Source organism: Lysobacter sp. A421, assembly GCF_054052145.1.
This window is the reverse complement of the sequence record NZ_JBSVRL010000003.1, coordinates 1-54449: the sequence shown is the minus strand read 5'-3', so window position 1 is coordinate 54449 and position 54449 is coordinate 1. Positions and strand designations below refer to the sequence as shown.

The 54449-nt window shown below is 64.7% G+C and carries 59 protein-coding genes and 2 pseudogenes (1 of these 61 running past the window's edge); 25 read left to right on the top strand and 36 right to left on the bottom strand.

Annotation, left to right across the window (positions count from 1 at the left end; translation table 11 throughout):
* Nucleotides 1-587, top strand: the end of a protein-coding gene (locus ACW7G6_RS09980) for an EAL domain-containing protein (RefSeq protein WP_456978724.1). 2368 nt of this gene lie to the left of the window's left edge; the window shows 587 of its 2955 coding nt (coding positions 2369-2955); the start codon falls outside the window, past its left edge; its stop codon occupies nucleotides 585-587.
* Here ACW7G6_RS09980 and trxA read toward each other — a convergent pair.
* Complete coding sequence (gene trxA, locus ACW7G6_RS09975; protein WP_456978725.1) at nucleotides 554-1426, bottom strand: thioredoxin; 873 nt, start codon at nucleotides 1424-1426, stop codon at nucleotides 554-556. The genes ACW7G6_RS09980 and trxA overlap by 34 nt on opposite strands.
* 136 nt (nucleotides 1427-1562) lie before the next feature.
* Here trxA and ACW7G6_RS09970 point away from each other — a divergent pair, with 136 nt between their 5' ends.
* Together ACW7G6_RS09970 and ACW7G6_RS09965 are read left to right on the top strand one after the other, a co-directional pair.
* The gene (locus ACW7G6_RS09970; protein ID WP_456978726.1) at nucleotides 1563-2192 is read left to right on the top strand and encodes a hypothetical protein; all 630 of its coding nucleotides are present in this window, start codon (nucleotides 1563-1565) and stop codon (nucleotides 2190-2192) included.
* Nucleotides 2193-2203: 11 nt separating this feature from the next.
* Nucleotides 2204-2416: a helix-turn-helix transcriptional regulator gene (locus ACW7G6_RS09965; protein ID WP_456978727.1), complete on the top strand. Its 213-nt coding sequence runs from the start codon at nucleotides 2204-2206 to the stop codon at nucleotides 2414-2416.
* 8 nt (nucleotides 2417-2424) lie between these two features.
* On the opposite strand, the gene ACW7G6_RS09960 is transcribed toward ACW7G6_RS09965, so the two are convergent.
* Together ACW7G6_RS09960 and ACW7G6_RS09955 are read right to left on the bottom strand one after the other, a co-directional pair.
* Nucleotides 2425-3723, bottom strand: a complete 1299-nt coding sequence (locus ACW7G6_RS09960) for an amidohydrolase family protein (protein ID WP_456998170.1) — start codon at nucleotides 3721-3723, stop codon at nucleotides 2425-2427.
* A gap of 66 nt (nucleotides 3724-3789) precedes the next feature.
* A complete protein-coding gene (locus ACW7G6_RS09955) occupies nucleotides 3790-5508 on the bottom strand; it encodes a diguanylate cyclase (protein WP_456978729.1) in 1719 nt (572 codons plus the stop codon).
* 158 nt (nucleotides 5509-5666) lie between these two features.
* Between ACW7G6_RS09955 and leuS the strand changes: the two are divergent.
* The 7 genes and pseudogenes from leuS to rlmH form a co-directional block, all read left to right on the top strand.
* Nucleotides 5667-7863: pseudogene (leuS, locus tag ACW7G6_RS09950) on the top strand (leucine--tRNA ligase); the annotation flags it as partial.
* A 65-nt stretch (nucleotides 7864-7928) separates the two neighbouring features.
* Nucleotides 7929-8441 (top strand): annotated as a pseudogene (locus tag ACW7G6_RS09945) (class I tRNA ligase family protein); the annotation flags it as partial.
* Between the two features lie 97 nt (nucleotides 8442-8538).
* The gene (locus ACW7G6_RS09940) at nucleotides 8539-9240 is read left to right on the top strand and encodes an LPS-assembly lipoprotein LptE (RefSeq protein ID WP_456978730.1); all 702 of its coding nucleotides are present in this window, start codon (nucleotides 8539-8541) and stop codon (nucleotides 9238-9240) included.
* A 2-nt stretch (nucleotides 9241-9242) separates the two neighbouring features.
* Entirely contained in the window at nucleotides 9243-10289 is a 1047-nt protein-coding gene (gene holA, locus ACW7G6_RS09935; protein ID WP_456978731.1) for a DNA polymerase III subunit delta, read from the top strand.
* A 31-nt stretch (nucleotides 10290-10320) separates the two neighbouring features.
* Complete coding sequence (gene nadD, locus ACW7G6_RS09930; protein WP_456978732.1) at nucleotides 10321-11019, top strand: nicotinate-nucleotide adenylyltransferase; 699 nt, start codon at nucleotides 10321-10323, stop codon at nucleotides 11017-11019.
* Between the two features lie 38 nt (nucleotides 11020-11057).
* Nucleotides 11058-11501 (top strand): ribosome silencing factor, encoded by a 444-nt coding sequence (gene rsfS, locus ACW7G6_RS09925; protein WP_456978733.1) that lies wholly within the window; start codon nucleotides 11058-11060, stop codon nucleotides 11499-11501.
* A gap of 17 nt (nucleotides 11502-11518) precedes the next feature.
* Nucleotides 11519-11989, top strand: a complete 471-nt coding sequence (rlmH, locus tag ACW7G6_RS09920) for a 23S rRNA (pseudouridine(1915)-N(3))-methyltransferase RlmH (RefSeq protein ID WP_456978734.1) — start codon at nucleotides 11519-11521, stop codon at nucleotides 11987-11989.
* Nucleotides 11990-12002: 13 nt separating this feature from the next.
* Here rlmH and ACW7G6_RS09915 read toward each other — a convergent pair whose 3' ends face one another.
* Both ACW7G6_RS09915 and ACW7G6_RS09910 read right to left on the bottom strand, forming a co-directional pair.
* Nucleotides 12003-12212: a hypothetical protein gene (locus ACW7G6_RS09915; protein ID WP_456978735.1), complete on the bottom strand. Its 210-nt coding sequence runs from the start codon at nucleotides 12210-12212 to the stop codon at nucleotides 12003-12005.
* Between the two features lie 3 nt (nucleotides 12213-12215).
* The gene (locus ACW7G6_RS09910; protein WP_456978736.1) at nucleotides 12216-12992 is read right to left on the bottom strand and encodes an SIMPL domain-containing protein; all 777 of its coding nucleotides are present in this window, start codon (nucleotides 12990-12992) and stop codon (nucleotides 12216-12218) included.
* Between the two features lie 123 nt (nucleotides 12993-13115).
* Between ACW7G6_RS09910 and ACW7G6_RS09905 the strand changes: the two genes are divergently transcribed.
* The 4 genes from ACW7G6_RS09905 (at nucleotide 13116) to tldD (ending at nucleotide 20635) form a co-directional block, all read left to right on the top strand.
* Nucleotides 13116-13721 carry a Maf family protein gene (locus ACW7G6_RS09905; protein ID WP_456978737.1) on the top strand — a complete coding sequence of 202 codons (606 nt, stop codon included), beginning with the start codon at nucleotides 13116-13118 and terminating at the stop codon, nucleotides 13719-13721.
* Nucleotides 13718-15223, top strand: a complete 1506-nt coding sequence (rng, locus tag ACW7G6_RS09900; RefSeq protein ID WP_456978738.1) for a ribonuclease G — start codon at nucleotides 13718-13720, stop codon at nucleotides 15221-15223. The genes ACW7G6_RS09905 and rng overlap by 4 nt, the downstream gene beginning before the upstream one ends.
* Nucleotides 15224-15243: 20 nt before the next feature.
* Entirely contained in the window at nucleotides 15244-19110 is a 3867-nt protein-coding gene (locus ACW7G6_RS09895) for a YhdP family protein (protein ID WP_456978739.1), read from the top strand.
* Between the two features lie 82 nt (nucleotides 19111-19192).
* Entirely contained in the window at nucleotides 19193-20635 is a 1443-nt protein-coding gene (gene tldD, locus ACW7G6_RS09890; RefSeq protein ID WP_456978740.1) for a metalloprotease TldD, read from the top strand.
* A gap of 26 nt (nucleotides 20636-20661) precedes the next feature.
* Here tldD and yjgA read toward each other — a convergent pair whose 3' ends face one another.
* Nucleotides 20662-21234: a ribosome biogenesis factor YjgA gene (yjgA, locus tag ACW7G6_RS09885; protein WP_456978741.1), complete on the bottom strand. Its 573-nt coding sequence runs from the start codon at nucleotides 21232-21234 to the stop codon at nucleotides 20662-20664.
* A gap of 112 nt (nucleotides 21235-21346) precedes the next feature.
* Between yjgA and pmbA the strand changes: the two genes are divergently transcribed.
* The 5 genes from pmbA (at nucleotide 21347) to ACW7G6_RS09860 (ending at nucleotide 26714) form a co-directional block, all read left to right on the top strand.
* On the top strand, nucleotides 21347-22657 hold the full coding sequence (gene pmbA, locus ACW7G6_RS09880; RefSeq protein WP_456978857.1) for a metalloprotease PmbA: 1311 nt from the start codon (nucleotides 21347-21349) through the stop codon (nucleotides 22655-22657).
* An 82-nt stretch (nucleotides 22658-22739) separates the two neighbouring features.
* The gene (locus ACW7G6_RS09875; protein ID WP_456978742.1) at nucleotides 22740-23285 is read left to right on the top strand and encodes a DUF4870 domain-containing protein; all 546 of its coding nucleotides are present in this window, start codon (nucleotides 22740-22742) and stop codon (nucleotides 23283-23285) included.
* A gap of 361 nt (nucleotides 23286-23646) precedes the next feature.
* On the top strand, nucleotides 23647-24987 hold the full coding sequence (locus ACW7G6_RS09870) for a Yip1 family protein (RefSeq protein WP_456998169.1): 1341 nt from the start codon (nucleotides 23647-23649) through the stop codon (nucleotides 24985-24987).
* 98 nt (nucleotides 24988-25085) lie between these two features.
* On the top strand, nucleotides 25086-25640 hold the full coding sequence (locus ACW7G6_RS09865; RefSeq protein ID WP_456978745.1) for a DUF2799 domain-containing protein: 555 nt from the start codon (nucleotides 25086-25088) through the stop codon (nucleotides 25638-25640).
* An 84-nt stretch (nucleotides 25641-25724) separates the two neighbouring features.
* Entirely contained in the window at nucleotides 25725-26714 is a 990-nt protein-coding gene (locus ACW7G6_RS09860) for a hypothetical protein (RefSeq protein WP_456978746.1), read from the top strand.
* Nucleotides 26715-27017: 303 nt separating this feature from the next.
* Here the strand turns inward: ACW7G6_RS09860 and ACW7G6_RS09855 are convergent, their stop codons facing one another.
* Genes ACW7G6_RS09855 through ACW7G6_RS09835 form a run of 5 tightly spaced genes read right to left on the bottom strand, consistent with a single transcriptional unit; the run spans nucleotide 27018 to nucleotide 30756 of the window.
* A complete protein-coding gene (locus ACW7G6_RS09855; protein WP_456978747.1) occupies nucleotides 27018-27899 on the bottom strand; it encodes a polyprenyl synthetase family protein in 882 nt (293 codons plus the stop codon).
* Nucleotides 27892-28155, bottom strand: coding sequence for an exodeoxyribonuclease VII small subunit (locus ACW7G6_RS09850; RefSeq protein WP_456961959.1), 264 nt, complete (start codon nucleotides 28153-28155; stop codon nucleotides 27892-27894). The genes ACW7G6_RS09855 and ACW7G6_RS09850 overlap by 8 nt, the downstream gene beginning before the upstream one ends.
* A 31-nt stretch (nucleotides 28156-28186) precedes the next feature.
* Entirely contained in the window at nucleotides 28187-29515 is a 1329-nt protein-coding gene (gene tilS / locus ACW7G6_RS09845; protein WP_456978748.1) for a tRNA lysidine(34) synthetase TilS, read from the bottom strand.
* A gap of 15 nt (nucleotides 29516-29530) precedes the next feature.
* Nucleotides 29531-29794, bottom strand: a complete 264-nt coding sequence (locus ACW7G6_RS09840) for a hypothetical protein (protein WP_456978749.1) — start codon at nucleotides 29792-29794, stop codon at nucleotides 29531-29533.
* A gap of 2 nt (nucleotides 29795-29796) precedes the next feature.
* The gene (locus ACW7G6_RS09835) at nucleotides 29797-30756 is read right to left on the bottom strand and encodes an acetyl-CoA carboxylase carboxyltransferase subunit alpha (RefSeq protein WP_456978750.1); all 960 of its coding nucleotides are present in this window, start codon (nucleotides 30754-30756) and stop codon (nucleotides 29797-29799) included.
* Between the two features lie 160 nt (nucleotides 30757-30916).
* On the opposite strand from ACW7G6_RS09835, the gene ACW7G6_RS09830 reads away from it, so the two are divergent.
* The gene (locus ACW7G6_RS09830; RefSeq protein ID WP_456978752.1) at nucleotides 30917-31981 is read left to right on the top strand and encodes an NADH:flavin oxidoreductase/NADH oxidase; all 1065 of its coding nucleotides are present in this window, start codon (nucleotides 30917-30919) and stop codon (nucleotides 31979-31981) included.
* A 60-nt stretch (nucleotides 31982-32041) separates the two neighbouring features.
* Here the strand turns inward: ACW7G6_RS09830 and ACW7G6_RS09825 are convergent, their stop codons facing one another.
* Complete coding sequence (locus tag ACW7G6_RS09825) at nucleotides 32042-33166, bottom strand: alpha/beta hydrolase (protein WP_456978753.1); 1125 nt, start codon at nucleotides 33164-33166, stop codon at nucleotides 32042-32044.
* A gap of 255 nt (nucleotides 33167-33421) precedes the next feature.
* Between ACW7G6_RS09825 and ACW7G6_RS09820 the strand changes: the two genes are divergently transcribed.
* Entirely contained in the window at nucleotides 33422-34126 is a 705-nt protein-coding gene (locus ACW7G6_RS09820; protein ID WP_456978754.1) for a hypothetical protein, read from the top strand.
* 23 nt (nucleotides 34127-34149) lie between these two features.
* Here ACW7G6_RS09820 and ACW7G6_RS09815 read toward each other — a convergent pair whose 3' ends face one another.
* The 8 genes from ACW7G6_RS09815 to ACW7G6_RS09780 all read right to left on the bottom strand — a co-directional run bounded on the left by ACW7G6_RS09815 (nucleotide 34150) and on the right by ACW7G6_RS09780 (nucleotide 38914).
* Complete coding sequence (locus ACW7G6_RS09815) at nucleotides 34150-35049, bottom strand: CPBP family glutamic-type intramembrane protease (protein WP_456978755.1); 900 nt, start codon at nucleotides 35047-35049, stop codon at nucleotides 34150-34152.
* A 93-nt stretch (nucleotides 35050-35142) separates the two neighbouring features.
* The gene (locus ACW7G6_RS09810; RefSeq protein WP_456978757.1) at nucleotides 35143-35652 is read right to left on the bottom strand and encodes a lysozyme inhibitor LprI family protein; all 510 of its coding nucleotides are present in this window, start codon (nucleotides 35650-35652) and stop codon (nucleotides 35143-35145) included.
* The gene (locus tag ACW7G6_RS09805; protein WP_456998168.1) at nucleotides 35652-36050 is read right to left on the bottom strand and encodes an EF-Tu C-terminal domain-related protein; all 399 of its coding nucleotides are present in this window, start codon (nucleotides 36048-36050) and stop codon (nucleotides 35652-35654) included. Before ACW7G6_RS09805 ends, ACW7G6_RS09810 begins: the two co-directional genes overlap by 1 nt.
* A gap of 106 nt (nucleotides 36051-36156) precedes the next feature.
* Nucleotides 36157-36663: a GFA family protein gene (locus ACW7G6_RS09800; protein ID WP_456978759.1), complete on the bottom strand. Its 507-nt coding sequence runs from the start codon at nucleotides 36661-36663 to the stop codon at nucleotides 36157-36159.
* A 44-nt stretch (nucleotides 36664-36707) separates the two neighbouring features.
* On the bottom strand, nucleotides 36708-37259 hold the full coding sequence (locus ACW7G6_RS09795) for a YdeI/OmpD-associated family protein (protein WP_456978760.1): 552 nt from the start codon (nucleotides 37257-37259) through the stop codon (nucleotides 36708-36710).
* A gap of 34 nt (nucleotides 37260-37293) precedes the next feature.
* Entirely contained in the window at nucleotides 37294-37638 is a 345-nt protein-coding gene (locus ACW7G6_RS09790) for a TfoX/Sxy family protein (RefSeq protein WP_456978761.1), read from the bottom strand.
* Nucleotides 37639-37647: 9 nt separating this feature from the next.
* Complete coding sequence (locus ACW7G6_RS09785) at nucleotides 37648-37971, bottom strand: antibiotic biosynthesis monooxygenase family protein (RefSeq protein ID WP_456978762.1); 324 nt, start codon at nucleotides 37969-37971, stop codon at nucleotides 37648-37650.
* 19 nt (nucleotides 37972-37990) lie between these two features.
* A complete protein-coding gene (locus ACW7G6_RS09780) occupies nucleotides 37991-38914 on the bottom strand; it encodes a bifunctional helix-turn-helix transcriptional regulator/GNAT family N-acetyltransferase (RefSeq protein ID WP_456978763.1) in 924 nt (307 codons plus the stop codon).
* Between the two features lie 120 nt (nucleotides 38915-39034).
* On the opposite strand from ACW7G6_RS09780, the gene ACW7G6_RS09775 reads away from it, so the two are divergent.
* Nucleotides 39035-39439, top strand: coding sequence for an ArsR/SmtB family transcription factor (locus ACW7G6_RS09775; protein WP_456978764.1), 405 nt, complete (start codon nucleotides 39035-39037; stop codon nucleotides 39437-39439).
* Nucleotides 39436-39987, top strand: coding sequence for an SRPBCC family protein (locus ACW7G6_RS09770; RefSeq protein WP_456978765.1), 552 nt, complete (start codon nucleotides 39436-39438; stop codon nucleotides 39985-39987). Before ACW7G6_RS09775 ends, ACW7G6_RS09770 begins: the two co-directional genes overlap by 4 nt.
* Nucleotides 39988-40082: 95 nt before the next feature.
* Here the strand turns inward: ACW7G6_RS09770 and ACW7G6_RS09765 are convergent, their stop codons facing one another.
* From ACW7G6_RS09765 to ACW7G6_RS09700, 14 genes are all read right to left on the bottom strand, one after another.
* Nucleotides 40083-40586 (bottom strand): N-acetyltransferase family protein, encoded by a 504-nt coding sequence (locus ACW7G6_RS09765; RefSeq protein WP_456978766.1) that lies wholly within the window; start codon nucleotides 40584-40586, stop codon nucleotides 40083-40085.
* A 197-nt stretch (nucleotides 40587-40783) separates the two neighbouring features.
* On the bottom strand, nucleotides 40784-41746 hold the full coding sequence (locus ACW7G6_RS09760) for a Gfo/Idh/MocA family protein (RefSeq protein WP_456998278.1): 963 nt from the start codon (nucleotides 41744-41746) through the stop codon (nucleotides 40784-40786).
* A gap of 210 nt (nucleotides 41747-41956) precedes the next feature.
* The gene (locus ACW7G6_RS09755) at nucleotides 41957-42493 is read right to left on the bottom strand and encodes a hypothetical protein (protein WP_456998167.1); all 537 of its coding nucleotides are present in this window, start codon (nucleotides 42491-42493) and stop codon (nucleotides 41957-41959) included.
* 148 nt (nucleotides 42494-42641) lie between these two features.
* Complete coding sequence (gene pruA / locus ACW7G6_RS09750; RefSeq protein ID WP_456998166.1) at nucleotides 42642-44267, bottom strand: L-glutamate gamma-semialdehyde dehydrogenase; 1626 nt, start codon at nucleotides 44265-44267, stop codon at nucleotides 42642-42644.
* Nucleotides 44268-44468: 201 nt separating this feature from the next.
* A complete protein-coding gene (locus ACW7G6_RS09745) occupies nucleotides 44469-44654 on the bottom strand; it encodes a hypothetical protein (RefSeq protein ID WP_456978770.1) in 186 nt (61 codons plus the stop codon).
* 36 nt (nucleotides 44655-44690) lie between these two features.
* Nucleotides 44691-45602: a DUF2268 domain-containing putative Zn-dependent protease gene (locus ACW7G6_RS09740; RefSeq protein WP_456978771.1), complete on the bottom strand. Its 912-nt coding sequence runs from the start codon at nucleotides 45600-45602 to the stop codon at nucleotides 44691-44693.
* Nucleotides 45603-45708: 106 nt separating this feature from the next.
* Entirely contained in the window at nucleotides 45709-45852 is a 144-nt protein-coding gene (locus ACW7G6_RS09735; RefSeq protein ID WP_456978773.1) for a hypothetical protein, read from the bottom strand.
* Nucleotides 45853-46221 (bottom strand): GFA family protein, encoded by a 369-nt coding sequence (locus ACW7G6_RS09730; protein WP_456978774.1) that lies wholly within the window; start codon nucleotides 46219-46221, stop codon nucleotides 45853-45855.
* Between the two features lie 68 nt (nucleotides 46222-46289).
* Nucleotides 46290-46676: a hypothetical protein gene (locus tag ACW7G6_RS09725; RefSeq protein WP_456998165.1), complete on the bottom strand. Its 387-nt coding sequence runs from the start codon at nucleotides 46674-46676 to the stop codon at nucleotides 46290-46292.
* A gap of 121 nt (nucleotides 46677-46797) precedes the next feature.
* Complete coding sequence (locus ACW7G6_RS09720) at nucleotides 46798-47040, bottom strand: hypothetical protein (RefSeq protein ID WP_456978776.1); 243 nt, start codon at nucleotides 47038-47040, stop codon at nucleotides 46798-46800.
* Nucleotides 47037-47795, bottom strand: a complete 759-nt coding sequence (locus tag ACW7G6_RS09715) for a glucose 1-dehydrogenase (protein WP_456998164.1) — start codon at nucleotides 47793-47795, stop codon at nucleotides 47037-47039. Before ACW7G6_RS09715 ends, ACW7G6_RS09720 begins: the two co-directional genes overlap by 4 nt.
* Entirely contained in the window at nucleotides 47792-48715 is a 924-nt protein-coding gene (locus ACW7G6_RS09710) for an NAD(P)/FAD-dependent oxidoreductase (protein WP_456978778.1), read from the bottom strand. The genes ACW7G6_RS09715 and ACW7G6_RS09710 overlap by 4 nt, the downstream gene beginning before the upstream one ends.
* A gap of 3 nt (nucleotides 48716-48718) precedes the next feature.
* Nucleotides 48719-49630: an SDR family oxidoreductase gene (locus ACW7G6_RS09705; protein ID WP_456978779.1), complete on the bottom strand. Its 912-nt coding sequence runs from the start codon at nucleotides 49628-49630 to the stop codon at nucleotides 48719-48721.
* Nucleotides 49631-49686: 56 nt separating this feature from the next.
* Entirely contained in the window at nucleotides 49687-50427 is a 741-nt protein-coding gene (locus ACW7G6_RS09700) for an SDR family oxidoreductase (protein WP_456978780.1), read from the bottom strand.
* Nucleotides 50428-50538: 111 nt separating this feature from the next.
* Between ACW7G6_RS09700 and ACW7G6_RS09695 the strand changes: the two genes are divergently transcribed.
* Entirely contained in the window at nucleotides 50539-51465 is a 927-nt protein-coding gene (locus tag ACW7G6_RS09695) for a LysR family transcriptional regulator (RefSeq protein ID WP_456978782.1), read from the top strand.
* A gap of 330 nt (nucleotides 51466-51795) precedes the next feature.
* Here ACW7G6_RS09695 and ACW7G6_RS09690 read toward each other — a convergent pair whose 3' ends face one another.
* A complete protein-coding gene (locus ACW7G6_RS09690; RefSeq protein ID WP_456978783.1) occupies nucleotides 51796-52329 on the bottom strand; it encodes a GNAT family N-acetyltransferase in 534 nt (177 codons plus the stop codon).
* A gap of 461 nt (nucleotides 52330-52790) precedes the next feature.
* Nucleotides 52791-53660, bottom strand: coding sequence for a LysR family transcriptional regulator (locus ACW7G6_RS09685; RefSeq protein ID WP_456978784.1), 870 nt, complete (start codon nucleotides 53658-53660; stop codon nucleotides 52791-52793).
* A gap of 94 nt (nucleotides 53661-53754) precedes the next feature.
* On the opposite strand from ACW7G6_RS09685, the gene ACW7G6_RS09680 reads away from it, so the two are divergent.
* Nucleotides 53755-54255, top strand: a complete 501-nt coding sequence (locus ACW7G6_RS09680) for a lactoylglutathione lyase family protein (protein ID WP_456978785.1) — start codon at nucleotides 53755-53757, stop codon at nucleotides 54253-54255.
* The last annotated feature ends 194 nt before the right edge of the window (nucleotides 54256-54449 follow it).

The window sequence follows — 54449 nt, the reverse complement described above, 5'->3', positions numbered from 1 at the left end:
GCCTGATCGAAGAGGTCGACTGGCTGATGTACGCCCGGGTAATCGCAGGCTTGGCGAGCACCCCGGGTGACGGGTATGTCTCGATCAACGTCTCACCACGGCATTTCCGCAACGGGGACTTTGCCGACCGCTTGCTGCGCCTGACCGACAGTGCCGGTGCCGACCCACGTCGACTGCGCGTGGAGATCACCGAGGTGGCGTTGCTGGACGACATGCCGCGCGCATTGCGGACCCTGCATGCGCTGCGCGAGCGCGGCGTACTGGCCCAACTGGATGATTTCGGTACCGGCTACTCGGCGCTGTCCTACCTGCATCGCTTCCCGATCGAGTGCCTGAAAATCGACCAGAGCTTCGTCGCCGGCCTGACCGGCGAAAACCAGGCGGGAAGCATCGCCGTGGTACGCGCGATCCAGGCATTGGCCGGCGCCCTGGGCATCTACACCATCGGTGAAGGCATCGAGACCGAAGCGCAGCGCGACATCCTGCATGAACTGGGCTGTGGGTCCGGGCAGGGCTATCTGCTGGGTCGTCCGGCGGAACAGATGCGGCCGACTCAGAACAGCAACGAAGACATCCTGCGGCGGTAGCGGCTGACCAACGCGGCATCGTCGGTGACCCGGAACGCGTCGATCAATGCGGTGCGGGGCAAGCCGCTGTCGAACGTGCGGTCGCGCGCCAGCATCTCGATGAACTGCTCCAGCGCGGCCTCGGGTTGCCCGGCGACGATGTGACGCGCCCCCAACAGATGGCGCGCACGCAGGTCATCGGGATTGCCCGCGACCGCCTGCTGCAGCACGTCCATGGCAGGCGCATCCTTTGCCAGCTTCTCGAACCCGAGCCGGGCACGCGCGAGCACGCTGCGGTCATCGGTCGCCAGATTGGCCGGCAGGGCATCCAGCAGCCGCGTCGCCTCGTCGCCATCGCCGGTTTGCAACAGCGCCACGGCAAGATCGAGCTTGAGTTCGGCGTTGTCGGGCGCGTCCGCGACCGCTTCGCGCAGGCGCGCCACCTCGGCAACCGGGTCCAGCGGCACGATCTCGGGTTCGGTGTCATCGGCCGGCGGGGCCTCGCCCGGCTCGACGCCGTGTTGCTTGAGGAACTCACGGATCTGGCCCTCGGGAATCACGCCCGGGAACCCGTCTGCGATCTGCCCGCCCTTGACCAGGAACACCGTCGGGATCGATCGCACCTGGAAGGCCTCGGCCAGCTGCGGTTGTTTGTCGACATCGACCTTGGCCAGCTCGAAGCTGCCGTGGTATTCGCCAGCCAGCTTTTCCAGCACCGGGCCAAGCTGCTTGCATGGCTCGCACCATTCGGCCCAGAAATCGACCAGCACCGGCGTCTGCATGGATTTCTGCAGAACGTCGGCCTCGAAACCCTCGGTGGTGGCGTCGAAGACATGGGGGGCGGCAATGGCGTCAGGCATTTGGTGACTCGCGAATGAAGTTCAGCTCTAGATGGTGCCAGCACGGCTGATTCCAACCAAATGTAAAAAATAGTTGACACCGGGCCGTTAAAATGTAATGTGTAGTTTACATCTAGTCCGCTGGAGCGAACAAACAATGACCATACGCCGCTGGGGCAGCCTGGGTTTGTTGCTGTTGGCCATGTTCGCGTTGTGGTTGCTGCTGGCCAGCCCGGAGTCGCTGCTCGGGATCGATACCGGCAACGTCGGCATGGTGTTGCTGATCACGGTTGCGTGGGCGTCGCTCTTCGCGGCGAGCCGGTTGCCACGCGACACGGTCACCCAGACGGCGTCGCCGGGCGAATGGAAGGCCTGGATCGGAACCGCGTTCATGGCCGCCGCGGTCGCCTACTTTGCGTCCAACGCGGAGGTGTTCCTTGCCGCGACGGCCTTGAACGATCCCGGCACCCGCCGGGTCGTACGCAACCTGGTGCTGTTGCTGATTGCATGGAGCGTGCTGTCGAGCGTTCTTGCGACGCGCTGGAAAGGCGCCGTGGCAGAAGACGAGCGCGACCGTGAGATCGCTGCCAAGGCCGTTGGGTGGGCGCGAACGGGGCTGTTGGTTTTGGGTGTCGGCCTGGCCGTCACGCTCGGCTTGTCACCGCCGGACCGGTTGCAGTGGGCGAGCCATCTGGTGATCGCCAACCTGCTGATCTTTGGGATGATGGCGAGCTGCCTGGTCGAGTACGTCGCGATCGCCGTGTACTACTGGCGCGACCGGCATTGAGCCCGGCCAGAATGGCATCGACCCCGATAACAAACACCATCCGTGCCTTGCGCTTCGCCAATGGTGAGATGACCCAGCAGGTGTTGGCCGAGGCATGCGGGGTGACCCGGCAAACCATCATCGCGCTTGAGGCGGGCAAGTACGCGCCGTCGCTGGAACTGGCGTTTCGCATTGCGCACGCGTTCGATGTCGGTATCGACGAAGTTTTCCAATGGGCGCGGTGATGTGACAACTAGGCGTCAGGCTGCTTGTAGATCACGCCATCCTTCATCACGAACGCGACGTTGAGCACGCGGTTGATGTCCTCCACCGGGTTGCCCTTCACGGCGACGATGTCGGCCCGCTGGCCGGTCGCGATCACGCCCTGGTCGTCGACCCCGAGCACCTCGGCAGCGCGGATCGTGGCCATCTGCAGCGCGACGGTAGCCGGGATGCCGGCCTCGACCAGGTAGATGAACTCGCGTGCGTTGTCGCCATGCGGGCCGACGCCCATATCGGTGCCAAAGGCCATCTTGACGCCGGCCTCGTACGCGCGTCCGGCCGTGGCCTGGATCAATGCGCCGATCCGGGCGGCCTTGGGCCGCACCACATCGGGGAAGTAACCGTCGATCTTCGCCTTGTCAGCGACGAAGCGGCCGGCGTAGATGGTCGGTACATACCAGGTGCCCTTGCGCTTCATCAGCGCCATCACCTCGTCGCTCATGTAGGTGCCGTGCTCGATGCTGGTGACGCCGGCCTCCACCGCGCGGCGCATGCCTTCCTCGCCGTGGGCGTGGGCGGCGACGCGGTAGCCGTAGTCCTTGGCGGTATCGACGACGGCCTGGATCTCGTCGACCCGGAACTGCGGCGCATCGCCGGACTTGGCATACGACAGCACGCCGCCGGTGGCCGTGATCTTGATCACGTCACTGCCGTCCTTGTAGTGCTGGCGAACGGCCTGGCGGGCGTCATTGATCGAGTTGATCACGCCTTCGGTCGGGCCGGGCGGGCCGAGCAGGTGGGACAGGCTGGAGTTGTAACCGTTGGTCGGGTCGGCGTGGCCACCGGTGGTGGCGATCGACTTGCCGGCGGCCCAGATCCGCGGACCGTCCACCAGACCGTGGTTGATCGCGTCGCGCAGGTGTGGGGCAACGTCGCCACCGAGGTCGCGCACGCTGGTGAAGCCGGCCAACAGGGTCTTGTTCGCATAGCCCACCGAGCGGAATGCGTAGTCGACGTCATCCAGGCGGAAGCCTTCCGAGTAACTGTCCGGACTGGACTGGCTGCCCAGGTGCACGTGCAGGTCGGTCCAGCCCGGCGTGCAGGTGTGCCCCGACAGGTCGATGCCCGGCGTGCCCGGGACGTCGGCGTGCCCGCTGATGATCTCGGCGATCCGGCCATCACGGACCAGCACCGTGTGCGGGCCGAGCACGTCACCGCTGCGGCTGTCGAACAGCTGGCCGCAGTGCAGGGCGGTTGGTGCGGGGGCGGCGTGGCCGGTGAAGGACAGGCAGGAAAGCGCGAGGGCGGTGCAAACCAGGCGAGCGGTCATGGACGGTGTCCGACGATGAGGATGACCCGATTGAAGCACGGCAGGACGAACGGCTGTTGGCAGCCGTCAGCCCGTCGCGCTGTGATGCACCACGAGCCGGTTGCGTCCCTCCGCCTTTGCGCGATATAGCGCCTTGTCGGCCAATTCGATCAGTTCGGCAGGCGTACTGCCATCAGCGGGGAATGTCGCCACGCCCAGTGACGCCGTGATCGGCCCCAGGATCTTGCGCAGGTGCACCACGGTGGTGGCGGCGATTGCACTGCGGATTTCTTCCCCTCGCCGCCGGGCGATCTCGGCGCTGGCTTCGGGCATCACCACGGTGAACTCCTCGCCGCCATACCGGCACACGATGTCCTCATCGCGGGTATGCGCCTGCAGGGTCTGCGCGATGGCCGTCAGCAGCGCGTCGCCGGCAGCATGACCGTGGTCGTCGTTGAAGCGTTTGAAGTGATCGACGTCCAGCATGATCACCGACAGGGGGAGCTCGCGTCGCTGGCAACGTTTCAACTCGCGCCGGGCGTTGTCTTCCAGATAACGGCGGTTGTACAGACCGGTGAGCGGGTCGCGCAGCGATTGCACCCGCAGCGACTCGCGCAGCTGCAGATTGATCATGGCCAGGCTCAGCTGCTCGGCGATGGCTTCTACCGCCTGCACATCTTCGACGCCGCCGCCAGTGGCACCGTTGACATGCAGCAGGCCCAACGAGACGCCCTGGGCCATCAGCGGTACACACAGTGTCCAGCCATCCGGAGGCAGGTCTGCGATATGGAGGTGGCTGCAGTAGACATTGCCCGGGCCGTGGCCGCTGCGATGGGTTTGACCGCGGCGGATGCCCCAGCAAGCGGACGGCGTCCAGACCAGCTCACTGGGAACCGTCTCGGTGCCGAACCCGGAAACGGCTTCGACCTGGTTCAACGACGAGCGCAGCACGTAGCAGCGACCGCCAGTATCGGGCAACATCTGCGCGAGTACCCCGGCGGTGACGTTGAGTGCCTCGTCCAGGCCTTCACAGCTTTGGAGTATCCCCGCATACGCGCCCAGCACGCGGCGTTGTTCGGACAACCGGCTGCGCTGCTCCAGCGATACTGCGAGCTCCCGCAGGGCATTGCGGGTGCCGCGCTCCAGTCTCCGGCTGCGTCGGTTTTCACGCGTCAGGCCGCCCAGCAGCAGGCCCAGCAGTGCCAGCGGCAGCAGGATGCCCGCCACCACTCCGACGGTGGTGACGGTCGCAAGGGTAGACATGGTTTGCCGGCGCGTGAGTAGCAAGTGCTGTTCGTGGCTCAGGAGGGTGCCGATGAGCGCGTCAATCTGTTGCATCTGGCCAAAACCGGAGCTGTTGAGCCCCTCGCGCCGGGTCTCCGCCATGCCCAGATTCAGCTGCATGTCGATCAGTCGTTGCAGTTCGGCCATCCGCTCCTCCACCCGCGTTTCCAGCTCCAGCGCACGAGCCTGCTGGTCCGGGTCGTCCCGGGTGCTGGCCAGCAATCGTGACGTCGCTTCCCGGACCGCCGGAAGCGCGGTCTGGTATTCCATCAACAGCGGGTCGCGGTCACTGAGGCGGTAACCGCGTGCACTGGATTCCACCGAGCGGACAGAGGAGCGGATCGCCTCCGCGGTGCTGATCACCCGATAGCTGTGTTCCACCAGGTCGATGCTGCGAGTGAAGTTGCGGATGGTCATGACCATCGCCACGCCCACGCAGATCAGCACGACGAACGACAGCACGAAAGCCGGTATTCGATAAGGGCGCAGTTTGCTGGGTGGGAGGGTGTTGACAGGAGCCATCTTTGCGGCGTTCTTCGGAGTAGGTCCAGCTGAGCAACAAGTGTGCCATGACGGGTGCCAAGGCAGGCTCGCGCGTCCGCATGGCAGGGTTTGTTGCGCTGCGGTAGGCTTTCCGGTCCAACCATCTCCGGTCCCACGCCGTGCCCACTGAAGCTTCCATCGACCCCCGCACCCTCGATCACGGTGCCGCCAATGCCCACGGGTTCGACCCGCAGGCCGTGGAGACCGCCGCCCAGCGCTTCTGGGACGGCACGCGCGCGTTCGAGGCCCACGAGGCGTCTGACAAGCCCAAGTACTACTGCCTGTCGATGCTGCCGTACCCGTCCGGTGCGCTGCACATGGGCCACGTGCGCAACTACACGATCAGCGACGTGATCAGTCGATACAAGCGGATGACCGGCCACAACGTGCTGCAGCCGATGGGTTGGGACGCGTTCGGCTTGCCGGCCGAAAATGCCGCGATCAAGAACCACACCGCGCCGGCGAAGTGGACCTACGCCAACATCGAGCACATGAAGGCGCAACTGCGGCAGATGGGGTACGCGATCGACTGGTCGCGCGAGTTCGCCACCTGCGAGCCGTCGTACTACGTCCATGAGCAGCGCATGTTCGTGCGGCTGATGAAGCAGGGCCTGGCCTACCGCAAGAACTCGGTGGTGAACTGGGACCCGGTCGACCAGACCGTGCTGGCCAACGAGCAGGTCATCGATGGCCGCGGCTGGCGCACCGGCGCGCTGGTGGAGAAACGCGAGATTCCGCAGTGGTTCCTGAAGATCACCGACTACGCGCAGGAGCTGCTTGACGGGCTGGACAACCTTCCGGGCTGGCCCGACGCGGTCAAGACCATGCAGCGTAACTGGATCGGCCGCAGCGAAGGCCTGGAAATCCGCTTCGACGTGCGTGATACCGACGACACGGAGCTGGAGCCATTGACTGTGTTCACGACGCGGCCGGACACCCTGATGGGGGTGACGTTCGTCTCGATCGCAGCCGAACATCCGCTGGCGACCCACGCGGCCGCCGGCAACGACGACCTGGCCGCGTTCATCGCCGACCTGCGCAAGGGCGGTGTCAGCGAGGCGGAGCTGGAAACCCAGGAAAAGCGCGGCATGGACACCGGCCTGCGTGCGCTACACCCGGTCACCGGCGAGCCGTTGCCGGTGTACGTCGCCAACTTCGTGCTGATGAACTACGGCACCGGCGCGGTGATGGCGGTGCCCGGCCACGACGAGCGCGACCACGAATTTGCCACGCATTATCAGTTGCCCGTCAAGCTGGTCATCGTCCCCGACTCGGTGCGCGATGCGCTGGTGGAAATCCGCCGTGACCTGGGCGCGCATGCGGACCCGATGGCCAGTGCGCTGGGTCAGGCCGGTGCGACCGATGTCTACGACACCGGCGCGGCGGTGCAGGTGGTCGAGCAGTTCCAGCAGGGCCTTGCCAGCCAGGCGTATACGCAGCGCGGCTGGTTGGTGAACTCCGGCGAATACGAGGGGATGGATTTCCAGCAGGCGTTTGATGCACTGGCCACCAGGTTCGAGGCCGAAGGCCGGGGTGCGCGTCGGGTCAATTTCCGCCTGCGAGACTGGGGTGTGAGCCGCCAGCGCTACTGGGGCTGCCCGATCCCGGTGGTCTATTGCCAGGATTGTGGCGCCGTGCCGGTTCCCGAGGAGCAACTGCCGGTGGTATTGCCCGAGGACGTCGCGTTCATGGGCACCGGTTCACCGATCAAGGCCGACCCGGAATGGCGCAAGACCACCTGCCCGAACTGCGGTAGCGCGGCCGAACGCGAGACTGACACCTTCGACACCTTCATGGAATCGAGCTGGTACTACGCGCGTTACACCTCGCCGGGCGCGGCCACCCAGGTCGACGAGCGCGCCAATCACTGGCTGCCGGTCGACCAGTACATCGGCGGCGTCGAGCACGCGATCCTGCACCTGCTGTATTTCCGCTTCTACCACCGGCTGCTGCGCGACCAGGGCCTGGTCGACAGCGACGAGCCGGCGACCAACCTGCTGACCCAGGGCATGGTGATCGCCGAGACGTTCTATCGCGAAGAAGCCAACGGTGCGAAGGACTGGATCAACCCGGCCGATGTGTCGATCGTGCGCGATGAGCGTGGCCGCATCACCGGCGCAACGCTCAAGGCCGATGGCAAGCCGGTGGTGATCGGCGGCGTCGAGAAGATGTCCAAGTCCAAGAACAATGGCGTCGATCCTCGCCTGATGGTCGACAAGTTCGGTGCCGACACCGTACGCCTGTTTTCGATGTTCGCCGCGCCGCCGGATCTGTCGCTGGAATGGAACGAGGCCGGCGTGGAAGGCATGGCGCGGTTCCTGCGTCGGTTCTGGCGCGAACTGCTGACCCACACCGGCCAGCCCGACCACCCCGACATCCACGATTTGCTGAAGACCGGGGCGGTATTGGACGCAGCGCAGAAGACGCTGCGTCGGCAGCTGCACGAGACCATCCAGAAGGTCGGGGACGATTACGGTCGCCGCCACGCCTTCAATACCGCTATCGCCGCGCTGATGGAGCTGCTGAACCACGTCAGCCGGTTCAAGGACATGAGCGATCCGGGCCGGGCGGTACGCCACGAGGCGCTGCAGGCGATGGTGCTGCTGCTGAACCCGGTCACCCCGCACACCAGCCATGCCCTGTGGCAGGCGCTGGGTCACGCGGAGACGCTGCTGGAGGATATCCCGTTCCCGCAGGTCGATCCGGTCGCGCTCGCCCGCGATGCGGTGGTGATGGCGGTGCAGGTCAACGGCAAATTGCGCGGCACCATCGAGGTGCCGGTCAACCTGGACAAGGCCGAGGTCGAGCTTCTGGCGCTGGCCGAACCGCACGTGGCCAACTTCCTGGCGGCCCTGACGGTCCGCAAGGTGATCGTAGTGCCGGGCAAGATCGTCAACATCGTGGCCGGCTGAGTGGTGGATCACCTGCCGTCGTTTTGTGCCGCGACCGGTTCAGCCCGGCGTTGCTTTCATGCTTGATGCGCCCATCCGCGTGGGTCAGACTCGCACGATGATCCGAGCACTGACCTTCCTCGTCCTCGCACTGGTGTTGTCTGCCTGTGGTTTCCAGTTGCGCGACGCGCTGACATTGCCGGCCGGGCTGGATCCGGTCAAGGTCGTCTCCAGCAGTCGTTACAGCCCGTTGGCCGCGTCGCTGGCCGCGTCGCTGGTACGCGCCGGCGCAACGCCGGCGACTGCGGCGACGGAAAACCCGGCGATCCTGGAATTGAAGGCCGAGCGCTGGGGTGATACCCCGATCAGCGTGGATACGCGTGGCCGTGCGCAGGAATTCAGCCTGCGCTACGCGGTGGTATTCGAGTTGCGCAATGGCGATGGCAGCTTGCTGGTGCCGGAACAGAATATCGAGCTGTCCCGGGATTACATCTCGGTGCCGAACAACTCGATAGGAACCGAGGGCGAGCGCGACATCCTGGTGCGCGAGCTGCAACGTGAAATGGCGGCCTCGATACTGCGGCGCCTTGATACGGCCGCCAGCGGGACCCTGGTGGGGAGTGGTGACGCCTCACAGGTATTCATCGAGACCACGGACGCGGCGCAGGCCGCCATGGACGCTGCCAATGCCGTTGCGCCGGTGCCGCCGGTGCCGGCCAGCCCCCCAGCCGTTGACACCCCTGTAATCGAGCCGCCGGTAACCGAAGAGCCTGCCGATACCGATCCGTCGGACGAGCCGGCTCCCCCGCTTCCGCGCTGACGATGGAGCTGAAACCCGAACAGCTGGTTGCCCAGCTCGCCTCCGGGTCGCTTGCCTCCGCCTACCTGATCGCCGGTTCCGAGCCTTTGCGCGTGCTGGAGGCAGCCGATGCATTGCGTGTCGCCGCCCGTGCCCAGGGGATCGCCGAACGCGAAGTGTTCGAGGCCGAAGGTAACCAGCGCGAGCCCGACTGGGCGGCGATGAAGGCCAGTCTGGGCGCGCCGAGTCTGTTTGCCAGCCGTCGCCTGATCGAGTTGCGATTGCCCACAGGCAAGCCAGGCAAGGAGGGAGGGGCATTGATCAGTGCGTTTTGCGCCGATCCCCCGGCCGATGTCGTGCTGCTGGTGACCACCGGCGAGTGGAGCAAGAAGCACGTCGGCAAATGGAGTGACGCAATCGGCCGGATTGGCAAGATCGCGATTGCCTGGCCGGTCAAGCCGCACGAGCTGCCCGGTTGGGTCGAGCAGCGCCTGCGCTCGCGCGGGGTACGTGCCGATGCCGATGCCGTGCAGCAGCTGGTCGAGCGCATCGATGGCAACCTGTTGGCCGCTGCGCAAGAGATCGACAAGCTGGCCTTGCTGGCCATCGATGGAAGCCTCGATCTGGCGACCATGGAGTCGCTGGTCGCCGATGCGGCGCGCTTCGACGTGTTCCGGGTCATTGACGCCGCCATGAACGGCAACGCCGGCCAGCTGTCGCGGATGCTCGCCGGCTTGCGCGCGGAAGGTGTCGCGGTGCCGGCATTGCTGGGCATGGTGGTGATGGAACTGCAACGCACCGCCGCACTGGCACGGATCCAATCACGCGGGGGCAGTCTGGCCAGCGAGTTCAAGGCGCAGCGGATCTGGGATTCCAAGCAGCCGATGTACCACCGGGCGTTGCAACGCCACTCCGCCGCCCACTGGGACGCGTTCGTATCGCAGGTCGGGCGGGTCGACCGCATGGCCAAGGGGCGCGAGCCGGGTGATGCGTGGGTGGCACTGGAGCGCCTGCTGCTGGCGGTCGCGGAGCCGCGCGCGATCCATCTGCTGGCGCGCTCGAGTGCCTGAGCCGGGCGCTTCTGGAGTGAACGCCGCCGGAGTGACCGCCATCGGAGCGAGCACCGGTCTTGTCGACGGCTTGGCCGTGTTCTACGGCGGCACGTTCGATCCCGTGCACTGTGGCCATTTGCAGGTCGCGCAGCATGCACGCGATCGCCTGGACGCCGTCATCCGCCTGATGCCAGCCGCTGATCCGCCACACCGGAACGCGCCGGGTGCCAGCGCGCTGCAACGGGCGCAGATGCTCGATCTGGCAGTGGCTGGCGAGCCCGGATTGCTGGTCGACCGCCGCGAGTTGGCGCGCAGCACACCGTCGTACTCGGTCGATACCCTGCGCGGCATTCGCGCCGAACTGGGGCCGCAAGCGCCGGTTGCCTTGTTGATTGGCGCCGACAGCCTGCTGGGCCTGCCCACCTGGAAACAGTGGCGGACGTTGTTCGAACTCGCGCATTTCGTGGTTGCCGAACGCCCCGCGGTCGACCTCGATCAAACGCTTCCCGAGCCCCTGTCGACGTTCCTCAGGGACCGTTGGACAACCCGGCCCGGGGCTTTGCGCGATGCTCCGGCAGGCCGTGTATGGCGCCTGCAGCAACCGCTTCACCCCGAATCGGCCACCGATGTACGTGCGCGGATCGCCGCTGGCAAACCGTGGCAAGCGCTGGTTCCGCCCGCCGTCGCCGGCTATATCGACCGTCACCGGTTGTATGCAAACGGGGTTGCCACCCCGGCTTCGTTATAATTCGACCCCGCCAACCCACACCCAACCCAGAGCCTGCATTGACCAGTCAAGCCCAAGTCATCAAGACCCGCCTCCCCAGTCCCCCGCCCAGCGTGGACGACCTGCTGCAGACCGTGCGTGACGCGGTTGCCGAGCTGAAGGCCAAGGATTGCGTGGAAATCGACGTGCGCGGCAAGAGCAGCGTCACCGACTACATGGTGATTGCCTCGGGAACCTCGTCGCGGCACGTGAAGTCGATCGCCAACGAGGTGATCAAGTTCGTCAAGAAACTCGATGTGATGCCGATTGGCGTTGAGGGCGAGCGCGAGGCGGAATGGGTGCTGGTCGATCTTGGTGATGTCGTGGTCCACATCATGCTGCCGCGCGTGCGCGAATTCTATGCGCTGGAGCGGCTGTGGACGGTCGGTGACCAGCCGCCGGAAGCCATCGACGAGTATGGCGATGACCACCGCAGCGAGACCGACGCGGAAGACGGTCTCTAGCATCTGAAACCGCTCGCATGAAGGCAAAGTTGATTGCAGTTGGCGAGCGTGCACCGCACTGGGTCGCCGAGGGCTTCGAGGACTACCGCAAGCGGTTGTCGCATTGGTTGCCGCTGGAGTTGATCGAAATCCAGCCCGGGCTGCGCGGCAAGAACCATGACATCGCCCGCGCCACGGCCGATGAAGGCGCGCGCGTGCTGGCGGCGTTGCCCAAGTCGCCGCTGGTGGTGACCCTGGACGGTCGCGGCAAGCCGTGGAGTTCGGAGCAGCTGGCACAACGACTGGAGCACTGGCGGGGGCAGGGGCGGGACCTGGCCCTGTTGATTGGCGGGCCCGAAGGCCACGCCGATGAGGTGTTGGCCCGCGCCGACGAGTCGTGGTCGCTGGGCCCGCTGACCCTGCCGCACATGCTGGTGCGCCTGGTGGTTGCCGAGCAGCTGTACCGGGCCGCGGCGCTGCTGGTCAACCATCCGTACCACCGCGCGTAGCGGTAGGCCCGGTTCAGTTGCCGGCCGCGCCCGGGTCGGTCTCGGGTTTGCGACCCAGGCCGCCTTCATCGGGGTTGGGCGGCCTGCGTGGATCCGGCTGGCGGGCATCGTGTTTGTCGCGCGGCTTCGGCTCGGCATAGCCGGCGTCGGCATCTTCGTCGCGCCCGGGTCCGTGCTTGTCGGGGTTCCGTGCCGGCGGCCGGTTGTTGTCGGGATGGTTCATGGTTTACCTCCCCAATTCGAAGACCACGTCCAGATTGACCGACAGCGTGTTTTCACCCGGTGAAACGGGAGCGTCGGCACTGGACTTCTCCATCCTAGCCATCGCCATCATCGGCATGGGTGGTCCGAAACCGCCATTGCCTTCGCTGATGCTGACGATGCGTCGCACCTTCATGTCCAGCGATTCGGCATACATCTGCGCCCGCGCACGGGCCGTATCGATCGCGCTGCGGCGGGCTTCGTCGTAAGCGGACTGCTTGTCGTCGACCTCGAAGCTGGGGCCCTGGATCTGGTTCGCGCCGACGCTGGCCAGCGTACCGATGATGCTGCCCAGGTCACCGATGTCGCGCACGGTGATGTTGACCGTGTTACGCGCCTCATAGCCGGTAATGGCCGGGGGCTGGTCGTCGGCGTACCGGTATTGCGGGTTCAGGCTGATCCCGCTGGTCTGGATATCGCGTTCTGCGACCCCCGCCTTGCGAATCGCGGCGACCACCTTGGTCATCTGCTCCGCATTGGCCTGCATGGCCGCTTCGGCCTCGGCGGCCTGCGTGACCACGCCAGTGGACAGGTTGGCGATATCGGGCACGCGTTGGGCTTCGCCCTGGGCCGATACCGCCAGCAGGGTGCCGGTACTGGCGGGTGCCGATGCACGGCTGGCCGGCATGGACGTGGGGGCAGACTGGGCGAGGCAAGGCATCGCGGTGGCCGCCAGCACGAGCGCGGCGGCGGCGATCAGAGGGCGCAGGGTGGGTCGGTTTGGAAGTCGCGTCGGACGCATGGTGTGCTCCTGAATGGCAGATATGAAGGGTCTGGGCAAGATGGTGAACACGCCGTGAGCCGTCCCCACCGATACCGGCCGCGTCGGCCGGCGCTCAGCCTGTACAGGTTATGCTTTCCCGGCATGATCCATCTAGCTTCCAGATCCCCCCGCCGCCGTGAGCTGCTTGCCCGGCTGGGCGTGCCGTTCGAGGTGCTCCAGCTGGATGTGGCCGAGTGCCAGCGACCGGACGAGGCGGCCGAATCCTATGTGTGTCGCGTGGCCGGTGAGAAGGCCAGGGCCGGGTTGCTGGAGCGTTCCGGCGACCCGGATGCATTGGTGCTGGGCGCCGATACCGAAGTGGTGCTGGCAGGCGAAGTATTCGGCAAACCGGGCGACGTCGCCGATGCCGCGGCGATGTTGCGGCGCTTGTCCGGCCGCACCCACCAGGTAATCTCGGCGGTGTCGCTGGTCTCGGCAGGCCGGCAGTTGCAGGCGGTATCCATCTCCGAGGTTACTTTTGCGGTGCTGACGGAGGCCCGTATCCAGGCCTATGTCGGCGGCGGCGAGCCGTTTGGAAAGGCCGGCGGGTACGCCATTCAGGGCTTTGCTGAGGCATTCGTGACACGTTTGGCCGGCAGTTATTCAGGGGTGATGGGTTTGCCGCTTTACGAGACCAGCTGTTTGTTGGCGCAGTTCGACCTGGGCCCGGCGTCGACTCCCGACGCGATCAGCGCGGAGGCGACATGAGCGAAGAAATACTGGTCAACGTGACGCCGCGTGAGACCCGGGTGGCGGTGGTCGAGAACGGCATGCTGCAGGAGCTGCATATCGAGCGTGGCTGGGCGCGCGGCGTGGTAGGCAACATCTACAAGGGCCGGGTGCAGCGGGTGATGCCGGGAATGCAGGCGGCATTCATCGACATCGGCCTGGAACGCGCGGCATTCCTGCATGCGGCCGACATCGTCAAGCCGACGCCGTTGGGCGATGGCGACGAGACCGACTTGCCAGCGCCCCCGACCCGGCCCATCTCCGAGCTGCTGCGCGAGGGTCAGGAAATCGTCGTGCAAGTGGTCAAGGACCCGATCGGGAGCAAGGGGGCACGCCTGGCCACCCAGATCAGCATTCCTTCGCGCTACCTGGTCCTGCTGCCCAACACGCGGGTGATCGGGGTGTCGGCGCGGATCGAGGACGAAGTCGAGCGCGCGCGCCTGAAGGCCCACGTTGCCACCCTGGCGCCGGGCGAGGGGCTGCACGGATATATCGTTCGCACCAATGCCGAAGGCCAGCCGGAAGAGGCATTGGGCGAGGATATTGCTTATCTCAGCCGGGTCTGGGAGCTGATCGGGGAGAAGTCCCGGAGCGCACGCGTCGGTGAATGCGTATACGAGGACCTGACGCTGCCGCTGCGCGCGGTGCGCGACCTGATCCGCCGCGACGTGGAGAAGGTCAAGGTGGATTCGCGCGAAACCTTCGATCGGCTGCGCGCGTTCGCGGCCAGGTTCATGGACTCCACTGGCGCCGCTGACGGCACGGACCTGGTGGAAAAGATCGAGCACTACGCCGGCGCCCGACCGATCTTCGACCTGTACGGGGTGGAGGACGAGATCCAGCGCGCGCTGGACAAGCAGGTACCTCTGAAATCCGGCGGCTACCTGGTGATCGACCAGACCGAGGCGATGACCACCGTCGACATCAACACCGGTTCCTTCCTGGGCCAGCGCAATCTGGAGGAGACCGTTTACCGCACCAACCTGGAGGCGGCGCAATCGGTGGCCCGGCAACTGCGGCTGCGCAACCTGGGCGGCATCATCATCATCGACTTCATCGACATGACCGATGCCGAACACAAGCGGCAAGTGCTGCGGACGCTGGAGAAATCACTGGCCAAGGACCACGCCCGCACCACGGTGTATGACTTCTCGCCGCTGGGGCTGGTGGAGATGACCCGCAAGCGCACCACCGAAAGCCTGCAGCGGCAATTGAGCGAGCCATGCCACGAGTGCAATGGCCGCGGAACCCTGAAAACGCCCGAGACCGTGGTTTATGAGGTTTTTCGGGAGATCGTCCGGCAGGTGCGCCAGTTCGACGCTGAACGCCTGTTGGTGATTGCCTCGCCGAAGGTGGTAGACAGGATTACCGACGAGGAGTCGGCGGCGGTGGCCGAGCTGGAGGAGTTCCTGGGCAAGTCGGTCCGGTTCCAGCCTGATGACCAGTACGCGCAGGAGCAGTTCGATGTCGTGCTGCTTTGACCGCCAACCCCAGCGCTGACATGCCGACTGCGTTGCGCCGTCGCTTGCGCCACGCCCGTCGCGGGTTTGGCTACGTCGTTGCCGTCACGTTGGTGTTGGTGGCGCTGGTGCTCGGCCTGGCCAGCCAGGTGTTGCCGCTGGCCGAGCGCAACCCCGACCAGGTTGCGGCGTGGTTGAGCCAGCGCGCCGGTCGGCCGGTCGCCTTTGATGCGGTGGAGACGGCATGGACGCGGCGCGGGCCATTGCTGCAGCTGGAGAACCTGCGCATTGGCGAGGGCGAGCAGGCGTTTGCCGTCGGCGACACCGAGATGCTGGTGTCGATCTACGCCGGCCTGCTGCCGGGCGTCCCGTTGTCGGAATTGCGCCTGCGCAACCTGGAGCTGACCGTGGAGCGCTTGGCTGACGGCCGCTGGCAGGTGCGAGGACTGCCTGGGCAACAGCAAAGTGGCGGTGATCCGTTCCAGGCGCTGGAAGGGCTGGGCGAGTTGCAGGTGATCGACGGCGCGCTGAGGGTGCTGGCGGCGGATGTCGGCGTCGACATCACGGTGCCGCGGGTCGACTTGCGCCTGCAGGTCGATGCTGACCAGGTTCGGGCCGGACTGCGCGCCTGGCCGCAGGCGGTAGCGGGCGAGGTGGCCACGCCGATTGATTCGGTATTGGCGTTCAACCGCCATAGCGGCGATGGCCGCGCTTATGCAGACGCTGATCGGGTGGATTTGGCCGAATGGTCGCCGCTGCTGCAACTGGCCGGAGTCGCAATACAAGGTGGACAGGGGAGCGTGGAAGCCTGGATGACATTGCGCGACAAGCGCGTTGCCATGGTGACCCTGGACACCTTGCTGGAGGACGTGACCCTGAGCGGCGCGCCGGTCGCACTGTCCGCCGCCGTGGACGCGCGCGCCCAGGGCGCCGCGGTTCCGGTGGCGCGGCTGGAGCGCTTTGAAGCCCGTGCCCGCTGGCAACAGGTTGACGGTGGCTGGCGATTGGATGCGCCGGCGCTGAGGGTCGACGCCGACAGTCAGCAGCACGTGTTTGATGGCCTGCTGTTGGCCGGTGGGGACCATTACGCTCTGGTGGCCGATCGGGTCGATCTGGCTCCCCTGGCGCATATCGCGGCATTGAGTGACCGGCTGCCGGCGCCGCTGCGGCGCTGGTTGCTACAGGCACGACCGTCGGGAGCATTGCGCCAGGTCGAGCTGCATGGCCGGCGTGATGGATCGCTGGCCATGACCGCGTCGGTCGAAGGGCTGGAGTTCAAGCCGGTTGCCGACAGTCCGGGCCTGCGTGGCCTCGCTGGCAGGCTTGAAGGTGACGCGTCGGGTTTCAGCCTGCGGCTGGACAAGCGCCAGCCGGTGCAATTCGACTGGCCGCGGGGCTTCGGCATGGTCCACGAGGTCCGTCTGGACGGAACGATCACGGGCTGGCGTGAAGGCGACGGTTGGCAGGCAGGTACGGCGGGCCTGCGGGTCGATGGCGAGGACTTCGGCGCCGATGCGCGCGGCAGTCTGTGGTGGCAGGGGGACGGCACGCGGCCCCGGATCGACCTCGCCGCGACGGTGGACGAGACAGCGGTGCCGGTCGCCAAAAAATTCTGGGTCCGCCACAAGATGCCCGAGTCGTTGGTGGAATGGCTTGATGGCGCGCTGGTGGGAGGGACCGTTGTCGGTGGCCGGGCGTTGATCTCGGGCGATCTCGACGATTGGCCGTTTGTCGACAATGACGGCCGCTTCGAAGCGCGCGCACGGATCACCGATGCCAGCGTTGCCTTCCACGAAGGCTGGCCGGCGGCAAGCGGACTGGATCTGGACGCCAGCTTCATTGGCAACGGTTTCAGTCTCGATGGCCGGGGCACGCTGGCCGCTATCGAGGTCCCCGCAATCCACGCGGCCATAGACGATTACGGTGACGGTGCGCTGACCGTGGAGGCCAGCAGCAATGCCGATATCGGACAGTTGATCGGACTGCTGCAAGACAGTCCGCTGCACGAACTTCAGCCCGAGACCTTTGATGCCATTACCGGCAGCGGTGCGGCCAAGACCGATTTCCGGCTGGTGCTGCCCATGGGGCACGGTGAATTTTCGATCCAGGGTGCGGTGGCATTGAGCAACGCAAAACTTGCCGACCCACGTTGGGATCTCGCCTTCGACGCGGTCAATGGGCGGGTGCGTTATTCGCGCAACGGTTTCAGCGCGCCGGAGCTGCGGGTTCGGCACGACGGGCGAGCGGGCACGCTGTCATTGCGGGCCGGCGAGGGCCTGGTGCGTCACCCGGGGAATATTTTTGAAGGCAAGCTGGTTGCCACGTTTGGCAGTGACGCCTTGCTGCAGCGTGCGCCTGAGCTGGGCTGGTTGGCACCCTACATGGATGGCCGGTCGCAATGGTCGGTCGAGCTCACGGTACCCAAGTCGGCTGCGGGTCAAACGACGGCAACGCGGCTTCGGCTGGAATCGGATTTGCGCGGCACCGCGCTGAGCCTGCCCGAGCCATTGGCCAAGCCTGCCGGCGAGGTGCTGGCGACGAGCGTGGAGACGCCGCTGCCTTTGGGTAGCGGCGAGATCCAGGTGGCCCTGGGAGACGTATTGGCCCTGCGTGCGCGCACCGTTGGTGGCAGTACCGGGGTGCGCGTGGCGCTGGGAAGCCGCGTCGTTCAGCAGGCGGCGCCGGCATCGGGGCTGGTGGTCAGTGGACGCGCCGACATCTTCGATGCGATCGGCTGGGTCGGGATGGCGCGCGGTGGGGGCACCGGTAACAGCGCAATGGCATTGCGACGCATGGACGTCACCGCGCGCCGCCTGCACCTGTTGGGAGGCAACTTCCCGCATACCCGATTGCTGGCCGAACCGGTTGCGAACGGCGCGACCCGCGTGCGGTTCGAAGGGGAGGCGTTGCAAGGCGATCTACTGGTGCCGCCGGCCGCCGGCGCTGCGGTGACCGGAAGCTTCCAGCGGGTGTATTGGCAGCCGGTCCCATCGCCAACCCCGGCACCGTCGTCGACCTCGACGGCGGCCGGCACCACCGGCACCGCTGACGCCATCGATCCGCGTCGTATCCCACCCTTGTCGCTGGATATCGCCGACCTGGGCATCGGCGATGCCCGGCTGGGCACTGCGCTGGTGCGCACCCATTCCATGGCGAACGGCCTGCAACTTGAGCGCTTGCAGGTCCGTGAACCCGGACAATCCATTGATGCCAGCGGCAGCTGGACGGGCACGGGCGCGACCGCACGCACGGAACTCAGCGCCAAGCTGCAAAGTGAAGACCTGGGCCAGCTACTGGCCGACTTTGGTTTTGCCGGGCGGTTGGAAGGCGGGGCGGGCAGCGTGCAGATGGACGCCGGCTGGGCGGGAGGCCCGGCGCAATTCGGGTTGGCATCGCTTGCCGGCCGTCTCCACCTGGATGTTCGCGACGGCCGGCTGCTCGAGGTCGAGCCGGGGGCGGGCCGGGTGCTCGGGCTGCTCAGCCTGGCCGAATTGCCCCGACGATTGACCCTGGACTTCGGTGATTTCTTCTTCAAGGGTTTTGCCTTCAACCAGGCCGGCGGTGATATCCGCTTCGCCGGTGGCGAGGCAAGCAGCGACAACCTGCGTATCGACGGGCCCGCTGCCCGGATCAATATCCACGGATCGGCCAACCTGCGCGCGAAGACCTTCAACCAGACCATCGAGGTACTGCCCAGGACGGGCACCCTGTTGACGGTGGCTGGTGCGCTCGCTGCCGGCCCGGTCGGTGCGGCAATCGGCGCCGCCGCCAATGCCGTTCTGCAAAAGCCGTTGGGGCAGATCAATGCCAAGACCTATCGGGTCACCGGCCCGTGGAGTGACCCGAAGGTCGAGGTCATCAGCCGCGAGCAGGGTCGGGTGGCCGATAAGCCGGTTCCAAGCGGTTGAAGCGCGGGCCCACCGGCCGCATATCGTCCCTCGTTGCCGCGTTTCCGGCGGTACTCCCCAACTTCCCCTATCCGAGCGCCCCATGACCTTACCGCTGCAACTTGCCGAATCCCGTCTCCTGTTGCCGGCCGGGCTTGACGCCAACGCACTGGAAGCCACATTCGGCACCTTGCTCGGTCCTGGTATCGATTTTGGCGACCTGTACTTCCAGCACGCCCGGCGCGAGAGCTGGACGGTGGAAGACGGCATCGTCAAGGACGGTGCCCATTCCATCGAGCAGGGCGTGGGCGTGCGTGCGATCAGCGGCGAGAAAACCGGCTTTGCCTATTCCGACGAGATCAACAGTGCGGCGTTGATTGCCGCGTCCAGTTCCGCACGCGCGATCGCGCGTGACGGGAACTCGGTCACCACCCGGTCGCTGGTGCGCAGCAACGCGCATTCGCTGTATGCGCCGGAGGATCCGATCGACTCGCTGGCCAACGAGGACAAAGTCGAGGCGCTGCGCCGGATCGACCAGCTGCTGCGCGCCGCCGACCCGCGGGTCAAACAGGTGATGGTGAGCCTGTCCGGCGGCGTCGACACCGTGTTGATCGCGCGCAGTGACGGCGTGCTGGCGGCCGACGTGCGCCCGCTGGTGCGCTTCAACGTGCGGGTCATCGTCGAGCACAATGGTCGCCGCGAGTCCGGTTCCACCGGTGGCGGTGGTCGTTACAGCTATGCCGAGTTGCTGGCCGACGGCAAGCCCGAGGCCTGGGGCCGCGAGGCGCTACGTCAGGCATTGTTGAACCTGGAGGCGGTCGACGCGCCGGCCGGCGTGATGCCGGTGGTGCTTGGCAACGGCTGGCCCGGTGTGCTGTTGCACGAGGCCGTCGGCCACGGACTGGAAGGCGACTTCAACCGCAAGGGCACCAGTACCTATGCGGGACGCATGGGGCAGCGCGTGGCTTCGCCCGGCGTCACCATCGTCGACGACGGCACCCTGCCGGGCCGTCGAGGTTCGCTCAACATCGACGATGAGGGTCAGCCGACCGAGTGCACCACCCTGATCGAGGACGGCGTGCTGGTCGGCTACATGCAGGACAGCCTCAACGCGCGGCTGATGGGCATGAAACCGACTGGCAACGGCCGCCGCGAATCGTTCGCCCACCTGCCAATGCCGCGCATGACCAACACCTACATGTTGGCCGGCACGCATGACCCGGAAGAGATGATCCGCTCGGTCAAGCGCGGCCTGTACGCGGTCAATTTCGGCGGCGGCCAGGTCGACATCACCAGCGGCAAGTATGTGTTCTCGGCGACCGAGGCCTACCTGATCGAGGATGGCAAGGTCACCGCGCCGGTCAAGGGCGCGACGCTGATCGGCAACGGCCCGGAGACCATGCAGAAGGTCAGGATGATCGGCCACGACCTGGCGCTGGACGAAGGCGTTGGCGTCTGCGGCAAGGACGGCCAGAGCGTGCCGGTCGGGGTCGGCCAGCCGTCGCTGCTGATCGACGGCATCACGGTGGGCGGCACCCAGGCGTGAGCGCCTGCCGCCCGTCGGACACGGTGCTAAAGCGTATCGCTGTCGTCGTCTGCGACAGGCGCATCCTCACGGGTCGCGTCATCGGCCAGCATCATCGCGCGCAACTGCCGGAACAGCTCACGGAACGCGCGCGGCGGCTTGTTGCGCTTGCGCTCTTCCAGCGTGTTGCGCACCAGTTGCCGCAATCCCTGACGATCGGCATCGGGGTGCAGGTCGAGCAGCTCACCCAGCGCCACGTCACCTTCGGCCAGCAGGCGGTCGCGCCAGGCTTCGACCCGGTGCATCGCCGCGGTCTCACGACGAGCGGCGTCGCCTTTCTCGTCGAGTGCGTCGCGCAGCGCTTCCAGCGTCTGGTCATCTTCGCGGCGCAACTGCTTGGCCAGGAACGCCATTTGCCGCTTGTGCGCGATGTGGGAGGTGATCCGGCGCGCATCACTGATGAGCGGCAAGAGCGACTCGGGAACCGGCATCCGCGCCAGTTGGGCCTCCGTCAGGGCCACCAGCTGCTGGCCCAGCGTCAGTACCTCCAGCGCATCGCGACGCTGCTGGCTGCGGCTGTCGCCGCGAAATTCGCCGGTTTCTTCGTCTTTGCCACGCATCTTCAACATCCACGTCATTTCGAATTGCAAGGATAAGACATTGAACGACATCACTCCCGTCCCCGTTGACGCGGCCGTGCCGACCGACACCGCCAGTTCTGCCCGCCTGGACATGCTCGCCGGGCTGTCCGCACGCTTGCTTGAGCGCGCGCAGGCCAATGGCGCCGACCAGGCCGAGGTGTCCTGCTCCGAGGATGCCGGGCTCAACGTCAATGTCAGGATGGGCGAGGTCGAGACCGTCGAGTCGACCCGTGACCGCGGCATCGCGGTGACCGTCTACTTCGGTGGTCGCAAGGGCAGCGCCTCCACCGCCGACCTGCAGGAGGAAAGCCTGGCCGCCACCGTCGACCAGGCCTGCGCGATTGCGCGCCACACCGAGCATGACCCGGCGGCGGGATTGGCCGATGCGGCGCTGATGGCGACCGATATCCGCGAGTTCGACAGTTGGCATCCGTGGGCGATCGACGCCGACCAGGCCATCGACCTGGCCCTGGCCTGCGAGCAGGCCGGCCGTGATGTCGATCCGCGCCTGGAAAACTCCGATGGCGCCTCGGTTGGCAGCGGCAGCAGCCTGTCGGTGTATGCCAATTCGCACGGCTTCGTCGGCCGCGAGCGCAGCACCCACCACAGCCTTGGTTGCGCGCTGATTGCCGGCCGCGGCGCGGACATGCAGCGCGATGGCTGGTACAGCATCGCGCTGGCCGCCGACGAGCTGGAGTCGGCGGCAGCGATCGGCCGCAAGGCTGCGCAGCGGGCGCTGTCGCGACTGGCTCCGCGACAGATCGCGACCGGCCAGTACCCGGTGTTGTTCTCGGCCGAGATGGCCCGGTCGCTGGTCGGCCACCTGCTGGGCGCAGTCTCCGGTGGCGCGTTGTACCGACGCGCGAGCTTCCTGCTCGACAGTGCCGGCACCCAGCTGTTCCCCGACTGGTTCGCGATCGACGAGCGGCCGTTCCTGCCACGCGGTTTCCGCTCGGCGTCGTTTGATGGCGAAGGTGTCGCCACCCGTGAGTCGGCACTGGTCGCCGGCGGCGTGTTGCAGCGCTATGTCCTGGGCAGCTATTCGGCGCGCCGGCTCGGCTTGCAGACCACGGCCAACGCCGGCGGCGTGCACAACCTGCTGGTGGCAGCCAATGGTGGTGATCTCGACGCCATGCTGGCCGGGATGGGGCGCGGCTTGCTGGTCACCGAACTGATGGGGCAGGGCGTCAACAACATCACCGGCGATTATTCGCGCGGCGCGGCCGGCTTCTGGGTCGAGGACGGCAAGATCCAGTACCCGGTCGACGGCATCACCATTGCCGGCAACCTCAAGCAGATGTTCGCCGCAATCGAGGCGGTGGGCAGCGATGTCGATCCACGCTCGCATGTGCACACCGGCTCGATCCTGGTCGGGCGGATGACGGTTGCCGGCGAAGGCTGAAGCGCGCCACTGACCTTCGGCAGTTGACCGGCATCGGGATTGGGGGGAGATTCGAGCCGAACCCATGCTGCAGGAGCACGCCATGAGCCAGAACGAAAACGAATCGCCCGGGACGCCGCCGCCGTTCCGTGACGCATCCGGGCCTACGCCGCCGGAGTCGCCGCCAGAGCCGCCTCCGGCACCGGACGGCCAGCAGTCGTCGTTCAACGCGTCATTCAACCAGCCGCCACCGGCATCGGAGCCGCCCGCGGATGGTCACTCTTCCGAAGCGCGCCAGTGGGCGACGTTTGCACACCTGTCGGCTCTGGTCGGAGGCCTGCTGACATCTGCGGTCGGCGGTTGGGGCACCTTTGTAGGTCCGCTGATCATCTGGTTGGTCAAGAAGGACACGATGCCGTTCGTTGATGACCAGGGCAAGGAAGCGTTGAACTTCAACATCACGGTCGGCATCGCGATGTTTGCGCTGTTGTTGTTGTCGATCGTGACCCTCGGCATCGGCCTGCTGATTGCGATCCCCGGCTGGATCATCATCGGCATCACCTGGCTGGTATTAACCATCATTGCCGCCATCAAGGCCAACGAAGGCGTGGCCTACCGGTATCCGTTGACGTTGCGGTTGATCAAGTAACTGCGGTCGGTTTCGGGGCTGGCCAGTCGCCACGGCGCGCTTCAGATACGGTGCCAGCCCTACCCGCCAGCATCGCCAGCTAGACCTCCGCAATCGCATCGGCACGGTATTTCGGCCTCGCGGTCCAGCCGCGTGTTTTCCGGCGTGAGTCGGCGCGGGTGCAGCTGGCACCTTGGTGGCCGATTGTCAGCCGGTTGTCCGTTAAATGATTGGGGGCCGCCTGAAGGCGGAGCGCAACTCCAACTTCCGCATGAGCCAATCACCAACCGGCAGCGGATTGCCGGCCGTGCGCCGGTCACCTATCGGACAGCGTCCGTCGCCAACATATGCCAAGCCAGACAGACTGGGGAGTAACTGCGTAATGGATATCGGAAAAATCGTCGAGCGCGCCAAATCGATCCTGCTCTCGCCCAAGCGCGAGTGGCCGGTCATCGCCGATGAGCCGGCCAGCGTCAAGAGCCTGTACACCGGCTACATCATGATCCTGGCGGCAATACCGGCTGTGTTCGGTTTCATCAAGGGCAGCCTGATTGGCCACAGTGTGTTCGGCGTGTCGGTGACGACATCGATCATGGCGGGCTTGTTCGGGATGGTTGTCAGCTACATCCTGGGTCTGGTGATGCTGTACGTCATCGCGCTGATCATCAACGCATTGGCGCCGACATTCGGCGGCCAGAAGAACCAGTTGCAGGCGCTCAAGGTCGTTGCTTATGCGTGGACGGCGGCCTGGATTGCCGGCATCGCGACCATCATCCCGTGGCTGGGTTGGCTGATCGCGCTGGCGGGCGGCATCTACAGCATCTATCTGCTTTACCTTGGCCTGCCGCACACGATGAAGTGCCCGCCGGAGAAGGCGGCTGGCTACACCGCGGTCAGCGTGGTCATCACCGTGGTGCTGACCTTGTTGCTGGGCGTGGTGGTTGCCGGATTCACCGGCATGGCCGGCCTGACCGGTGCTGCGGTCGGTGGCGGTGCATATGGCGGCGACAAGGACAACGTCACCTTCGACGAGGACAGCCAGCTTGGTCGGTTGGCCGCAATGGGCCAGCGCATGCAGGCAGCAGCCGAGGCGCAGGCCGAAGCCGGCAACAGCGGTTCCACCAGTTCCGGTTCCGACGCCCGGTCCAGCTCCAACGGATCTGACGCTGATGCGAACGCGCAGGCTGCGCAGGCGGAACAAGTCATGGGCGCGATGATGGGCGCGATGCTCGGCGGCACGGATGGCAAGGTCGCCGCTTCGCTGGCGCCCGATCAACTCAAGGCGTTCCTGCCCGAATCGATCGGCAATCTCACGCGTGAAAGTCTGTCGTCCAGCCGCAATGGCGCCATGGGCATGCAGATCACTGAAGCCAAGGCCGGCTACGCCAATGCCGACCGCAGTCAGCGCGTGGACCTTCAACTGACTGACGCGCCTGCTACGGGCGGGTTGATGGCGATGGCCAACGCGTTTGGCGGCGGTGGTGAGTCCGAGAGTCAGAGTGCCGACGGCTACGAAAAGACCTACACCCTGGACGGTCAGCGGATCCACGAGCAGTGGAACAACAAATCCCAGCGCGGCGAGTACAGCATCTCGGTCGGCGGCCGCTTCCAGGTCGAGGCCAAAGGGCAGGTCGACAGCATGGACCAGCTCAAGGGGATTGTTGGCAGCCTCGACCTGAAACGCCTTGCTGCGATGAAGGGTGCGGACGAGCAGAAGCAGTAGGCGATTTCGTATCCGCCTGTCCTGTCCGTGCGGCTTTTCCGGTAACAGATGCTACGGATAGGCAGATTCGGATCCGCACCGTTCACAAGGAAGCTTTCATGACGTGTCGTCACTATTTCGCTGCACTTGCCGTCGTCGCGGCATTGTCAGGCTGCACCACTTTGTCGCAGGGCGAATGCCTGACCGGCGACTGGTACGCGGTGGGTCGCAATGACGGCAGCCGCGGCATGACAACTTCGCGCCTGTTCGAGCATCACAAGGCCTGCGCCGAATACGGCGTCCGCCCCGACCCGGTGGCCTACGACGCTGGACGCGAGGCTGGATTGTTGCTGTACTGCACACCGTACAAGGGCTTTACCGAGGGGCGCGACGGTCACCCCTACCGCAACGTGTGCCCATTGGATACCGAGCGTGACTTCATGGCCGGCTACCGCAGCGGCAGCATCATCCATGACGCTCAGGAAGCGTTGGACGACGTCCAGCGCGAGATCAAGACCCGCCAGTACCGCATCGACGACAAGGACACCAGCGACAAGGAGCGGGTCCGGCTGCTGCGGGAGCTGCGCGACCTGCATCGCGACCGCAACTTCCTGGAGCGCGAGGTCAGTCGCCTCAGGTACCAGCATGCGCCGCCCGGGGGCGGCTACCGCTGAGCAGGTGACGGGAGTCGTGCGGCCAATAACGCGGTTGATACGGTGCGGCCAATGGTTGGACGCGCCTGGTAATAGGAGATCACGATGAAGCAGATGGTGTCGGTGTTTGTATTCCTGCTGATGGCCGGTGTCGCGCCGGCTGCTCACTCGTTAGTGCTTCCGGCGGAGCTCGGGCAGCAACTGGAGCAGCGCATCGATGTCTTCGTCGCTGCGCCGGGCTATGAGCCACTGGATGTCGAGTCCATCGTGGACGAGGACTGGTACGCCCAATTCCCCAATGCCGGGGAGTCGGCGTTGCCACCCGACTCCGACCTGGACCCGGTTACGCGCAGCATGCTGTTGTTCGACAGTCAGGAGGCGTCACTGGGCGCGGACGGTATCCCGGCCAGAGCCCGCTACCGCATCACTCGCCATCAAGGATCGCCCGGTGGCGACTGGTCCGATGTCAGGCATTCCTACATCGAGATCACCCGCTACAACCTGGCGCCGTCCTGGCACCGGATGCTGGTCGCCGAGTACGGCGATCGTGCGGCACCAGCCGGGCCAGCCATGGAGCATCCTCACGTCAGCTGGCGCCTGGTCACGACCGGGGTGATGGGGCAACGTGCCTCCGTTGTCGCCGCCAGCCGTCGCGTGATCACACCGGACGAAGCGTCACAGGCGATGTGCCTGGGACAACCGTGCCTGGCACTTGAGCCAATGGAGCCGACTGATGCAGTTGCTTTTGAACCGATGCCGGCACCGGGGCTTGCACCCGCGATCTATCGTGGGGTGACGGTTTCCCAGAGCGAGCGGGAGTTCGCCATTGCCGCGCCGGCACGCATCGCCCAGGCGTTGTTCCAACTGGCCACCGGCGAGTATGACGAGCTGCACGAAGGCGCCACGCTCGAGCAGCCGGAGATGATGATGCTGATCGGCCTCAACAGCAGCGGGCAGGAGCGCAACTCAAGCGCGCTGATGCACTTGACCGCATTGATGGACGACGCCACATCGGCGAGCTGGATTCGGCGGTTGGAAACCCCTGGCAACGTGGAGTGGCAGCGCGTCGACGTCGCGCGATCACGTGGCCACTAGTAATTACGCGCAGCACATGCACAGGAGCAACATCATGAAAGTGACGACATTTGAACCACTGCGCAGGGCGACGCTGCCACTGGCGCTGATTGCTGCCGGCATGCTGGCCGGTTGCAGCGGTGGCGCTCCCGAGTCCGCAAGCGCGGATGCATAAGCGACGCCCGGAACCTCAACATCGCGTCCCAATCGGGGACGAAATCGGAGGCGCGTCCGAAGGTTACCAGCAGATGGAGATGGCCGACCTCGCACGCGGCATGTCGATGCCGACCGGAGAATAAGGCTCGCCGGGCGGGCGCCCATCATTCAGCGGTCGCGCTGCACCGCCAACTGCCCCAGTGACCGCAACAGGTCGGCGCGTTGGTCGAACGGTGCCAACGCGTCGTCCATGGCGACGGTCAGTTCCTGCAACCGGTCCCGGGAGGCCTGCATGCCGATCAGTGCTGGGAAGGTGGCCTTGTCCTGGGCGATGTCCTTGCCGGTGCTCTTGCCAAGCACCGCGGTGTCACCTTCGACATCGAGGATGTCGTCGCGGACCTGGAACGCCAGGCCGAGTGCGTCGGCGTAACGGTCCAGCGCCCGCAGCGCGTCCTGACCGGCACCACTGCAAAGCGCACCCATGCGTACTGCGGCGCGGATCAGGGCACCGGTCTTGAGCGCATGCAGTTGCTCCAGGTCGGCGATGGTCATGCCGTGGCCGTTGCCGGTCGCCTGCAGGTCCAGCGCCTGCCCGCCGCACATCCCGCGGCTGCCCGCGGCAAACGCCAGAGTACGCAGCAATTCGACCCGCACGTCGGCATCGACCGGCGTCTCCGCCAGCACCGCGAAGGCCAGTGATTGCAGCGCATCGCCGGCGAGAATCGCGGTGGCTTCGTCGAAGGCGACATGCACGGTGGGCTGGCCGCGGCGCAGGGCGTCGTCGTCCATTGCCGGCAAGTCGTCGTGGATCAGCGAATAGGCGTGGATGAACTCGATCGCGACAGCGGGTGCGTCGAGCACCGCCGGGTCGGCGTCGAACAACGCGCCGCTGGCGTGGACCAGCAGCGGGCGCATGCGCTTGCCGCCCAGTAGCGCGGCGTGGCGCATGGCGGCATGCAGGGTCTGGGGACGGGTGTCGAGTGCGGGCAAGGCCGCGTCCAGCGCGGCGTCGCAGCGCTCGCGCAAGACGACCAGTTGCGGGTCAAGCATCAGGCGCAGAGGGTGGAGCGAACTCTTCCGCGCTGGCGGGATCCTGGGGATCGCTGAGCAGGCGTACGCGCAGTTCGGCCTGTTCCAGCGCGACCTGACAACGGCGATACAGCCCGACGCCGCGCTCGTAGGCGGCCAGCGACTCTTCCAGGTTCATTTCGCCCAGTTCCATCTTCTCGACCAACTGCTCGAGCGAGTCGAGCGAGGTTTCAAAATCGGCGACCGGTGATGCTTCGGGGGTGGCTTTGCGTGGCATGGTGCAAGTGTGCCGCCGGGCTCGGGGATGGTCAATCGAGCGATGGCTCCGGCGCCGTCGGGCGCCATTGCAGGCACGCGTCATGGTCGCGCAGCCACTGGTCCAGCGCGGCGGAACGGATCCGGTCGCCGGCTGCCAGCAGTTCGCCTTCAGTCGTGGCCAACAGGGGCAGCTGCACGCGTTGCCACGGCGGTATCGCAAAGTCCTGCAGCACCTGTTTCAGTGCATGGCTGTGGCCACGCCCGGGCAGGGTAATCCGCTCGCCGCCGCGGCGCGCGTGAACCAGCAGGCTGCGGCCAAAGCCGTCGGGGATGGCGGGATCAAGCGCCAGCGTTCCGCCACCGGGTAACGGCAGCGGCGCGGTGCCGTCCCAAGCGGCCTGCCACTGGTCTGGCAGCGGCGGTTGCAGCGGTCCGGCATGAAGCAGATCGCGCCAGGCATGGATGACCGCGCCGTGCCAGACAAAATTGGCCGATGCGTCGGCGGGTGAGGGCAGTAGCGCGGACTCGATCTGCGCGATGCCCGCGGCCGGCAGTGGCGGCAGGCCCATCGTGCCGATCCAGTGGCGCAACACGCGCGCGCGGCGGGCCGGCGGCAGTTGCGACAGGCGCGAACGCGACAGGCACGCAGGGGCGTTGGCGATAACGTCCGACAACGCCGCTGAATCCTGTATGTCGAGCAGCGTGGCGGCCTGCTCGCACAGCGCCGCCGAGCGCGCCAATGAAGCGGCGGCGTGTGGCCAGCGCTCCTGCAGCAGTGGCAGCACCCGCTGGCGCAGGAAGTTGCGGTCGAACGACTCGTCGTTGTTGCTGGGGTCTTCAATCCAGCGCAGGCGATGCTCGGCCGCATAGGCTTCCAGGGTCGCCCGTGACAAGCCAAGCAGCGGACGCCACAGATGACTGCGGCCAAACTTTCGCCACGGCTGCATCGACCCGAGACCGTCGGGGCCGGAGGCACGCATCGCGCGCAACAGGAAGGTTTCGGCCTGGTCATCCAGGTGATGGGCGAAGGCCAGGATCTCGCCATCGGCCAGTCCTCGCGTAAAGACGCCATGACGCGCATGCCGTGCCGCGGCTTCCAGGCCCTGTCCGTCGCCGCGCGACACGGTTACCCGGGACACTGACAGCGGTAGCGCCAGCCCGTCACAAAATGCCTGGCAATGCCCGGCCCATTGGTCGGCGTCGGGGTGCAACCCATGGTGGACATGCCAGGCACGCAGGCCACGTTCGCGGACCGCCGCAATGCCCGCCAGCGCGTGCAGCAGCACGGTCGAGTCCAGACCACCACTGAGACCTACGCACACCGGCCCGTTGGTGGGCGCTTGCAGGGCTTCAGCGAGCAGGGCAGCGACCGGGCGCATCGCGCATCACCACCCTCAGCGAGGGCCCCACTTGCGGCGGTGGTCGCCGTCATGGCGCCCGTCACCGGTGCGCTCGTCATCGGAGCGGTCGCCCCCGGACGTTCCGGCGCGTGGTCTGGGATCCAGCAGCAGGCAGCTCAGCGCGACCAGAAACAGCGCGATGGCCAGACCGGTGAACATCATCGCGAAGATCACGTTGACCTCCAGGCTGGCCACCGCACCGGCGACCATCACGGCGGCGGCGATGGCCCACAACGCGGCGTAGGTGACATTGCGCATGATCAGGCCGCTGCGTAGGCGCCATAACCGCGCAGGCGCTCGTAGCGACGCTGCAGCAGTTCGGCAGTGGGCAAAGCTTCAAGGGTGTCCAGCTCGTTCATCAATACCGTCTTCAACCGGATTGCCATTTGTTTGGGATTGCGATGGGCGCCGCCGGTCGGCTCGCGCACCACCTTGTCGACCAGTCCCAACCCGCGCAGGCGCACGGCGGTCAGGCCCAGTTGCTCGGCGGCGTCCTTGGCCTTGCCGGCGTCCTTCCACAGGATCGACGCGCAGCCCTCCGGGGAGATCACCGAGTAGGTGCTGTGTTGCAGCATCACCGTGCAGTCGCCGACGCCGATCGCCAGCGCGCCGCCGGAGCCGCCTTCGCCGATCACGGTGCAGATCACCGGCACCTTCAATTCGGCCATCTCCAGCAGGTTGCGCGCGATCGCCTCGGATTGGCCGCGCTCCTCCGCGCCGATGCCGGGATAGGCGCCGGGAGTATCGATGAAGGTCAGGATCGGCAGCTCGAAACGCTCGGCCAGCTTCATCAGGCGCAGCGCTTTGCGGTAGCCCTCGGGGCGCGGCATGCCGAAGTTGCGCTTGACCTTGCTCTTGGTGTCGCGGCCCTTCTCATGGCCAATGATGACCACGCTGCGGCCGTCAATCCGGCCCAACCCGCCGACAATCGCCGCATCGTCGCTGTAGGCGCGGTCGCCGGCCAGCTCCTGGAACTCGTCGCATATCACCCGGAGGTAGTCCTTGGTGTGCGGCCGCGCCGGATGCCGCGCCAGCTGCGAGACCTGCCACGGGCTCAGGTCGCGGAAGATCTGCGCGGTCCGCCGGCGCAGCTTGTCCTGCAGCGCGTGGACCTCGGTGTCCGCGTCGACCGCCGAACCACGGCTGGCCTGCCGGAGCTCCTGGATCTTGGCTTCCAGGTCGGCGATGGGTTGTTCGAAGTCGAGATAATTCGGGTTCATGCGTGGACCAGGGCCAGTGGCAGCCGGTAATGGCTGTGAAGCACACAGTCTATCCGACCGGCCCGGGCCGTACCGAGGCGTGCCCGGCCGCCCGCTGCTGACATCGCGACGACGCCATGGCGTGTCTACTGTCGCCACACACCCACCCAGGAGTGACGACGTGTCCCGATTGTTCGACCCGCTGACCCAGCGCGAAGTGACCTTCCGCAACCGCATCATGGTCTCGCCGATGTGCCAATACTCTTCGCGCGACGGCGTGCCCGACGACTGGCATCTGGTGCATCTGGGCAGCCGCGCCGTTGGCGGCGCCGCGTCGGTGATCGCCGAGGCCACCGCGGTCTCGCCGGAGGGCCGGATCTCGCCGGCCGATACCGGACTGTGGAACGACGCGCAGGCGCAGGCCTGGGCCCCGATCGTCCGGTTCATCGACGGCCAGGGCGCGGTACCGGGGGTGCAGCTCGCCCACGCTGGCCGCAAGGCAAGCACCGACGCCCCGTGGCGCGGCGGTGGCGCGGTTGCGCCGGCAAAGGGCGGCTGGACGCCGGTCGCGCCCTCGGCACTGGCCTTCGATGCCGGCTCGCCGGTCCCGGACGCGCTGGACGCGGCCGGCATCGCCAAGGTCATCGAGGACTTCGTCGCCGCGACCCGGCGAGCGCTGGACGCCGGTTTCCAACTGGTCGAACTGCATGCCGCGCACGGCTACCTGCTGCACCAGTTCCTGTCGCCGCTGTCGAACCGGCGCGACGACGCCTACGGCGGCAGCTTCGACAACCGCATCCGCCTGGTGCTGGAAGTCATCGACGCCGTGCGCGCGATCTGGCCGGAGCGCCTGCCACTGTGGCTGCGCATCTCGGCGACCGACTGGGTTGACGGCCAGGGTTGGGACATTGAGCAGAGCATCGCCCTGGCGCGGCTGGTCGGCGAACGCGGCGTCGACCTCATCGACGTCTCCAGCGGCGGTGCCGTGCCCAACGCAAAGATCCCGTTGCAACCGGGCTACCAGGTGCCGTTCGCCTGCCGCATCCGCCGCGAAGCGGGCATCGCCACCGGCGCGGTCGGCTTGCTGACCGCGCCCGATCAAGTCGAGCGGATCATCACCGAGAACGAAGCCGACGTCGTCCTGCTTGCCCGCGAGCTGCTGCGCGACCCGTACTTCCCACGCCGCGCCGCACACGCGCTCGGCGCCGAATTCACCCCGCCGGAGCAGTACGGGCGTGCGTGGTGAGCTGCGCGACCATTAATACCGTGCAGCCGATGCGGTTGGACGGCACCGGCGCGCGCGGGATCAGTTGACCGCCGAGGTGTCCATCGACGCCGGACAGCCGCCGCCGGTCGCCAGCGGCCGCACCGTCCCCAGCAGGCTGACCAGGGTCTTGCCCGGCTCCTCCCACGGGATCATGTGGGAGGAGTTCTCGAACCACACGCCCGCCTTGCACGGCGCGTCAACCTTCTCGATCCATGCCGCGGTCGGCGCTGACGGCGTGGTGTAGTCGTGCCGGCCCATGAACATCACCACCGGGATCGGGAACGACTCGATGTCGCTGAAATCCACCGCCAGGAACTCCGGCAGGATCCGCCCGAGCGTGAACAGGTTGCCGGCGTCGATCGCATGCACGTCCTCGGCGTCGTACACCGGCGACAACCACGGGCCGCGGTAGTAATAGGGCGACTCCGACCGGTACGCGCTCATGCCGCCGTAGTGCTGCGACCACTTGCGTGCGGTGATGATCCGCTCGCGGGTGATCGGCTGGTCGCCGGGGTAGGGCGCGATCGACTCCATCTCGCGCACCGCTTCCGCGTTGCCTTCTTCCCGCGCCCGCTGCAGGCCGTACTCGAAGCTCAGCTTCTCGTTCAGCCGCGTATTGATGACCTGGCCGATGCCGACATAGGCGTGGAAAAGGTCTGGCCGTCGCAACGCCGCGTTCATCGCCACGATCGTGCCCCAGCTGTGGCCAACGAGGACCAGCTTGTCCTTGCCCAGCCGCTCGCGCACGTGCTCGGCGATCTCGATCGCATCGTCCACGTAGCGTGGGATGTGGATGGTGTCGCTGATCGTCTCCGGGTCGGTCTCCAGGAACGTCTTGCCGGCGCCGCGCTGGTCGTAGTGGACGACGGTGAAGTACTCCTCGATCGGCCGCTGGAACTGCCACGCCGTCGGCATCGCCGGCGACGCCGGGCCGCCGTGCACGAACAGGATCACCGGATTGTCGCCGTCCTGCCCGCGGATGTTGATCCACTGGTCGATGCCGCCGATGCGGGTCTTGTAGGTCTCCTGCACGCCGTCGGGCGCGACGATGCGGCCAAGGTCCGCGACCGCCTCGCGCATCTTGCCGCAGAGCTCGCCGCACTCTGGCGTCTGGGCCTGAACCTGCGACGGCAGGCAAAGCACCGCCAGCAAGAAAGAAATCAATCCAGTACTTCTCATGCGCTCCCCCGGGATTTGGCCGAATCCGACGCAGCTTAACGCGATCCGGAGCCTGGTCCTCAGCCGCCTCGGGCGGGGCGAGGCTGTTGCTGTACATCCCTGAGAGGTCGAAACAGCGGGCGCGTCGCTGGCCACGGGCGGGCTTGTCGCAGGCGAGTGCGATCACCTTGTCGTGCAGGTACAGACCGTACTCGCCATTGCCGGGCATGATGCGTCGTCCGATTGAAGGAGAGACGAGCAATGACTGCCACCCCCCGCCGCACCACGCTGGCCGCACTGGCCGCCACCCTCGTCATCGCCCCGGCGATGAACCCGGCCACCGCTGCCAAGCCCAAGCCGTACACCGCCGAGCAACTGCAGAAGATCGTCGCCGACGAAGTGCCGGTGACCACCGTCGAGTCCGTCGACCATGAGCGCATCACCGCGCGGCGCATCGACCTGGTCGACGAGGCCGGAGTGATCCGCATGACCCTGGCCGCACCCACCCCGTCGCCGATCATCGACGGGCTGTCCTATCAGCGCGCCTTCCCGGTTGCCGGCATGGTGCTGTACGACCGCAAGGGCAGCGAGCGCGGCGGCTTCGGCGTGGCCGACCTCGCCGACGGCGGCACCGCGGCCGTGCTCGCGCTGGACCATGCCAACGTCGACGCCGTCGGATGGCGGGTGATGCCGGACGGCGCGGTGGAGTTCGGCCTCAACGCCAAGCCGCCGCAGCTGCGTGAACCCATGCTCGACAACCGCGTGGTGCCGCATCCGGCCGTGCGTCGCATCGCGATGGCGCTGGCGGCCGACGGCACGCCCTCGCTCAACCTCGCCGATACCGAAGGCCGAGCGCGGTTGCGCCTGACCGTGACCGCGGAAGGCTACGGCGCCATCGAGTTCCTCGATGCCGAAGGCAAGGTCGTGCAGACGCTGGCACCGGAGGCGGGGGCGGCCAAGAACTGATTCCGCATTTGCCGGATGCCGCGCTAGCGCTCCTGTTCCGCCGCACTGCGAAGCGGCACCGGGTGTGAATCGCCGGTACTGTTCCCGGCTGGCCGGTACACGCCAACCAGTCCGGGACGCGTGCGGATGAGGTAGTCGCCGACGTTGACGGCCACCGTGAAGGGAATCGCACCCAGGACCAGCATGGCCACTATGGGATCGCCCTCGAGGGCCAGCGGACCCTTCCAGCCGCCGATCAGCATCTGGGACGCGGTCTGGAAGGCCAAGTGGATGCCGACGCCGAGCCATACCGTCCCGCTGCGTTCACGCAGGTAGCCAAAGGCCGCGGCCATCGCGACGAACATCACAAGGTCGGCAAAGCCGACCGCACCGCCCCGCACCAGACAGGCGACACCCGTGAACAGCAAGCTCTGTAGCAGCAGCGTCCAGAGCAGCCGCAGTCGCCGTGCCAGCAGGCCGTGGACATAGCCGCGGAAGACCAGTTCTTCGGGCAGCGCCTCGGCCAATCCCACCGCCAGCAGGTGGATAACCACGAGGGTCAGCACGCTACCCGCGCCGGCGCCGATTCCCAGTTCGGTCAGGCCCAGGGCCTGGGTCGCGGCCAATCCGACGGCCGCGGGCACGGCCCAAAGCAGACATCCCGTCAGCGCTGGCTTCCATGCCTGTCGCAGCCGGCCCAGACCCAGTACGTCACCTTCCCGCGGCCCGAGGCTCCGCCACAGGACGCAGAGCAATCCGAACGACAGGACGCTGATCGCCAGCGAGCCGGGAATGCGTTGTGTGGCCGGCCATATGCCTGCGAGTGGCGCCGCGAACTGGTCGCCGAGCCGGACGGCCATCGGCAGGATCACCGCGAAACCACCTGCAGCCAGCAAGATCCGAAGCGCGAGTCCTGCAATATTTTGTGCCGGGAGAGTGCTCATTGGTCTGGCATCGTGTATTCACGGTTCATCGGAAAACTCAGCCATCGCGTCCGTAGGCCCGCTCGACCTTCGCGAGTAGTAGGGCGACCAGAGTCAATACATCTCCCGGTCCTCGCCGCTGATCGGCGCCAGCGGGTACAGGCAAGCATTCTGGCTGAACTCGCGTTCTTCCGCTGGCAGCGCTTCGATGCAGGCGATGGCCAACGCCACCTCCTCGACGCGCTGCTCGGTCTGCTGCCCATCGCAACCGAGCGCATGGGTAGTGGGCCACGTGCCGCCGGCGCCGGTCAGCGCCCCAAATAGCTCGCACTCGGCGGTCCGGTACACCAGCCACGCAGCGTGCTGCGATTGGAGCGCTGAAACCAGTCGCGGGTCGGGGAACCGGGTCCGGCTGCCGATCACCAGTGCCATCAATCGGGCTTGCTGCTGCTCCAGTTGCGCCTCGGCCGCATCGCGGCGCTCGGCCATCATGAAGCCGGTGTGCATTGAACTGCCTTCCGGCCAGTCGGACCGATTGTCCTGGGCCAAGACCGGCGCAACCATGATGGCGGCGGCAAGAACCAGCAGGGTGCGGAGGTGCCGGAGCCGAACGGGGTGCCGCATCACGATCCTGTCGGCGGCGGTGGCAGATGAACGACCATCGAGCCGACGGTCTTTCCGCCTTCGACCACGGTGAATTGCGTGTTGGCGCGGGACACCGACACCGGTTCCTTGCAGGTGGCCGACACTTCGCCGGATTCACCTGGGGCGATCTTCTCGAGCGACTCGGGCAGGTGGAACATGCACACCACTTCGCGACCGCCGAAGCGGACCTTGGGACGGTAGTTGTCGCGGATTGGCGTCATGCGCGCGTCGCGGCCCTTCTCCGAGAAGTTCAGCGACAGCGTTACCGGGATCGCCTGCCCGGAGCCGAAGCCAACCGTATCGTCCACCGGTTCGGCGGCGAAGGCTGGAGTGCAAAGGCTGGACAGCGCCAGGACGGCAAGGATGGACATCTTCATGCGGAGTGCTCCATGCGTTAGGTGGCTTTACGCTACCGTATTCGCATGATGCCCAGGGCATCGCCGCTGTGGATCAATAGTCTGTCTGCGCGATGGCTTCCAGCGCCTACATCGGTTGCCGCGTCGCCCGGTAGGCGTCGATCCGTGGCTGCAGCGCTGCGATCCGGGCCAGGCTTTCCTCGCGCCACACGTCGTCGCGTTCGTAGAACTCCTCGCAGACCGGCACGTCGCCGGAGAGCACCACCCACGGCTGTTTCGACGCTGCGCAGACATGCACGTCAGGCGGCAGCGCGTCGGGGTTGTCCAGGGTGCCGATGCGGACGAAGCGTGTCAGCGGCCCGCTACCGGGGTAGTGGCTCCAGACCGCGACCTTGCATCGGGGGCAACTCGCGACCAGCTGGCCGTAGCCGCTCTCCGACGGAATCCGCTCCAACTCCGGCTCCGCACCCAGGTGGATCACCCGGTCGGATTCGATCATCGCGTTGAGCGCGAACGACGCGCCGGTCTCGCGCTGGCACCAGCGGCAATGGCAGCAATGCACGACCAGCGGCCGGGTGAGCATGCGGTAGCGGACATGGCCGCAAGTGCAGCCGCCTTCGATGGGGTAGTCCATCCGGGTCTCCTTCGTGACCGGGGCAGGTAAACGTGATCCGGAGCCTAGTCCTTCGCCGCCCTGGGCGGTGCGAGGCTGTTGCTGTACATCCCCGAGCGGTCGAAACAGCAGGCGCGTCGCTGGCCGCTGGCGAGCTTGTCGCAGGCGGTCTCGATCCGGCGCACGCGGGTTTCCGGCCGCTTGGGGGAGGTGATCCAGTGGACCCAGTCGCGCCGCGCGACCGGCGTGATGTCCTTCCACACCGTCCGGGCTTCCGGGGTGTCGGCCAAAGCCTTGCGCAGGTCGGCCGGGATCTTGGGCTCGGGTTCCTCCTCGACCGGACTGATCTCCAGCGCGACCTCATCGCCGGCCTTGGCGCCCGCCGCCTCGCGCAGCTTCTTGTCGACCTTGAGCCAGTGGCTGCCCTTGCCGTCCGGCTCGAGCGTCGCCTGGAATGGCGCGCCGCCAAGGGTTCCGTCGACGGTGGTCATGCTCCGCGTGGGGAGCTTGCCGCTGGCGGCCTTGGGCAAGATGAGGAAGGTCCAGGTGGCCTTCGCAGGTTCTGCCGGCCGCAGGAGCTTGGTCTTGAAGTGGATGCTTGACGTGGTCTTGGTCATATCCAGTCAGTCTCGTTTTGTCGCGCCGTGGGACTCAGGTCGGTTTGCGCTTTTTTGCCTTGGCCTTCTTCGGCTTTGGCGCCGGCAACGCAGCTTCGGTCGCCACCAGCAGGGCGCGTAACGCATCGCCATCGTCGAGCAACTCGTCGGCCACCGGGTAAAGCTTTGCGCCCGGGTAGGGCGGCCGCTGGGGCAGTCCGGCGGTCAGCGCTTCCGTCGCCGGCGTGGCCTTGATGAAGAGGCTGTTGTCGCAGGCGAATGCGATCACCTTGTCGTGCAGGTACAGACCGTACTCGCCGAACATCCGCTTGTGGGTGAACGCGGCGCCGAGATCGGCCTGCTCGGCGATGTAGTCGATGAACTCGCGGGTGGTGGCCATGGGCGGATCTCAGCCTTCGCGTCCGTAGGCCCGCTCGACCTTCGCGATCCTCACCGTGTACTGCGAGTACCAGTCCGCTCGGCCCTGTGACTGGGCGAGCCGGTGCTCGGCGTTGCGCTTCCAGGCGGCAATCGATTCCAGGCTTTCCCAATAGGAGACGGTAGTGCCGGCCCCGTCCGCCCCGCGGGCGCTTTCGATGCCGAGGTAGCCGGGCTGTTGCGCCGCCAGCTCGTCCATGCGGATGGCCATCTCCTGGTAGCCGTTGTCACCCTCGGTGCGCTGCGCGGTGAAGATGACGGCGTAGTAGGGGGGGCGTGGCGTGTTGGCTGGCATGGGAATCCTTCTGTACCGGTCAGTGGCCGCCGTCCCCGGGCATGCCGCGGTCGTTGGCGGGTGCGACGCGTTTCTCCAACCAATGGTCGGCGTAGGGGTTGTCATTGTACGCGGCGATCATGGCGTAACCCTGCCGCTGGTACAGCGCATGGGCTTCGACCTGGCTGCGGTTGGTGTCGAGTCTCAGCGTGTGCATGCCCATGTCGATAGCCTGCGTCTCCAGTGTGTCGAGCAGCCGTTGCGCGACGCCGAGCCCGCGCGCCGACGGGTGCACCCAAAGGCGCTTGATCTCGCCGACGCCGTCGCCGATGGCCTTCAACGCGACGCATCCGACGGCGTCGCCATCCAGCCGCGCGAGCAGGAATACGCCGTATGGCGGCAGAAGCTCCCGCGGTGTGGCGCTGGGACCGCGTGCGGGATCGAAGCCGGTGCCGATGCGCTGTTCCAGTTCGGCGATGTACGCCGCGATGCAGGCGCGCGCCTCGCGTCCCGCCGGGTCCGCGGCGGCGATGGCGACCGCGCCGGCGCGCAGCAACCGCTCCACCTCCGCCATCGCCGCCAGCAGGCGTTCGCGTTGCGGTGGGCCGAGCTGGTGCAGCAGGGTCGCCGCGATGTCGTCCGAGCGCGCTTCCAGCACCCGCCATTCGCGCAGGCCCTTGCGCGTCAGCGAGGCACGGCGCACGCGTGCGTCCTGCGGTGAAGGCCGGGTGGACACCAGGCCCTGCGACTCCAGGGAGCGCAGCAGGCGGCTCAGGTAGCCGGAGTCGAGCGACAAACGTTCGCGCAGGTCGCGCACGTCCGCGCCTTCGTGCCCGATCTCGAAGACCAGTCGCGACTCGCCCCAGGGCCGGCCGCTGTCGAGGTAGTCGTCGGTGAGCACGCCAATGCGCCGCGTCACGGTGCGGTTGAAGCGGCGCACGCGCTCGATCTGGGTGCTGTCCATTACCTGACTTTAATCAGACAAATGGCGCAACGCAAGCAGACTCCGGTTCGTCCGCGATGGCGCCGGAAAATATTTCACCAAACGGTTGACAATTACCTTGAGCGGCATATATTCAACCATATGGTTGACAAATACTCCCCCCCGCTCGACACCGTGTTCCGCGCCCTGTCCGACCCGACCCGGCGCGCGATGCTGCACGACCTGGCCGCTGGTCAGCGCACCGTGAGCGAACTGGCCGCGCCGTTCGACATCTCGCTGGCGGGCGCTTCCAAGCACATCCAGGTGCTGGAACGCGCCGGCCTGATCCAACGCGAGGTGCAGGGCCGCGTGCATACCTGCCGGCTCGACGCGGGTCCGCTGCATGCGGGTGCGGAATGGCTCCGCCATTACGAGCGCTTCTGGACCGGGAAACTCGATGTCCTCGAAGCCATCCTCAAGGCCGAGGACGCCGCCCCCAAACCCAAGCGGGACACCACCCGCAACCCCCCCGCCCGCAGAACCCGTCCCCCACGGAGAAAGCCATGAACCAGACCATCAAGATCGCCACCCCCGAGGCCGATTACGGCATCGTCAGTGCACCCCAAACCGTGCGCATCCAGCGTTTGCTGCCCGGTCCGATCGAGCGCATCTGGTCCTACCTCACCGAGGGCGAACTGCGCCGCCAATGGCTGGCCGCCGGCGACATGGAACTGGACGTGGGCGCACCCTTCGAGCTCGTCTGGCGCAACGACGAGTTGACCGACCCGCCGGGCCGGCGCCCGGAAGGCTTCGGCGAGGAACACCGCATGCAAAGCCGCATCACCGAACTCGACCCACCGCGCCGGCTCGCCTTCGCCTGGGGCGAGGGCAACGTGTCCTTCGACCTCGAGCCCAAGGGTGACCAGGTGCTGCTGACCGTGGTCCACCGCGGCATTTCCGACCGAGCCAACCTGCTGATGATCGGCGCCGGCTGGCACCTGCACCTCGACATCCTGGTCATGCGCGCGAAGGGCGAGACGTCAGAGACGCCGGAAACCTTCTGGGATGGCTGGACGCGCCTGCGCGCCGAATACGACCACCGCATCCCGGCCTGAGAACAAAGGTGCGGATATGTGTGCGTGAGGACTAACACCTGAGTTAAGCCGCTCGGCGTCCTCCGCTGGGCCAATGCGGCCAAGCGCCGCAGCCGCTATCCACCGTTGTCCGCGAGCGCCTGAACTGCCTCGACCGAGAGCGCGTAATTTACCCATATCGGGTCCGCCTGCGCGCCGAGCCGCTCGTAAAACCGCTTGCCAGCTTCATTCCAGTCCGCGACTTGCCACCGCACTCGCCCGCACCTCCTGGCCACGGCCTCCCGAGCGACGGCTTTCATCAATGCCTCTCCAACCCGCTGCCCCCGTGCCTCAGGGGCGACGAATAATTCCTTCACGAACAGCACAGGTACAGCCTCCGCGGTAAACGGAACGATGTAGAACACGGCCGTACCAACAACATGGTGTTCACTCTCGGCAACCAAGGCATGGAAGTCGGGCGGTGAACGACGGAAGCCTCGCTCCCGGAGGACATCCTCAGTTACGGCGAAGGTGTCGGCGTACTGCTCAAACTCTGCCAAGGAGCGCATGAGCGGGAGCAAGCTGGGGATGTCTGCTTCTACCGCGAGACGGACGTTCACAACGTCTGTGCTTTGGTTCACACGCAACTCCTGGGTGAGGTCTAACGAGGCCTGCTCGGCGATGTAGTCGATGAACTCGCGGCATGGGTCGGGCTCCCTGATTGCACCGAAGCGTCGGGCAAATCGGCGGCGTTGCCAAGTGCGTGTTGCGTGCTACTGCGTCCCGGAACGAAGAAGGCCGCCCCTGCGGGCGGCCCTCCTGTGGTGAGGCTTGTCGCCTACGCCTTGTTAGGTGCGCCAGCAAGAATCTCAGTCATGACCCAGTTGGTTTTCGCAGCCTCCACACCCAAAGATGGGTGCGGAGAGCCGGTCTGTAAGTGTTTGATCATGTTTTCGACATGAAAAGTCTGAATGTGTAAAGGGTTTTCAATGAATACTGATCTATCCGATCCATCGACATGCAGTTCCAGGGGCATCTCATCAAACACGGAAAATCTTATCGTGCCCCTCTCTCCGATAATCTTAACTTCATCTTTCCTGCTGGCACCGCCGAAAATCCAGCTGCCACTCCCAAGCGCCCCATTCGCGAACCTCCAACATGCACTCACCGCGTCCTCAGTTCGATACAGGCCTTGCTGATTAACTGCGATACCAGACGCGGCGTCAATGTCTCCCAGCAGGAAATGAAACAAGTCGATGCCGTGGCTGGCAAGATCAGAAAAATATCCCCCCGGCGCTGCCAGAGGATCTGTCCTCCAATTCGGTTCCCCGCTCAGGTCTCGTGGGGAGGGCTGCTTTACAAGATGCCAGTGTACCTCTCGAACTTGGCCGATTAGATCCTGCGATAACCATGACTTCAGTTCCGTGAAACGTGGCAACGAACGGCGATAGTAGGAAACGAATAGCGGTAGCCCCCGCGCTGCGAAAGCATCAACCATACTCAGGCATTCTTCGTGATCGAGCGCCATCGGCTTTTCAACGCAACAAGGTTTCCCTGCGCGCGCAACTTTCAGTGCCAACTCCTTGTGGCTCGCAGGCGGAGTGGCCACATAGACGGCATCCACCTCTTTAGCCGAAATCAAGTCATCTACGTTCTCATAAACGAATGGGACGCCATGGCGTCTTGCGTAGTCCTGGGCCGACAGGAAGCTTCTCGACGCTACGGCCGTCAGGGCAGAGCCCGCAGTACCGTAGAACGCCGGGCCACTCTTCACTTCGGCCACCGCGCCGCATCCGATCATGCCCCAGCGAATGATTGGAGCCGCCTCACGATGTTGCACAGGATGCCTCCCAGGGCTCATCCGACTGTCATGACTCAACACCAAGGTAGCCCGGCATGGATTGAGCCAGCTCTTCCATCATGGCGTTGAGGCGATGGAACTCTGCGTCATAGACGCCGGGTTCCCAGATGAAAGCCGCAATGAACATGTTGAACCCCCTCGGCTACCTGACTATGAGTCTTTAAATTCCACTTCGGCTCCATCCAGCAACGGCATGAAGGGCTCGGAAGCGGAAAGTTTGAGGTCTACCCAGAAGGTGATTCTTTCGGCCCCCGGCGGACGTTTGGCAAAGTGTGTCTTAAAACCGGCATTGAAGGTTCCGTGCTCGACCTGCTGCAGGGTTTGTTGCAGTGATCGTAACTCGGCTTTGCCTTCAGGGGTGAGTGCGAACAGATATATCGTGATCGGAAGATCCGAACTCAAAAACCCACCGGGACGTGTTTCCTTTGTGACACTCAAGGCGTTCACACCCATTTCGCTTGATTGGGCAACGGATGGATTTTTAATCGAGAAATTGAGATGGGTTTTCGCTACGTCGACTTCGAAGCCTTGAGGCACCGAGAGCCTGACCCGAAGTTGTGCCGGATCGACTTGCGCCAATGAGCGCGGAGACATGCTCGACAGGCTCATCATGGTTGAAAGCGGAATGGATACGCAACCAGAAATGCACATAGTCGTTGCGAGCAGAATTCCTAAAAGAAATCGCATGTTATATCCCCTGACTAACGCTTGAATAACGCGCACTATAACTATCGATGTTGATCTGGAAAGAGCAGTCGTTCTCGGTCTGCGAAATGAAACCAAAACCGGGCCACCTCAACCTGACCCCGTTTCATCTGAGTTCGGTTTGAACGTTTCATCCCATAAACGGATACCGGTAATCCGTCGCCGGCACGAACGTCTCCTTGATCGTGCGCGGGCTGATCCAGCGCATCAGGTTGAGGATCGAGCCGGCCTTGTCGTTGGTGCCTGATGCGCGGGCGCCGCCGAAGGGTTGCTGGCCGATCACGGCCCCGGTGGGTTTGTCGTTGATATAGAAGTTGCCGGCGGCGTTGCGCAGGCGTTCCAGGCCTTGCTCGATGGCGTAGCGGTCCTGGGCGAAGATCGCGCCGGTCAGTGCGTAGGGGCTGGTGCAGTCGACCAGGTCGAGCGTGTCGAGCCACTTGTTTTCGTCGTACACGTACACAGTCAGTACCGGCCCGAACAGCTCGTCGCGCAGCGTGCGGTAGTCCGGGTTGCTGGTGACGATGATGGTCGGGCGCACGAAATAACCGTCTGCATCGTCGTAGTCGCCACCGACCAGTATTTCCGCGTCACCTGATGCCTTCGCCTCGTCGATCGCGGCCTTCTGGGTCTTGAAACTCGCCGCGTCGATCACCGCGCCCATGAAATTACTGAAGTCGGCCACGTCGCCCATCGCGATACTCTCGACTTGTTCCACCAGCAGGTTCTTGAGTTGCGGCCAAAGGTTGCTCGGCACATAGACGCGGCTGGCGGCGGAACATTTCTGGCCCTGGTATTCGAACGCGCCGCGCACGATGGCCGTGGCCAGCGCGACCGGGTCGGCGCTGGCGTGGGCGATGATGAAGTCCTTGCCGCCGGTTTCGCCGACCAGGCGCGGGTAGCTCGCGTACTGGTCGATGTTGTTGCCGACCGTGCGCCACATCTGGTGGAACACCTTGGTCGAGCCGGTGAAATGGATGCCGGCAAGGTGTTTGTTCTTCAGCGCGGGATCGCCGATGTCCGCGCCACTGCCAGAGAGCAGATTGATCACACCGTCGGGCAGGCCGGCTTCTTTGAGCACCTGCATCAAAAAGTGCGCGCTGTAGACGGCAGTGCTGGCCGGTTTCCACAGCACCGTGTTGCCGCACAGCGCCGGCGCGGTCGGCAGGTTGCCGGCGATGGCGGTGAAGTTGAACGGCGAGACCGCGAACACGAAGCCTTCCAGCGGCCGATGCTCCAGCCGGTTCCACATGCCGGGCGAACTTTGCGGCTGCTCGCGCAACAGTTGTTCGTAGAACGCGACGTTGAAGCGCAGGAAGTCGATCAACTCGCAGGCGCTGTCGATCTCGGCCTGGTGGCAGGTCTTGCTCTGGCCGAGCATGGTCGCGGCATTCATCACGTCGCGATACGGACCTTCCAGAAGATCGGCGGCTTTCATGAACACCGATGCGCGGGCTTCCCACGGCAGGTTGGCCCAGTCCTTCTGCGCACGCAGCGCGGCGGTGATCGCCGTCTGCACCTCTGTCGCGCCGCCTTGGTGGAAGTCGCCGAGCACATGCGCGTGGCGATGCGGCATCACCGCCTGGCCGAGCTTGCCGGTGCGCACGTCCTTGCCGTCGATGACCAGCGGCATCTCGATGGTCTCGCCCGACATCCGCGCCAGCGTCGCCTGCAGGCTGGCGCGTTCGGGGGATCCGGGGGCGTAGGCGCGGACCGGCTCGTTGACGGGCACGGGAACCGTGGAGATGGCGAGGGACATGGCGGACTCTCCTGCACGGGGGATACCGATTGTAGGCATCATGCCGTGAAGGCAGACCCGGAAGCTTGTGCGCGGCTCCCGAGGTGCCGCAACACTGGCATCATCGGCAATTTGGCGGCCATCATCGACCCGATGGCGCACCCGCGAGCAAAAACGGGGTCAGGTTCACTTCTTCTCACGATAGGTGAACCTGACCCCGTTTCATCGGCTCCACACCGCCTTGGCGTCGGGAGCGGCAGCCAGCGCCTTGCGCAGATCGGCCGGGACGGTGGGCTCGGGTTGCTTCTCGGTGGGCAGGACCAGGAACGTCCACGCGGCGCCTTTTCCGGGTTCGGCAGGGTGGTGGAGCTTTGCCTTGAAGCGAATGTCGGAAGTCGTCTTGGCCATTGCACGTGCCTCCATTTTTGTGGAACCGCGCCCAATCTAATCCAGGGCGATACCCGGCCGCCAACCGCTACGGGCCAGGAACGCCTCCGGGTCGGTCATCCCGAAAATGTCGCGAAGCGCCTGCTGCTTGTCGTCAGCCTGCTGGTAATACGCCTTGGTGATGCGATAGCCGACCCAGTAACCGAGATCCGCGGGCTTCTCGGGCGTGCTGTTGTAAATCCATTCCGATAGATCGGTCTTGTCCATGTCGGCGGCGAACGCTGTCTCGATCTCCATTTCACGGCCGGCGACCAATCCGTCCATATAGGCGTAGGCGACGGCACCAGTCGTCAGTTCCGCGATGAACTCGGCCGCGCCTTCCTGCAGCGACTCGGCCAGGACGGTGGCGTCCTCCCCGGAGAACGAGGCCGACTGCTGGACATGCGCGAACTCGTGCGCGGCGACACCCACGAGCCGGTCCTCGATATCGGGGTTGATGAAGTCGGTCGCGCACAGCGCCTCAAGGCCGATCTGCACGCCGGTATCACGCGAGCCAACCCCGACCGGCTTGCCGCGACCCACCGCGATCGTGATCGGCGGAAAGCGCGCCTCGGGATAGAGATCGGTGAGCTTGCCCATCGCGACCGCCAGTCTTTCACGCACCTGCGGCAGGACATCGGCACAATCGCGCGCCTCGACATAGATCTCCGGCCGTTTGGCAATGGCGGCGGCGATCGACTCGCCGGTAACCCGGCGCAGCCGCGCGAGCTGGTGCAGGCCTTCCGAACCTGGGTCCAGATAGTCGTGTTGCAATGTCTCGGCCGTGGGGTGCCCATCGGCGGCGTCGTAGATTTCGTAGAAGCGGGTGACGTCGCCGGTCTCGATGACGGGCTGCGTGTCTTTCGCCGCGACATTACCTGCTGCCGTGGCAGCCACGAAAGTGATGGTGGCCATCGCAATCTTGATCATGCTGTTCTCCAGGCTTTCCGTGCTGGAACGGTGCCATGCGGTGTCACGGGATCGAACGTCCCAACCGGCACCGTGCGGATCGGCATATGCAGTACGCCGACCGACGTCAGCGTCCAAGCGGAGGCAACGACGCGCGGTACGCCTCGATACGCGGGCGCAGCACTTCCAGCCGCGCCAGGCTGTCCTCGCGCCATTCGGCGTCGCGGTCGTAGAAGTCCTCGAACGCCTTCGCCCCATCGGGCAGCACCACTCACGGCTGCTTCGACGCCGTGCAGACGTGCACATCCGGCGGCAATACGTCGGGGTTGTCGAGCGTGCCGACCCGCACGAATCGGGTCAGCGGGCCGCTACCGCTGTAATGGCTCCACAACGCCACCTTGCACGTTGGGCAGCGCATCACCTGCTGCCCGCGACCGCTGGCCGACGGTGTATCCACCAGCTCCGGTGCCACGCCGAGGCTCTCCACCCGGTCCGACTCGATCATCGCGTTGAGTGCGAACGACGCGCCGCTCTCGCGCTGGCACCAACGGCAATGGCAGCAATGCACCACCAGCGGCCGGGTGAGGATGCGGTAACGGACCTGGCCGCAGGTGCAGCCGCCTTCGATCGGATAATCCATCGGATGCTCCTCGTCGGACGATGCGACAAGGGTCCGGCAAATGGATGGCGTTTTCCAGCCCGCTGCCGTTAACCGGCCATCTTTCCGAGCATGTGATCGATCACTTTGCTGTGCTCGTGCTGCGGGCTGAAGAGAACGACCTCGGCATCCTGGCCGACCTTGACCGTGTGCCCGGGTGGCCAATAGAACAAGTCACCGCCATTGACCGCCTCGCTGTCCCCGTCCGCGTAGGTGACAGTGAGCGCACCTTGCAGCAGGTAACCCCAATGCGGGGATTGGCAAAGATCGTTTTCCAGCCCCTGCAGCAGCGGCGCGATATCGGTGCCTGCGCCGAGTGAAAAGTACTCCCCGCTGATCGTGCCGCAGTCGGCGGCGCTGCCGAACTCCGTCTTCTGACGGGCGACGGCCCCGGGCACATCAATCCTGACGGGTATGTCCTGCTTGGCAATTCGCATCGTGGATCCTCCTTAGGGCGCAGGGACGAACAAGTGGCCTGCGCCCTGATAGAACCAACGCGAAGCGGCGTCGGACCGGCCGGCGTTTGCCAAGGGCCGGGTGCGCGGCTGGTCCCGACTTTCACACCTCTTGTGCCCAGCCCGCCTCGGACAACCCCGCATAGTGGGAGATGCGCAGGATGTCCTCCCGACCGTACTCGGTCGCCGAGACAAACAACGATTCCCCAAAGCGCGGGACCAGATGCAGTCCCGCGGGCGACAAAATGCTCCGCTCACGGTCGAGGTCATCCACTGCCACGACGATCAAACCGCCGAAGCCGGTGATCTGCTCGACGCGCCCGTCCTCAAGAAGCAGCCCGCTCAAACCGCGATTCCTCCATCCACGCTAAGGGTCGTGCCTGTAGTAAACGCTGCGCTCGGCGAGCACAGGTAAAGGACCGCCCCAGCGATCTCTTCGGGGCGACCAGTGCGCTTCATCGGCTGCAGTCCATTGAGAAAGTCACGGCCGCTTTCTTCCGCTCGTGTCTCCTCGTTCATGGGTGTGTCGATCACGCCTGGACACACCACATTGACTCGTACCCCTTGCGTTGCGAACTCCACTGCCACCGATTTGGTCAGCCCGATCACTGCAAACTTGCTCGCGTTGTATACCGCTGTGCTTGGAAAAGGTCTGATACCCAGAAACGAGGCGGTATTGACGATGGCGCCACCGCCACTTTGTATAATTGCGGGAACTTCGTGCTTCATGCAAAGCGCGACGCCGCGCACGTTGACGGCCAGGATGCGGTCGATGGTCTCAGTCGTCACCTCGGTGATGGGGCTGGATTCGAGAAAAACACCCGCATTGTTGAAAGCGAAATTCAAGCCACCGAACGCCTCAACGGTCTGCGCAACCATTGAGGCAACGTCTTCTTCGGCCGAAACATCGGCCCGCACAAACAATCCTTTGCCGCCTGCTTGCTCGATGAGGGCAACCGATTCGGCGCCCTCACTTTCCCGCCGCCCGACAACGACAACGACAACGTTGGCCCCTTCTTGAGCAAAGGCAAGGGCGGTGGCCCGGCCAATGCCAGAGGTGCCGCCGGTAACGAGAACAACTTTGTTGGCAAATGTTTTCATAAAGTTAACTCCAACGCAGCTCGTCTTTCAGCCAGTCGGGATCCCAGCAGATACATCGTCACGATGGGGCCGACCGTCGTGCCAGCCGCGGCGGCGTGGGCGAGATGCGCCACTGGATCGTTGGCATTTCCGATCGCAAAAATCCCTGGTCGGGTTGTGCGTCCTGCGCTGTCGGTTTTCGCGAAGCCAGCATCGTCGACGTCACATATCGACGCCGCGAGATTCGAGGCAGCGCGGAGGTTTGCCGCCACCCAAGCGGCATCGCAAGGTATTTCCCCGCCACTTTCGGTTGACAGCCCAGCAAGCCGTTCGCCTCGATGAACAAGCCCCGTCACCACATCTTGCGTGATCTTGATGTCCAGAAGTCTGAGACGCTCCGCGTCCGCTTGGCTGAAGATGTGTTTGGTGACAACCGTTACATCGGATGACCACATCCAGACCCATGACGCCATCTGCGCAAGGCGGTCCGGTACGCCGAACACGACGAAACGCTGATTGCGAACCTCATATCCATCGAAGCACGGACAGACCCGAACGTCGCGTCCCCACGCTTGAGGCAGACCCGACAGCGGCGGAAGCTCGTCGGTGAGGCCGGTCGCAAGCACGATGCTCCGCGCAGTAACAACGTCGGTTTGGCTCCGCACATCGAACAGACCATCTTCTCGTGGCACGATCGCCTGAACGAGCTCCGTGCGAATATTGACGCCGTAGCGGAGCACCTCGTCGCGGGCGCGCTTCAGCAACTCGGCAGGCGTCATTCTGTCGAAGCCCAGAAATTCGCGCACCTCGTCCACGGCGAAGATCCTCTGCGGGCCACCGTCGTAGACAATCATCGAGCGCCCCGCGCGCCCGAGGAAAAGCGCAGCACTCAATCCGGCAATGCCCGCACCTACAACGACTGTATCGACAACCTGCTGCATGATTCAAAGACCTCCGGCCAGCTTCGCCGGCTTGAGCAAATCGGCAAGGCCGATGCGGTGAAGCATTTCAGCTTTGACGCGGTCCATCACCGCGAAGGCGACGTTCGCACCGTCCTGGGCCGGGTCGTAATGAACGCGGAAGGGGCGTTCGCCGAAGGGCGTATCGACAACATCGACGATCGCACGCGACACACCTTCAGGATCGGCATCGTCCGGCACGGTCGCTGCCAGCTTGGGCTGCAGCTCCTCGGCAAAGCTCTTGTATGGACCAGCCTCGTATTCCGCCACGCGCTGCTCGTCGGCCGGCCGGCCCGAATGGACAAAGTGATTGGTGCCCTTGGTGAAAGCCCCCGGCACGATGATCGTGGTTTCAATGCCCCAGCGGGACAACTCTCGGGCATATTGAATCGCCAACGCATCCATTCCCGCCTTCGCCGCGAAGTAGGGTGCCAGGTAGGGCGGCGTGCCGCCGGTCACGCTGCTGCTTGATACCCAGACCACCAGGCCCTGTTTGGCGGCGCGCATGTGCGGCAGCGCAGCGCGGTTCACCCGCTGCGTGCCGAGCACGTTCACGTCATATTGCTGGGCATATTGCTCCGGCGTGAAGGCTTCGGCCGGGCCGAACACCATATGGCCGGCATTGTGGATGAGCACGTCGATCCGTCCGCTTCCAGCGATGACCTCCTCGACGGCTGCATTGCTCGAGGGCTCCGACTGCACATCGAGTTCGACGGAGCGAAGGTCCACGCCTTCGCGCGCCGACAATTCCGCCAGTTCGGTCGCGTTCTTCGCGTTGCGCCCGGCGATGTCGCGCATCGAGGCATAGACGGTGTGGCCGGCACGGGCGAGCGCTTCCGCCGTCAGGCGGCCGAAGCCGCTGGAAGCGCCGGTGATGAGAATGATCTTCTTGGACATGACAGTGTTCCTTTCAATTAATCGCGCTCTTGGGCGCGTGATTGAGGGGATGGGGGTCAGACCATGCCGCCATTGGCGCGCAGCACCTGACCGTTGATCCAGGCGCCATCGGGTCCGGCGAGAAAGGCGACGGCCGCCGCAATGTCCTCGGGCGTACCGAGCCGTTCGAGCGGATTCATCTTCGACATGCGCTCGATCAGTTCCGGCGACTTGCCGTCGAGGAAGAGCGCTGTCGCAGTCGGTCCGGGCGCAACGGCATTGACGGTGATGTTGCGGCCGCGCAGTTCCTTGGCGAGGACGCCAGTCAACCCTTCGACCGCGGCCTTGGTGGCGACATAGACGCCATAGGTTTCGAGCTTGAGCCCGACGACGCTGGTCGATAAATTGACGATCCGGCCACCATCGCGCAGACGCCGTGCGGCCTCGCGCAGGGTGTAGATGCTCCCCTTGAGATTGACAGCAATCTGGCTGTCGATGAGGGTGTCGTCGCCATCGGCAATCGTCGCCAGGCGCATGATGCCGGCGTTGTTGACCAGAACGTCGATACCGCCGAAAGCCGCTTCGGTCTTGTCGAACAGACGCGCCACCGCCGCCGCATCGCTGACATCGGCTTGCGCGGTGAGGGCCTTGCCGCCGGCAGCCTCGATCTTGCCTGCCAGTTGCTCGGCCTCGCCGGCATTGCCAGCGTAGTTCACGACGACCGTGAAGCCGTCCTTGGCGAGGCGTTGGGCAATCGCTGCACCGATGCCACGCGAGGCTCCGGTGACGATTGCGACCTTGTTGGTGTTCGTAGTCATTCGAGTTCTCCTTTGTGGTGTGTTGCTGACAAAGGAGAGTCTGTGCTTTTCAAAGTCTCGGATAATCCCCTGTAATCTGGCATCACTATCCGAAAGTAGCGAACAAATAATATGGACCGCTTCGATGCCATGCGCATCTTCACCCGTGTCGCCGAGCGGCGCAGCTTCACATTGGCGGCCGACGATCTGGGAGTGCCGCGCTCGACCGCAACCGATGCCGTCAAGCACCTGGAACGGCGGCTGGGTGTACGCCTGCTTGAAAGAACGACGCGCGTTGTAAGGCCCACGCTGGACGGGGAAGCCTATTACCAGCGGTGCGTTCGCCTGATTGCCGACCTGGAGGATGCAGAAGCGGGTTTCAGTGGAGCCAAGCCCTCGGGCCTGCTGCGCGTCGATGTTCACGGTACGCAGGCGCGCTATTTCCTGCTGCCCGGCCTGCCGGACTTCCTTGCGCGCTATCCCGACATCCACTTGCATCTAAGCGAAATTCACCAGCCGCTCGACATGGTACGAGAAGGCTACGACTGCATCGTGCGCGCCGGCGCGCTGACGGATTCTTCGCTCTATTACCGCAAGCTAGCCGAGTTAAAGCGCGGCACCTTCGCCAGTCCGGATTATCTCGCTCGCTTCGGAACGCCGCGCACGCTCGATGATCTCACCAACGGCCATAGAATGATGGGTCTGCTGGCCCCTGACTCATCGTCCATCAGGCCGCTCGCATTCACCGTTGCGGGCAAGGTTCAGGAATTGATGTTGCCCAGTGTTCTTACGGTCACCGGACCGGACACCAACCGTGCGTCGGCCTGTGCCGGCCTCGGCATCGTTCAGGTGCCGCGCTACGGTGTGGTTTCCGAGCTTGCCAAGGGTACGCTTGTCGAATTGCTGGCGGACTACCCGCCGCCGCTCCTGCCGGTGCATGCGCTCTATTCCCACACACGTCAGCTTTCGCCCCGCCTGCGCGTCTTCATCGATTGGCTGGCGCAGCAATATCGAACACGCGACGCCCCTGAGAATGGCAACTACCCAAAAACGGGGTGATGCACTTTCTTCTCACGATAAGTGAACCTGACCCCGTTTCACGGCCCCGTTTCACGCTTCGTATGTTGCAGAAATGGCTAACGCCTGAGTTAAACCGACCCGCGTAGCGGGTTCGGATCGAATGAACTGCTAGTCCTGCGTGCCAGCATGTTAGTCAGCCCTGAACTTGCGACCTGATGGCCGGGAAGTAGCCCAAGAGAGGTAGTCAACTATTGCCTCTCCAATGCGACGACCAGTTGAGGTCTTGAGCATGTGGTCGCCGCCAGTGACGGGCAGGTCTAGCGCCTGAATCAAGCCGAGCCGCGAAGCGGCTTCGGCTTGAATGAGTTCTTAGCTCTCAGTCCTACCAACTGAGAACACCTGTTCTGTGCAGATTTCGCCCTTGTAATCAACTTGCCGAGTATCGATCTGACGCATGCCAGAGCGCGCCAAAATGGTCAGGCACGCTGCATTGCGGGCATCGGTACTAGCAACAATTTCTGCAACAGGGGTTGCTGAAAACAGTAAACCGATCAGCCCACGAGCACACTCAGTGCCGTAACCGTTACCTTGCGCAGCCGGGGTGATGCTAAGGCCGAATTCGGCCTGTGCGCAGTCCGGCGAAAGCCATATGCCCGCATCACCGATCAACAAGTCATTTTCTACGGAAGCGATACCTAACTGATGCCACGCGCCAGGAACCAGACAAGCGTGCTGGACTTGACTCTCCAGAAAGCCCGAAGCGTCTGCGGCTGTCATGGGCGACCAACCCTGAAGCCTGGCAACCTCAGCGTCACAGCGGTAAGCGTGGAAAGCGCTGAGATCGTCTTGCCGTAATGATCGGAGGCGGAGACGCTGCAGGTTGTAGGGCAGATGGTCAAACATCTTGGAATTTTCTCTGAGGGCTAACACCGTAGTTAAGCCGGCCCGCAACGCGTAGACCGGATGCTGGTGGAAACCGAGCTACGACTCTGCGTGGAAATGGGGCTTCGCGGGCTCGGCTTGAACGACCAGTTAGGTTGCAACCGTAGCCGAGAAAAGTCAGTTGCGAAAGACCATGCTGGGAGCAGCGTACTAGATGGCACCTGTGCCGGATGAGCTGCACTGCGCGAACTGAGACGGTTGCCTTGATATGGCCGAGCGAGAACCCAGTTGCGCAGGCCTCCGGGCGTGTCCGCTGACAACGGCGGAGCGGGAAGAGTCACGAGTTGCAGAACCGAAAACTGTGGTGAAGCGCATCAAGCAATCGTTGCGACATTCACTGCCACGCATGATGTTTCTATTGGGACCTAACACCGAATTCATCGGCTTGTCCGCTGAAGTGCTTTGTTAAATCTCGACCGAATTCAGAGCCATCGCCTGGCTTCCACAATGACGGTTTCCATTCTCTTCTGCAGTGCCCTGTGGCGCCGGCAGCAAAGGTATAGCGTCTCACTTACCGGATTGGAGAGCCAATGAATTTTGATTTGCTCGGGCTTGTTAAACGCCTCAACCGCAAAGGCCGGTAGCACTGTAAAACCCATCCCCATACTGACCGGCTCCAAAATCAATCCGATCTGGTTTGAGAATCCCTTTTTAGGAAACAGGTTGCTGTGCTGGAACTCAGGATAGTTGGCGCCAAGCAACAGGTTGGCGTGATAACTTCCGTCAGGGTGATCAATAAAGCCTAGAGCCATCAAGGTTTTCCAATCCGGGTCTTCAACCATCGAAGGCGTCACCAACAATAGCGACTCTTCCGCAACAGGAGTGCAACTGACGTCCGGCAGGGCGGATTTCGACGTCATAAATCCGATATCCATGGTGGATTCCGCGATTGCGCTCTCTACATCGGAATTGGGTGCAAAGCGATAATCGATAATGAGTTTTGGGTGCCTGCTCTGCAACGCCAATAAATGTGAGTATAGCTTGAGTCCAACGCTCCCCGGAGACATCACCCGCACCACTCCTTCATAAGGAGGATCTTCTCCGATTTTTTGCTCCAGATTCGACAACGCCAATAGAATATCCTGCGCTTCGGCGTACAGCCTTTCGCCTGCATCCGAGAGCGAGAATTTCTTACCCTCCCTTACAAGCAACTCGGTGCCGAGTTGCTCTTCTAACTTGCGCACATGCTGACTCACCCCCGACTGCGTCATATGCAGGCGCTCGGCCGTTCGGGTGAAATGACCAATTTCAACGAGGGTACAAAAGCTGCGTAACCAGGTAGTGTTTATCATTACAGTATGTAATCATCCTAATGACAAATGATAATTTTACCTAATTATAGGTGCTCTGTAACCTATTCTCAATGTTACGAGAGGAGGACACGCAATGAGCAACGTTTACCCAAGAAATTTCTCACACATCGGCATTTCCGTACCAGACCTTAAGCGGGCCGTCCAGTTCTACACAGAGGTAATGGGCTGGTATCTGATCATGGAACCAACCGAGATCGAAGAGGACGACAGCGCAATCGGAGAGATGTGCACGGATGTCTTCGGAGCAGGGTGGGGAAGCTTCCGAATCGCCCATCTATCCACCGGTGACCGGATTGGTGTGGAGCTGTTCCAGTTCAAAAATCAAAAAAAACCGGCAGACAACTTTGAATACTGGAAAACCGGCGTCTTCCACTTCTGCGTGCAAGACCCCAACGTTGAAGAACTCGCCGAGCGTATCGTGGCCGCTGGTGGTAAACGGCGCATGGAGAAACCGCGCTACTACTATCCGGGTAAGAAGCCCTACCGCATGATTTATATGGAAGATCCATTCGGAAACATCGTAGAGATCTACAGCCATAGCTATGAGCTGATATACAGCGAGGGAGCCTATTGAGCCATTGGCAAGTGGAGTTGCAGCGGGCGAAGCCCGCTGGATTTAACGCCTGATTAAGCCGACTCACGAAGTGGGTTCGGCTTGAACGAATTGTTAGGCATCGCAGGTTAACAAAGTAAGTGCAACACCCGCGACGCCCGGAAAAGAAGAGGTGAGCTGGCAGACTGGGAGGGATTTCTCCGGCAAGAGACGAT

Excerpts from the sequence above, each read along its gene's own strand:
- trxA (WP_456978725.1), bottom strand. The coding sequence starts at position 1,426 with ATGCCTGACGCCATTGCCGCCCCCCATGTCTTCGACGCCACCACCGAG.
- ACW7G6_RS09815 (WP_456978755.1), bottom strand. The coding sequence starts at position 35,049 with ATGAGCACTCTCCCGGCACAAAATATTGCAGGACTCGCGCTTCGGATC.
- ACW7G6_RS09860 (WP_456978746.1), top strand. The coding sequence starts at position 25,725 with ATGAAGCAGATGGTGTCGGTGTTTGTATTCCTGCTGATGGCCGGTGTC.
- ACW7G6_RS09730 (WP_456978774.1), bottom strand. The coding sequence starts at position 46,221 with ATGGATTATCCGATCGAAGGCGGCTGCACCTGCGGCCAGGTCCGTTAC.
- ACW7G6_RS09695 (WP_456978782.1), top strand. The coding sequence starts at position 50,539 with ATGGACCGCTTCGATGCCATGCGCATCTTCACCCGTGTCGCCGAGCGG.
- ACW7G6_RS09915 (WP_456978735.1), bottom strand. The coding sequence starts at position 12,212 with ATGAACCATCCCGACAACAACCGGCCGCCGGCACGGAACCCCGACAAG.
- ACW7G6_RS09965 (WP_456978727.1), top strand. The coding sequence starts at position 2,204 with ATGGCATCGACCCCGATAACAAACACCATCCGTGCCTTGCGCTTCGCC.
- ACW7G6_RS09790 (WP_456978761.1), bottom strand. The coding sequence starts at position 37,638 with ATGGCCACCACCCGCGAGTTCATCGACTACATCGCCGAGCAGGCCGAT.
- ACW7G6_RS09970 (WP_456978726.1), top strand. The coding sequence starts at position 1,563 with ATGACCATACGCCGCTGGGGCAGCCTGGGTTTGTTGCTGTTGGCCATG.
- ACW7G6_RS09685 (WP_456978784.1), bottom strand. The coding sequence starts at position 53,660 with ATGATAAACACTACCTGGTTACGCAGCTTTTGTACCCTCGTTGAAATT.
- ACW7G6_RS09840 (WP_456978749.1), bottom strand. The coding sequence starts at position 29,794 with ATGCGCAATGTCACCTACGCCGCGTTGTGGGCCATCGCCGCCGCCGTG.
- ACW7G6_RS09835 (WP_456978750.1), bottom strand. The coding sequence starts at position 30,756 with ATGAACCCGAATTATCTCGACTTCGAACAACCCATCGCCGACCTGGAA.
- ACW7G6_RS09960 (WP_456998170.1), bottom strand. The coding sequence starts at position 3,723 with ATGACCGCTCGCCTGGTTTGCACCGCCCTCGCGCTTTCCTGCCTGTCC.
- ACW7G6_RS09800 (WP_456978759.1), bottom strand. The coding sequence starts at position 36,663 with ATGGACTACCCCATCGAAGGCGGCTGCACTTGCGGCCATGTCCGCTAC.
- ACW7G6_RS09785 (WP_456978762.1), bottom strand. The coding sequence starts at position 37,971 with ATGCCAGCCAACACGCCACGCCCCCCCTACTACGCCGTCATCTTCACC.
- ACW7G6_RS09905 (WP_456978737.1), top strand. The coding sequence starts at position 13,116 with ATGATCCATCTAGCTTCCAGATCCCCCCGCCGCCGTGAGCTGCTTGCC.
- ACW7G6_RS09855 (WP_456978747.1), bottom strand. The coding sequence starts at position 27,899 with ATGCTTGACCCGCAACTGGTCGTCTTGCGCGAGCGCTGCGACGCCGCG.
- ACW7G6_RS09870 (WP_456998169.1), top strand. The coding sequence starts at position 23,647 with ATGGATATCGGAAAAATCGTCGAGCGCGCCAAATCGATCCTGCTCTCG.
- ACW7G6_RS09700 (WP_456978780.1), bottom strand. The coding sequence starts at position 50,427 with ATGACTACGAACACCAACAAGGTCGCAATCGTCACCGGAGCCTCGCGT.
- yjgA (WP_456978741.1), bottom strand. The coding sequence starts at position 21,234 with ATGCGTGGCAAAGACGAAGAAACCGGCGAATTTCGCGGCGACAGCCGC.
- ACW7G6_RS09725 (WP_456998165.1), bottom strand. The coding sequence starts at position 46,676 with ATGCGAATTGCCAAGCAGGACATACCCGTCAGGATTGATGTGCCCGGG.
- ACW7G6_RS09805 (WP_456998168.1), bottom strand. The coding sequence starts at position 36,050 with ATGAAGATGTCCATCCTTGCCGTCCTGGCGCTGTCCAGCCTTTGCACT.
- ACW7G6_RS09775 (WP_456978764.1), top strand. The coding sequence starts at position 39,035 with ATGGTTGACAAATACTCCCCCCCGCTCGACACCGTGTTCCGCGCCCTG.
- rng (WP_456978738.1), top strand. The coding sequence starts at position 13,718 with ATGAGCGAAGAAATACTGGTCAACGTGACGCCGCGTGAGACCCGGGTG.
- tilS (WP_456978748.1), bottom strand. The coding sequence starts at position 29,515 with ATGCGCCCGGTCGCTGCCCTGCTCGCTGAAGCCCTGCAAGCGCCCACC.
- holA (WP_456978731.1), top strand. The coding sequence starts at position 9,243 with ATGGAGCTGAAACCCGAACAGCTGGTTGCCCAGCTCGCCTCCGGGTCG.
- ACW7G6_RS09770 (WP_456978765.1), top strand. The coding sequence starts at position 39,436 with ATGAACCAGACCATCAAGATCGCCACCCCCGAGGCCGATTACGGCATC.
- ACW7G6_RS09680 (WP_456978785.1), top strand. The coding sequence starts at position 53,755 with ATGAGCAACGTTTACCCAAGAAATTTCTCACACATCGGCATTTCCGTA.
- ACW7G6_RS09850 (WP_456961959.1), bottom strand. The coding sequence starts at position 28,155 with ATGCCACGCAAAGCCACCCCCGAAGCATCACCGGTCGCCGATTTTGAA.
- ACW7G6_RS09810 (WP_456978757.1), bottom strand. The coding sequence starts at position 35,652 with ATGCGGCACCCCGTTCGGCTCCGGCACCTCCGCACCCTGCTGGTTCTT.
- ACW7G6_RS09795 (WP_456978760.1), bottom strand. The coding sequence starts at position 37,259 with ATGACCAAGACCACGTCAAGCATCCACTTCAAGACCAAGCTCCTGCGG.
- tldD (WP_456978740.1), top strand. The coding sequence starts at position 19,193 with ATGACCTTACCGCTGCAACTTGCCGAATCCCGTCTCCTGTTGCCGGCC.
- rlmH (WP_456978734.1), top strand. The coding sequence starts at position 11,519 with ATGAAGGCAAAGTTGATTGCAGTTGGCGAGCGTGCACCGCACTGGGTC.
- ACW7G6_RS09895 (WP_456978739.1), top strand. The coding sequence starts at position 15,244 with ATGCCGACTGCGTTGCGCCGTCGCTTGCGCCACGCCCGTCGCGGGTTT.
- ACW7G6_RS09760 (WP_456998278.1), bottom strand. The coding sequence starts at position 41,746 with ATGATCGGATGCGGCGCGGTGGCCGAAGTGAAGAGTGGCCCGGCGTTC.
- ACW7G6_RS09865 (WP_456978745.1), top strand. The coding sequence starts at position 25,086 with ATGACGTGTCGTCACTATTTCGCTGCACTTGCCGTCGTCGCGGCATTG.
- ACW7G6_RS09740 (WP_456978771.1), bottom strand. The coding sequence starts at position 45,602 with ATGATCAAGATTGCGATGGCCACCATCACTTTCGTGGCTGCCACGGCA.
- ACW7G6_RS09705 (WP_456978779.1), bottom strand. The coding sequence starts at position 49,630 with ATGTCCAAGAAGATCATTCTCATCACCGGCGCTTCCAGCGGCTTCGGC.
- ACW7G6_RS09710 (WP_456978778.1), bottom strand. The coding sequence starts at position 48,715 with ATGCAGCAGGTTGTCGATACAGTCGTTGTAGGTGCGGGCATTGCCGGA.
- ACW7G6_RS09875 (WP_456978742.1), top strand. The coding sequence starts at position 22,740 with ATGAGCCAGAACGAAAACGAATCGCCCGGGACGCCGCCGCCGTTCCGT.
- pruA (WP_456998166.1), bottom strand. The coding sequence starts at position 44,267 with ATGTCCCTCGCCATCTCCACGGTTCCCGTGCCCGTCAACGAGCCGGTC.
- pmbA (WP_456978857.1), top strand. The coding sequence starts at position 21,347 with ATGCTCGCCGGGCTGTCCGCACGCTTGCTTGAGCGCGCGCAGGCCAAT.
- ACW7G6_RS09940 (WP_456978730.1), top strand. The coding sequence starts at position 8,539 with ATGATCCGAGCACTGACCTTCCTCGTCCTCGCACTGGTGTTGTCTGCC.
- ACW7G6_RS09955 (WP_456978729.1), bottom strand. The coding sequence starts at position 5,508 with ATGGCTCCTGTCAACACCCTCCCACCCAGCAAACTGCGCCCTTATCGA.
- ACW7G6_RS09715 (WP_456998164.1), bottom strand. The coding sequence starts at position 47,795 with ATGAAAACATTTGCCAACAAAGTTGTTCTCGTTACCGGCGGCACCTCT.
- ACW7G6_RS09780 (WP_456978763.1), bottom strand. The coding sequence starts at position 38,914 with ATGGACAGCACCCAGATCGAGCGCGTGCGCCGCTTCAACCGCACCGTG.
- ACW7G6_RS09745 (WP_456978770.1), bottom strand. The coding sequence starts at position 44,654 with ATGGCCAAGACGACTTCCGACATTCGCTTCAAGGCAAAGCTCCACCAC.
- ACW7G6_RS09690 (WP_456978783.1), bottom strand. The coding sequence starts at position 52,329 with ATGTTTGACCATCTGCCCTACAACCTGCAGCGTCTCCGCCTCCGATCA.
- ACW7G6_RS09820 (WP_456978754.1), top strand. The coding sequence starts at position 33,422 with ATGACTGCCACCCCCCGCCGCACCACGCTGGCCGCACTGGCCGCCACC.
- ACW7G6_RS09755 (WP_456998167.1), bottom strand. The coding sequence starts at position 42,493 with ATGCGATTTCTTTTAGGAATTCTGCTCGCAACGACTATGTGCATTTCT.
- ACW7G6_RS09910 (WP_456978736.1), bottom strand. The coding sequence starts at position 12,992 with ATGCGTCCGACGCGACTTCCAAACCGACCCACCCTGCGCCCTCTGATC.